The 57,671-nt window shown below is 68.5% G+C and carries 52 protein-coding genes and 1 tRNA gene (1 of these 53 running past the window's edge); 40 read left to right on the forward strand and 13 right to left on the reverse strand.

What is annotated here, in order from left to right; genetic code table 11:
- Positions 1-2,364 (reverse strand): polyphosphate kinase 1 (ppk1, locus tag B5F79_RS06930; RefSeq protein ID WP_143786265.1); only part of this gene is annotated, 2,364 nt, incomplete at its 3' end.
- 208 nt (positions 2,365-2,572) lie between these two features.
- Between ppk1 and argF the strand changes: the two genes are divergently transcribed.
- Both argF and B5F79_RS06940 read left to right on the forward strand, forming a co-directional pair.
- Positions 2,573-3,571: an ornithine carbamoyltransferase gene (gene argF / locus B5F79_RS06935; RefSeq protein ID WP_087219371.1), complete on the forward strand. Its 999-nt coding sequence runs from the start codon at positions 2,573-2,575 to the stop codon at positions 3,569-3,571.
- A 147-nt stretch (positions 3,572-3,718) separates the two neighbouring features.
- Positions 3,719-4,060: a hypothetical protein gene (locus B5F79_RS06940; RefSeq protein WP_087219374.1), complete on the forward strand. Its 342-nt coding sequence runs from the start codon at positions 3,719-3,721 to the stop codon at positions 4,058-4,060.
- A 111-nt stretch (positions 4,061-4,171) separates the two neighbouring features.
- Here B5F79_RS06940 and trpS read toward each other — a convergent pair whose 3' ends face one another.
- On the reverse strand, positions 4,172-5,221 hold the full coding sequence (trpS, locus tag B5F79_RS06945; RefSeq protein ID WP_087219377.1) for a tryptophan--tRNA ligase: 1,050 nt from the start codon (positions 5,219-5,221) through the stop codon (positions 4,172-4,174).
- Positions 5,222-5,373: 152 nt separating this feature from the next.
- Here trpS and B5F79_RS06950 point away from each other — a divergent pair, with 152 nt between their 5' ends.
- Positions 5,374-5,991 carry a 5-formyltetrahydrofolate cyclo-ligase gene (locus tag B5F79_RS06950; protein WP_087219380.1) on the forward strand — a complete coding sequence of 206 codons (618 nt, stop codon included), beginning with the start codon at positions 5,374-5,376 and terminating at the stop codon, positions 5,989-5,991.
- A gap of 93 nt (positions 5,992-6,084) precedes the next feature.
- Here the strand turns inward: B5F79_RS06950 and B5F79_RS06955 are convergent, their stop codons facing one another.
- From B5F79_RS06955 to aroF, 8 genes are all read right to left on the reverse strand, one after another.
- Positions 6,085-7,038, reverse strand: a complete 954-nt coding sequence (locus B5F79_RS06955; protein ID WP_087219383.1) for a type II 3-dehydroquinate dehydratase — start codon at positions 7,036-7,038, stop codon at positions 6,085-6,087.
- A 211-nt stretch (positions 7,039-7,249) separates the two neighbouring features.
- Positions 7,250-8,557, reverse strand: coding sequence for a shikimate kinase (locus B5F79_RS06960; RefSeq protein WP_241147272.1), 1,308 nt, complete (start codon positions 8,555-8,557; stop codon positions 7,250-7,252).
- A gap of 1 nt (position 8,558) precedes the next feature.
- Complete coding sequence (locus B5F79_RS06965) at positions 8,559-9,710, reverse strand: bifunctional chorismate mutase/prephenate dehydratase (protein WP_087219386.1); 1,152 nt, start codon at positions 9,708-9,710, stop codon at positions 8,559-8,561.
- A 124-nt stretch (positions 9,711-9,834) separates the two neighbouring features.
- Positions 9,835-10,956 carry a chorismate synthase gene (gene aroC / locus B5F79_RS06970; protein WP_087219389.1) on the reverse strand — a complete coding sequence of 374 codons (1,122 nt, stop codon included), beginning with the start codon at positions 10,954-10,956 and terminating at the stop codon, positions 9,835-9,837.
- Positions 10,957-11,079: 123 nt separating this feature from the next.
- The gene (gene aroA / locus B5F79_RS06975; RefSeq protein WP_087219392.1) at positions 11,080-12,390 is read right to left on the reverse strand and encodes a 3-phosphoshikimate 1-carboxyvinyltransferase; all 1,311 of its coding nucleotides are present in this window, start codon (positions 12,388-12,390) and stop codon (positions 11,080-11,082) included.
- A complete protein-coding gene (aroB, locus tag B5F79_RS06980) occupies positions 12,387-13,511 on the reverse strand; it encodes a 3-dehydroquinate synthase (protein WP_087219395.1) in 1,125 nt (374 codons plus the stop codon). Before aroB ends, aroA begins: the two co-directional genes overlap by 4 nt.
- The gene (locus B5F79_RS06985; protein WP_087219397.1) at positions 13,508-14,407 is read right to left on the reverse strand and encodes a prephenate dehydrogenase; all 900 of its coding nucleotides are present in this window, start codon (positions 14,405-14,407) and stop codon (positions 13,508-13,510) included. The genes aroB and B5F79_RS06985 overlap by 4 nt, the downstream gene beginning before the upstream one ends.
- Entirely contained in the window at positions 14,408-15,433 is a 1,026-nt protein-coding gene (gene aroF, locus B5F79_RS06990) for a 3-deoxy-7-phosphoheptulonate synthase (RefSeq protein WP_087219400.1), read from the reverse strand.
- Positions 15,434-15,629: 196 nt separating this feature from the next.
- Between aroF and B5F79_RS06995 the strand changes: the two genes are divergently transcribed.
- The 23 genes from B5F79_RS06995 (at position 15,630) to B5F79_RS07105 (ending at position 41,204) form a co-directional block, all read left to right on the forward strand.
- Positions 15,630-15,706 (forward strand) — tRNA-Arg (locus tag B5F79_RS06995).
- A gap of 152 nt (positions 15,707-15,858) precedes the next feature.
- Positions 15,859-18,252 carry an HAD-IC family P-type ATPase gene (locus B5F79_RS07000; RefSeq protein ID WP_087219403.1) on the forward strand — a complete coding sequence of 798 codons (2,394 nt, stop codon included), beginning with the start codon at positions 15,859-15,861 and terminating at the stop codon, positions 18,250-18,252.
- Positions 18,236-20,896 (forward strand): aconitate hydratase AcnA, encoded by a 2,661-nt coding sequence (acnA, locus tag B5F79_RS07005; RefSeq protein WP_087219406.1) that lies wholly within the window; start codon positions 18,236-18,238, stop codon positions 20,894-20,896. The genes B5F79_RS07000 and acnA overlap by 17 nt, the downstream gene beginning before the upstream one ends.
- 19 nt (positions 20,897-20,915) lie before the next feature.
- Positions 20,916-21,893, forward strand: a complete 978-nt coding sequence (locus B5F79_RS07010) for a zinc ribbon domain-containing protein (RefSeq protein ID WP_087219409.1) — start codon at positions 20,916-20,918, stop codon at positions 21,891-21,893.
- Positions 21,894-21,990: 97 nt separating this feature from the next.
- Entirely contained in the window at positions 21,991-22,548 is a 558-nt protein-coding gene (locus tag B5F79_RS07015) for a peptidylprolyl isomerase (protein ID WP_087219412.1), read from the forward strand.
- 15 nt (positions 22,549-22,563) lie between these two features.
- A complete protein-coding gene (locus B5F79_RS07020; protein WP_087219602.1) occupies positions 22,564-23,874 on the forward strand; it encodes a tetratricopeptide repeat protein in 1,311 nt (436 codons plus the stop codon).
- 12 nt (positions 23,875-23,886) lie between these two features.
- A complete protein-coding gene (gene mreB, locus B5F79_RS07025; protein WP_087219416.1) occupies positions 23,887-24,927 on the forward strand; it encodes a rod shape-determining protein in 1,041 nt (346 codons plus the stop codon).
- Positions 24,928-24,932: 5 nt separating this feature from the next.
- On the forward strand, positions 24,933-25,964 hold the full coding sequence (gene mreC / locus B5F79_RS07030; protein WP_143786266.1) for a rod shape-determining protein MreC: 1,032 nt from the start codon (positions 24,933-24,935) through the stop codon (positions 25,962-25,964).
- Position 25,965: 1 nt separating this feature from the next.
- Positions 25,966-26,505 carry a rod shape-determining protein MreD gene (mreD, locus tag B5F79_RS07035; protein WP_087219419.1) on the forward strand — a complete coding sequence of 180 codons (540 nt, stop codon included), beginning with the start codon at positions 25,966-25,968 and terminating at the stop codon, positions 26,503-26,505.
- 9 nt (positions 26,506-26,514) lie between these two features.
- Positions 26,515-28,557: a penicillin-binding protein 2 gene (mrdA, locus tag B5F79_RS07040; RefSeq protein WP_087219422.1), complete on the forward strand. Its 2,043-nt coding sequence runs from the start codon at positions 26,515-26,517 to the stop codon at positions 28,555-28,557.
- Positions 28,558-28,566: 9 nt separating this feature from the next.
- Complete coding sequence (locus B5F79_RS07045) at positions 28,567-29,787, forward strand: FtsW/RodA/SpoVE family cell cycle protein (RefSeq protein ID WP_087219424.1); 1,221 nt, start codon at positions 28,567-28,569, stop codon at positions 29,785-29,787.
- 486 nt (positions 29,788-30,273) lie between these two features.
- Positions 30,274-31,224 (forward strand): hypothetical protein, encoded by a 951-nt coding sequence (locus B5F79_RS07050; protein WP_143786267.1) that lies wholly within the window; start codon positions 30,274-30,276, stop codon positions 31,222-31,224.
- Positions 31,221-33,098 carry a TIGR03960 family B12-binding radical SAM protein gene (locus B5F79_RS07055; RefSeq protein WP_087219430.1) on the forward strand — a complete coding sequence of 626 codons (1,878 nt, stop codon included), beginning with the start codon at positions 31,221-31,223 and terminating at the stop codon, positions 33,096-33,098. Before B5F79_RS07050 ends, B5F79_RS07055 begins: the two co-directional genes overlap by 4 nt.
- Positions 33,095-33,874 (forward strand): TIGR03936 family radical SAM-associated protein, encoded by a 780-nt coding sequence (locus B5F79_RS07060; protein WP_087219433.1) that lies wholly within the window; start codon positions 33,095-33,097, stop codon positions 33,872-33,874. The genes B5F79_RS07055 and B5F79_RS07060 overlap by 4 nt, the downstream gene beginning before the upstream one ends.
- A gap of 145 nt (positions 33,875-34,019) precedes the next feature.
- On the forward strand, positions 34,020-34,328 hold the full coding sequence (gene rplU, locus B5F79_RS07065; RefSeq protein ID WP_087219436.1) for a 50S ribosomal protein L21: 309 nt from the start codon (positions 34,020-34,022) through the stop codon (positions 34,326-34,328).
- Between the two features lie 35 nt (positions 34,329-34,363).
- Positions 34,364-34,612, forward strand: a complete 249-nt coding sequence (gene rpmA / locus B5F79_RS07070; RefSeq protein ID WP_087219439.1) for a 50S ribosomal protein L27 — start codon at positions 34,364-34,366, stop codon at positions 34,610-34,612.
- Positions 34,613-34,737: 125 nt separating this feature from the next.
- Positions 34,738-36,126 carry a GTPase ObgE gene (gene obgE, locus B5F79_RS07075; RefSeq protein ID WP_275083913.1) on the forward strand — a complete coding sequence of 463 codons (1,389 nt, stop codon included), beginning with the start codon at positions 34,738-34,740 and terminating at the stop codon, positions 36,124-36,126.
- Positions 36,126-37,238, forward strand: coding sequence for a glutamate 5-kinase (gene proB, locus B5F79_RS07080; RefSeq protein ID WP_087219445.1), 1,113 nt, complete (start codon positions 36,126-36,128; stop codon positions 37,236-37,238). Before obgE ends, proB begins: the two co-directional genes overlap by 1 nt.
- Before the next feature lies 1 nt (position 37,239).
- Complete coding sequence (locus B5F79_RS07085) at positions 37,240-38,553, forward strand: glutamate-5-semialdehyde dehydrogenase (RefSeq protein WP_275083940.1); 1,314 nt, start codon at positions 37,240-37,242, stop codon at positions 38,551-38,553.
- Entirely contained in the window at positions 38,550-39,257 is a 708-nt protein-coding gene (gene nadD / locus B5F79_RS07090) for a nicotinate-nucleotide adenylyltransferase (RefSeq protein WP_087219452.1), read from the forward strand. Before B5F79_RS07085 ends, nadD begins: the two co-directional genes overlap by 4 nt.
- Entirely contained in the window at positions 39,257-39,916 is a 660-nt protein-coding gene (yqeK, locus tag B5F79_RS07095) for a bis(5'-nucleosyl)-tetraphosphatase (symmetrical) YqeK (protein ID WP_087219456.1), read from the forward strand. The genes nadD and yqeK overlap by 1 nt, the downstream gene beginning before the upstream one ends.
- A complete protein-coding gene (rsfS, locus tag B5F79_RS07100; RefSeq protein WP_087219459.1) occupies positions 39,913-40,269 on the forward strand; it encodes a ribosome silencing factor in 357 nt (118 codons plus the stop codon). The genes yqeK and rsfS overlap by 4 nt, the downstream gene beginning before the upstream one ends.
- A 182-nt stretch (positions 40,270-40,451) precedes the next feature.
- Complete coding sequence (locus B5F79_RS07105; RefSeq protein ID WP_087219462.1) at positions 40,452-41,204, forward strand: transposase; 753 nt, start codon at positions 40,452-40,454, stop codon at positions 41,202-41,204.
- A gap of 107 nt (positions 41,205-41,311) precedes the next feature.
- Here the strand turns inward: B5F79_RS07105 and dinB are convergent, their stop codons facing one another.
- From dinB to B5F79_RS07120, 3 genes are read right to left on the reverse strand one after another with little or no spacing between them, the layout of a single operon-like run.
- Positions 41,312-42,571, reverse strand: coding sequence for a DNA polymerase IV (gene dinB / locus B5F79_RS07110; protein WP_087219465.1), 1,260 nt, complete (start codon positions 42,569-42,571; stop codon positions 41,312-41,314).
- A 7-nt stretch (positions 42,572-42,578) separates the two neighbouring features.
- A complete protein-coding gene (locus B5F79_RS07115; protein WP_087219468.1) occupies positions 42,579-43,850 on the reverse strand; it encodes a sensor histidine kinase in 1,272 nt (423 codons plus the stop codon).
- A gap of 7 nt (positions 43,851-43,857) precedes the next feature.
- Complete coding sequence (locus tag B5F79_RS07120) at positions 43,858-44,532, reverse strand: response regulator transcription factor (protein WP_087219470.1); 675 nt, start codon at positions 44,530-44,532, stop codon at positions 43,858-43,860.
- Between the two features lie 235 nt (positions 44,533-44,767).
- Between B5F79_RS07120 and rpsP the strand changes: the two genes are divergently transcribed.
- The 14 genes from rpsP to B5F79_RS07190 form a co-directional block, all read left to right on the forward strand.
- A complete protein-coding gene (gene rpsP, locus B5F79_RS07125; protein ID WP_087219473.1) occupies positions 44,768-45,103 on the forward strand; it encodes a 30S ribosomal protein S16 in 336 nt (111 codons plus the stop codon).
- A gap of 9 nt (positions 45,104-45,112) precedes the next feature.
- Positions 45,113-45,403 carry a KH domain-containing protein gene (locus B5F79_RS07130; protein WP_206391071.1) on the forward strand — a complete coding sequence of 97 codons (291 nt, stop codon included), beginning with the start codon at positions 45,113-45,115 and terminating at the stop codon, positions 45,401-45,403.
- A 5-nt stretch (positions 45,404-45,408) separates the two neighbouring features.
- The gene (locus B5F79_RS07135; RefSeq protein WP_087219477.1) at positions 45,409-45,933 is read left to right on the forward strand and encodes a ribosome maturation factor RimM; all 525 of its coding nucleotides are present in this window, start codon (positions 45,409-45,411) and stop codon (positions 45,931-45,933) included.
- Positions 45,930-46,673, forward strand: coding sequence for a tRNA (guanosine(37)-N1)-methyltransferase TrmD (gene trmD, locus B5F79_RS07140; RefSeq protein ID WP_087219480.1), 744 nt, complete (start codon positions 45,930-45,932; stop codon positions 46,671-46,673). The genes B5F79_RS07135 and trmD overlap by 4 nt, the downstream gene beginning before the upstream one ends.
- Positions 46,674-46,678: 5 nt before the next feature.
- Complete coding sequence (lepB, locus tag B5F79_RS07145; RefSeq protein WP_087219611.1) at positions 46,679-47,305, forward strand: signal peptidase I; 627 nt, start codon at positions 46,679-46,681, stop codon at positions 47,303-47,305.
- 27 nt (positions 47,306-47,332) lie between these two features.
- Positions 47,333-48,244: a glycine--tRNA ligase subunit alpha gene (locus tag B5F79_RS07150; protein WP_087219483.1), complete on the forward strand. Its 912-nt coding sequence runs from the start codon at positions 47,333-47,335 to the stop codon at positions 48,242-48,244.
- Positions 48,245-50,341, forward strand: a complete 2,097-nt coding sequence (gene glyS / locus B5F79_RS07155; protein ID WP_087219486.1) for a glycine--tRNA ligase subunit beta — start codon at positions 48,245-48,247, stop codon at positions 50,339-50,341.
- A gap of 60 nt (positions 50,342-50,401) precedes the next feature.
- A complete protein-coding gene (locus B5F79_RS07160; RefSeq protein ID WP_087219489.1) occupies positions 50,402-50,809 on the forward strand; it encodes a kinase/pyrophosphorylase in 408 nt (135 codons plus the stop codon).
- A 236-nt stretch (positions 50,810-51,045) separates the two neighbouring features.
- Entirely contained in the window at positions 51,046-53,805 is a 2,760-nt protein-coding gene (ppdK, locus tag B5F79_RS07165; protein WP_087219492.1) for a pyruvate, phosphate dikinase, read from the forward strand.
- Positions 53,806-53,928: 123 nt separating this feature from the next.
- A complete protein-coding gene (locus tag B5F79_RS07170; RefSeq protein ID WP_087219495.1) occupies positions 53,929-54,972 on the forward strand; it encodes a deoxyguanosinetriphosphate triphosphohydrolase in 1,044 nt (347 codons plus the stop codon).
- Between the two features lie 55 nt (positions 54,973-55,027).
- The gene (locus B5F79_RS07175; RefSeq protein ID WP_143786268.1) at positions 55,028-55,996 is read left to right on the forward strand and encodes a DUF6273 domain-containing protein; all 969 of its coding nucleotides are present in this window, start codon (positions 55,028-55,030) and stop codon (positions 55,994-55,996) included.
- 148 nt (positions 55,997-56,144) lie between these two features.
- Complete coding sequence (gene rplS / locus B5F79_RS07180; protein ID WP_087219614.1) at positions 56,145-56,489, forward strand: 50S ribosomal protein L19; 345 nt, start codon at positions 56,145-56,147, stop codon at positions 56,487-56,489.
- Positions 56,490-56,553: 64 nt separating this feature from the next.
- Positions 56,554-57,345 carry a ribonuclease HII gene (locus tag B5F79_RS07185; RefSeq protein ID WP_087219501.1) on the forward strand — a complete coding sequence of 264 codons (792 nt, stop codon included), beginning with the start codon at positions 56,554-56,556 and terminating at the stop codon, positions 57,343-57,345.
- Between the two features lie 184 nt (positions 57,346-57,529).
- Positions 57,530-57,671, forward strand: the start of a protein-coding gene (locus tag B5F79_RS07190) for a YraN family protein (protein ID WP_087219504.1). Its footprint extends 377 nt past the window's final position; the window shows 142 of its 519 coding nt (coding positions 1-142); it begins with the start codon at positions 57,530-57,532; its stop codon lies off the right edge, out of view.

Raw genomic sequence — 57,671 nt, forward strand, 5'->3', positions numbered from 1 at the left:
GGCCGGGGCGGGCTCGGGGGCCTGTGCCGGCTCGGGGACGGGCTCGGCGACGTCGGAGGGCTCGTCCTTCTCGGCAGTTTCCTCGGCGGCGAGCTCGGGAACAGACTCGGGGGCGGGCTCCACGCGCGGGGCCTTGGCCGCGGCGGCGCGCTCCTCCATGGCCTCCTTCGCGCGGAGGTAGGCCTCGCGCAGGAACTCCTCCTGGCAGTTCACGCGCGGAGCGTCCTCGGGGGAGTCCACGCGCGCCCAGGTGCCCTCGGAGGTGAGCTGGCGCGCCTTCACGTTGTCCGCGAGCTGGAGCTCGATAAAGTGGCGCACGATCTCGCAGCAAGCGGGGTCGCGCACGGGGTAGGCGATCTCCACGCGGCGCTCGGTGTTGCGCGTCATCATGTCCGCGCTCGAGAGGTAGATCGTGTCCGCGTACTCGCCGAAGGCGTAGATGCGGGCGTGCTCGAGGAAGCGCCCGGCGATCTGGCGCACCACGAGGCCGTCGGTCTTGTCCGGGACTCCCGCCTTGATGCAGCAGATGCCGCGGACCACCATGACCACCTTGACGCCGGCCTCGCAGGCCTCGGAGATCTTGTCGATGACGTCGCGGTCGGTGAGGGAGTTCATCTTGAAGAAGACGCGCGCGGGCGCCCCCTCGCGGGCGCGCGCGATCTCGCGGTCGAGTCCGCGCATGACGAGGGGCTTGAGGCCAACGGGTGCCACGCCGAGCTGGCGATAGGTGCCGCGGAGGTTGCCGAGGGAGAGGTTGCGGAAGAAGGTGTTGCCGTCCGCGCCTATGCCCTCGTCGGCGGTGAGGAGCATGAAGTCGGAGTAGAGGGTCGCGGTCTTCTCGTTGAAGTTGCCGGTGCCCAGGCACGTGATGCGTCGGATGCCGTCGTGGTCGTGATAGGTGATCTGGCAGATCTTGGAGTGGCACTTGAAGCCCTCGGAGCCGTAGATGACGGTGCAGCCGGCGTCCTCCAGGCGCTCCGCCCAGGCGATGTTGTTGGCCTCGTCAAAGCGGGCGCGCAGCTCCATGAGGACGGTCACGTCCTTGCCCGCCTCGGCGGCGCTGATGAGGCTCTCGCAGAGGTGGCTGGACTTGGCCACGCGGTAGAGCGTGATCTTGATGGAGATGCAGGCGTCGTCGGCCGAGGCCTCGCGCACGAGGCGCAAAAGCGGCGTCATGGACTCGTAGGGGTAGGTGAGAAGGACGTCATGGTCCTCCACCTGGCCGCGCATGGGAAGGGAGAGGTCCACCATCGGGGAGATCTGAGGCTCGAAGCGGCGGAACACGCAGGCGGCGTGCTCGTGGTCTGGGATGTGGGACTCGAGGCCGTAGACGTAGCCGAGGTCTATGGGCCTGTTGAGGCGGAAGACGCGGCGCGGCTCGAGGGAGAGCTCGTCGGCGATGAGGCCCTCGAGCGCCTTGCCCAGCTTGCCGCGGATCTCGAGGCGCACCGGCTGCAGGCGCTGGCGCAGCTTGAGGACCTTCTTCATGTGCTGGCGGTAGTCCTCCTCCTCCTCGACGCCCTCGCCGTCCGGGTCGATGTCGGCGTTGCGCGTGACGCGCAGCACGGCGGAGCGCTTGGGGACGTAGTCGCCGAAGCACTGGTCCAGGCAGGTCTCGAGCACGTCCTCGAGCAGGGTGTAGCGCCAGGCCTTGGGCGTGGCCGGCAGCGCAACGACGCGCTGCTCGGTGCGGGGCACCTCGATGATGCCCAGAAGGCTCGTCTCCTCCACGCCGTCGAGCGAGCACGCGACGAAGAGGCGGCCGTTCCTCAGGTTGGGGAAGGGGTGGCGCGGGTCGACGATGAGGGGGGAGATGATGGGGGCAAGGCGTCGCTCGAAGTGGTGCAGGACGGCGGCGCGGTCCTCCTCGGTGTACTCGGCGGGGGAGACGCGCACGAGCCCGTGCTGGGCGAGAAGGGCCTCGACCTCGGCGAGCCCCCTCTCGTGGCGCTCCACCAGGGAGGGCAGCGCGTCGAAGATTGCCTCGAGCTGCTCGGTGGGCGTCATGTTGGACTTGTTGTCCTTGGGCTGGTTCTTGAGCGAGGCGAGGTCGGAGAGGCCGCCCACGCGAATCATGAACCACTCGTCGAGGTTGGACTCCACGATCTCGCAGAACTTGAGTCGCTCGAACGCGGGGACCTCGGGGTCGTAGGCCTCGTCGAGGATGCGGTCATCGAAGCGCAGCCAGCTGAGCTCGCGGTTCTGCGTGTAGGAGAAGTCGCGCTCGGGCTTCCTGGGCTCGCCGTCCTTCTCGCCCGCGTACTTTGCCGCAGCCTTCTTGAGGGCCTGCTCCTTGCGGGATTCCTTGGAGTCCTTCTTGCGCGGCTCCTCCTCGAGGGAGTCCTTGGTCTTGTCCTTGCTCATCGCGAAAGCCTTTCACGAGACGGGTGCGGCCGCGGCCGCGGGGAATGTCATGACGATGATAGCAGCCGCTGACCGCGCCGCCGGGGCCCTCTTGGTTAAGGTTGTGAAAAGAGCCGGCCAAGCGGGGGCCCTCGCGGCGGGCGGACCCTGGGCGGCGTGCTACGATTCCACTTTCCCACGTATCACCAACGCGGAAAGGAGACCCCCCATGTCCGTCAGCCTCTCCGGGCGAAACTTCCTCAAGCTCCTCGACTTCACCCCCGAGGAGATCCGCTACCTGCTGGACCTCTCCGCCGACCTCAAGGCCAAGAAGCGCGCGGGTGAGGCGCACCGCTACCTCGAGGGGAAGAACGTCGCGCTCATCTTTGAGAAGACCTCCACGCGCACGCGCTGCGCCTTCGAGGTGGGGGCGGCGGACCTTGGCATGCACGCGGTCTACCTCGATCCGAGCGCCTCGCAGATCGGCAAGAAGGAGTCCATCGCGGATACCGCGCGCGTGCTCGGCCGCATGTTCGACGGCATCGAGTACCGCGGCTTTGGCCAGGAGCGCGTCGAGGAGCTCGCCGAGTACGCCGGCGTGCCCGTGTGGAACGGCCTCACCACCGAGTTCCACCCCACGCAGATGATCGCCGACGTCCTCACGATGGAGGAGGAGTTTGGCCGGGACGGCATGCGCGGGCGCAAGGTGACCTTCATGGGTGACGCGGGCAACAACGTTGGCAACTCGCTCATGGTGGTCTGCGCCAAGCTGGGCATCGACTTTACCGCGTGCGGACCTGCCGAGCAGATGCCGGACGCCGAGCTCGTGAAGACCTGCCGCGCGATAGCCGCCGAGACCGGCTCCACGATCACGCTCACGGCAGACGTCGCCGAGGGCGCGACCGGCGCGAGCGTCATCTACACGGACATCTGGGTCTCCATGGGCGAGTCCTCCGACCTCTGGGGCGAGCGCATCCGCCTTCTCTCCCCGTACCAGGTCAACGCCGAGCTCATGGCGCGCGCGGAGGACGACGCGATCTTCATGCACTGCCTGCCGAGCTTCCACGACCGCAAGACCACCATCGGCGAGGAGGTCTACCAGAAGTTTGGCCTGGCCGAGCTCGAGGTAACCGACGAGGTCTTCGAGGGCCCGCGCAGCCGCGTCTTCGACGAGGCGGAGAACCGCCTGCACAGCATTAAGGCCGTCATGTACGCGACGCTGAGGTAGGTTCCTGACGGCCCCGCCCGGGACCTCCGCCGGAGCGGGGCCGCTTATCGACCGGGGGGGGGACGCTCGCCGACCTCGCGGTATCTGGCCTCTGGGCTGCCCCGCTAACGGGTACCCCTAGACTAACGACATATCGAGGAGGCCCCCATGAATGCACTCGCTATCTTTCGTGGGCGCATGAAGCGCGCCGCCCTTGCTGCCGCCGTCATCGCGGCGGCCCTTCTCGCCGCGAGCTTTGTCTTGACCGGGGTCGCATGCAGCGAGTGCGCCCGTGCAATGAGCTCCTTTGACGCCCTGGCCTCCTACGGGACCGCAGAGCCTTTTCTGACGGCGACGTTTGCCGAGGCAGAGCTTGCTGCCACCCATAGCATCGCGTTCCCCCTGCTCGTCCTGGGACTCGTATCGACGCTGGTGTCCCTCATCTGCACGACGCTCTGCCTGGTGGCGGACCTGCTGCAGGCCCACGAGTCCTCTGACGGTGAGAAGTAGCGAGAATAACAGAGGGGGCGATAAGGTCCGCCGCGAGTTCTGCAGCGCGCGTCCTTTGCGCGCGAAGCTGTCTGAGCGCCGGACCTTATCGCCCCCGAGGGGGTTCGAAGCCTAGTACACCATCCCCATGGCCTCGCGGACCTCGTCGAGCGTGGCCGCGGCGATCTCGCGGGCGCGGCGGTTGCCCTCGTGCAGGACGTCGGCCACGTAGCCCATGTCCTTCTCGATTTCTGCGCGGCGCTCGCGGATGGGGGCGAAGTAGGTATTCACGGCCTCGGTGACGTAGCGCTTGAGCTGGCCGGCGCCGCCCATGCCGATCTCCTCGGCGATCTCGCGCGGGTCGCGCCCGGTGCAGATGCCAGCCGTGGTGAGAAGGCCGGAGATCTCCGGGCGGTTGTCGGGGTCGAAGGTGATGTTGCGCTCGGAGTCGCTCTTGGACTTCTTGATGAGCTTGGCTGTCTCCTCCGCCGTCATGGAGATGGAGATCGCGTTGCCGTAGGACTTGCTCATCTTGCGCCCGTCGAGGCCGGGGAGCAGGGGCGTGGAGGTGAGCAGGCCCGTGACGTCCGGGAAGACATGGCCGTAGCGCTCGTTGAAGCGGCGGGCTATCTTGGAGGTTATCTCGATGTGCGGCAGCTGGTCACGGCCGACGGGCACGATGTTGCCCTTGCAGAAGAGGATGTCGCAGGCCTGGTGCACGGGGTAGGTGAGGAGAAGCCCCGTGAGCGCGTGGCCGGAGGCCTCCTGCTCGGCCTTGACGGTGGGGTTGCGCTCCATCTCCGCCTCGGTCACGAGGGAGAGGAAGGGGAGCATGAGCTGGTTGAGCTCGGGCACCGCCGAGTGCGTGAAGATCATCGTCTTTGCCGGGTCGATCCCGCAGGCCAGGTAGTCGATGACCATGTTGTAGACGTTGTCGCGGATGTGCTCGGTGGTGTCCCTGTCCGTGATGACCTGGTAGTCGGCGATGATGATGTTGGTGCGGACGCCCATGTCCTGCAGGCGCACGCGGTCTACGAGCGTGCCGAAGTAGTGGCCCAGGTGGAGGCGGCCCGTCGGGCGATCCCCCGTGAGCATGGTGTACTTTCCGGGGTTGACGAGAAGGTCCGCGTGGACCTCGTCGCTCCTGCGCTTTGCAGCCTCGTAGCTTCCCTCGTTGGGCATGGTGACTCCCGTCTCGCGCGCCGTCGCTTCTCGCGCGCGTCAATTGCCGTGCGAACGGTCTCCCATGGTACGGCAAACGGCTCCCGGATTGGGACCGGGCGGCCCAAAACACTGATAGAATGAACCCACGACACGCGTGAGGGGAGTCTCAAGTGGCAAGCTCATATGGAACAGACGCTGACAAGAGCTCCCTCAGAAGCAACTACCTTGCCGTTCGCGCCACCATCACCCCGGAGAACAAGGATCTCTCGGACGCCGCGATCTTCTCCCAGCTCTATGAGTTCCCCATCTTCGACGATGCCCGGCTCGTGCTCTCCTACGTCTCATTTGGGCCCGAGGTGGACACCCGCATCCTGATAGACGGGCTCCTGGTGGAGGGCCGCCGCGTCGCGGTCCCGCGCGTCAACAGGGCGGCGCACGCGATGGCGTTTCACGAGATAGCCTCGCTCGACGAGCTTGAGCCCGGGACCATGGGCATTCTCGAGCCAGCTCCCGACGTCCCTGCCGTGTCCGTGAGGGAGATGGTCGGGTCCGTCTGCCTGGTGCCGGGCCTCGTCTTTGACGGCGCCGGCCATCGCGTGGGATACGGTGGGGGCTACTACGACCGCTTCCTCGCGTTCTACCCGGGGGACAAGATCGGCCTCGCGCGCACCACGATGCTCTCCTCCAACCCGCTCCCGACGGACGGCCTCGACGTTCCCGTCGACTTCATTGCCCACGAGAACGGCGTGTGGAACTGCCGCGGCAGCTGGCCTACGCGTGGCGCGTGAGGTTTGACTGCTGACCAGCTCGACTCCTCGGGTTTGGGTGGAGGCGCTGCGCCCAAGGTGACGTGACCGTTTGACGCCCCGCGGGTCCCGTCGCTAGAGCCCCACGTGCGCCGCGAGGTCGAAGATCGCCCTGCGATAGCCCTCGATGCCCTCTCCGCTGATGGTCTCGAAGCAGGCGGCACGGATGTAGGAGACCTGACGGAAGTCCTCGCGGTCCTCGAGCTTTGAGATGTGGACCTCCACGATGGGCAGACCGACGGCCTTGGCGGCGTCGAGAAGCGCGATCGAGGTGTGGGTGTAGGCGCCGGGGTTGATGACGATCCCGGCATAGCTGCCGTACGCGTCCTGGATGGCGTCGATGAGGTCGCCCTCGTGGTTCGACTGGAAGCACGTGCAGTCGTCGAAGCCGGCGTCCGTCGCGGCCTCCTGGCAGGTGCGCAGCAGCGTCTGGTAGGTGTCGTGGCCGTAGATGTCCGGCTCGCGGATGCCGAGCATGTTGATGTTGGGGCCGTTGATCACAAGGACCCGCGTTGGGGCGTCGCTGTCGTCCTCCGCCTCCGCGAGGTCGTCCGCGGGCAGCGGGTCGGGGGAGTCTGCGATGTCATCGCCGGCGGGGAGCTCGTGAAGCAGGCTGATGAGCTCGTCAACGGAGTCCGTGGCCTCGGCGGCGGGCTCAAAGGAGCCGTCTTCCTCGCTCTGGGAGAGCGCCGCGTCACGGAGCGGGTTGGGCGTGATGTGGACGTGAAGGGGCGCGGGCTGGGCCATGGGGCCCGAGAAGGCGTCCTCGTCCGAGTCTATGCCGGTTATGCTGGCGATGGCCTCGTGCACGGCCTCGACCTTCCCGGGGCCAAAGACGACCTCGATGCCGTTGGCGCCGCGCTTGACGAAGCCGAGGACCCCTCGGGCGGATGAGAGCTGCTCGGTGTTCACGAGCGAGGGGTCGCTCGTGAGGAGCCTGAGGCGAGTCATGCAGATGTCGTTCGCCGTGACGTTGTCCTTGCCGCCCACTGCCGCGAGGACTTCCTCCGCGATCTGCTGCCTGTCCACTTCGCGATCCTTCCCGTCGTCGAATCGCGAGCAAGAGCCCCGTCTCTTCTCACCACCAGCACGACAACACGTTATCTACCTGAAGAGTATACGGGGCGGCAGCTCAAAGGCCCGGCCAGTCCGGCGAGCGGTGCCGCAGACGGCGGTGGCCTTCACAAAAGGCACTCTTCCGCCCCGGGCACGTCGCGCGTCGCCACCTCGGCCCCGTGTCTTACAGCCCCAGCAGCTCCCGGGCGAGCGCGGCGTCACCCTCCGCGGAGCCCGTGCAGGCCACGGTGACGTCCGCCCACGACCGGTAGAGCCCCATACGCTCCCGGGCCACCCGCTCGATCCCCTTTGCCTGCGAGACCGGCCTCCCTGCGTCGGAGAGCTCCCCGACCGGCCGGTCTAGAAAGACGATGGCGCCGTTCTGGTGGAGCAGGGGATAGTTGCGCTCTCGGGTGACGACCCCGCCGCCGCAGGCGATCACCAGTCCCGAGCGGCCCCCGTAGATGCCGGTGACGCGCGTCTCCTCCTCGCGGAAGGCGTCCTCTCCGTCCTCTTGTATGATCTGGGCGGGCGTCCTGCCGCACTCGAGCTCTATCGCCTCGTCAAGGTCCACGAAGGGCCGTCCCAGATCGCGGGCGAGCAGTCTGCCGCAGGTGGTCTTGCCGGCTCCCGGCATCCCCACGAGCACGACGTTCTGCGTCCGGGAGGCGATCTCCCGCTCGATCGTGGGCACGAGCGCGTCGTCGAGCTCGCGCCCCTGGAAGAGCTCGCTCGCGTAGAGGGCCTGCGCCACGAGCATGGGGAGGCCGGACTCGCTGGGGAGCCCCAGGCGCTCGGCCGCCATGCAGATGCCCGTGCGGCACGGGTTGTAGACCACGTCGAGCACGCCGCGAAGGCCCGTAAGGCTCGCCAGCGTCTCGTCGCCCACCGGGCTCGCCGGGCAGGCGGGGAACATCCCCACCGGCGTGGTGTTGACGAGAAGGACGGCGTCACCGTGGCGCTCCGCGAGGGTCTCGTAGGTGTCCTCGCCGCTGCGCGAGATGACGCGGGGGACGGCGCCCGCGACCTCGGAGAGCGCGTACGAGACGGCCTGGCTCGCGCCGCCCGAGCCCAGGACGAGCACCTTCCGGCCGCCCAGGGCGTCTCGCGCGGACTCGCCCAGGCGGTCGCGGCAGAAGCGCGCGAGCATCCAGGCAAAGCCGAGCACGTCGGTGTTCTCAGCCACGATGCGGCCGACCCCGTCTCGAACGAGGGTGTTGGCCGCCCCCAGGCGCTCCACGGCGGGGGAGCGGACGTCCGCGAGGCGCGCGGCGTCGCGCTTGTACGGGATGGTGACGTTGAGGCCGCGCCAGGAGCCCTCGCGCACGAGCGTCTTCACGTCCTCGGGCTCGCGCTCCACGAGCTCGTAGGGGGAGGAGCCCAGCCGCTCGTGAATCTGCGGCGACCAGCTGTGCCCGAGACGCCTTCCCAGAAGGCCGTAGGGGGCCGTCATGGGGCGGGGGGCAGCTGCGGGACCGTTCTTCTCGGCCACGCTAGATCACCTCCGCGTAGGAGCCCAGGTAGCGGCACTCCTGGCAGAGGCTGCCTATGGAGGACATGAGGGCGGAGAACTCCGGCGCGGCGACGGGGCACTCGATGTCGAAGTAGAAGCGGAACTCGAAGTCGCGCTCGGGTATGGGGCGGCTCTCCAGCTTGAGGAGGTTGATGTCCAGCGCGTAGAACTTGGCGAGCAGCTTGTAGAGGGTGCCGGGCTCGTGGGGCAGCACGATCATGAGGGAGGTGCGGTCCGCCCCGGGGTAGATCCTGAGGTCCCGGGAGATGCAGGCGAAGCGCGTGTAGTTGTTGTCATGGTCCTGCGCGTCGGCCACCAGCACGTCGAGGTCGTAGAGGTCGGCGCAGGACCTGGAGGAGAGCGCGGCCACGTCCGTGCGGCCCGACTCCGCAACGCGCTTGGCCGCGACCGCGGTGTTCTCGCACACGTGCACGCGCACGTCCGGCAGGCCCGAGAGGAACTCCGCGCACTGGCCTATGGCCTGCTCGTGGCTGTAGATGTCGCGTATGCCCTCGATGGTGGCGCCGCGGCGGGCAAGGAGGTTGTGCTCCACCTTCACGCGCGTGGTGCGAACCACGTAGAAGGAGTGCTCGACCATGAGGTCGAACATCTGGTTGACCGAGCCCGCGGTGGAGTTCTCGAGCGGCAGGACGCCGAACTCCGCGAGCCCCTGCTCCACGGTGCGGAAGACGGCGTCGAACGAGGGGGCGTAGGCGATCTGCGGGCGCCTGAAGAACTTCTCCGCCGCCATCTGCGAGTAGGCGCCCTCGACGCCCTGGCAGCACACGCGCGCGGAGCGCGGGAAGAGCTCAGGCGTTGAGGCGCGGGCGGCGTCTATGCGCGCGAGCACGGGGTCCTTCTCGACGTCCCCCAGAAGGGCGTGCTGGCGGGAGCGCGAGGCCTCCATGAGGAGCTCCATGAGCACCTGAGCGTAGGTCGCCAGGTCCTCCGGGGCGGCCGCGGCGGCGGAGGCCACCTTCTGGCGCTCCCGGGCGGGGTCGAAGACGCGCAGGCCGTGTTCGCGCTTGTAGGCAGCGACGCGCTCGGAGACGCGGGCGCGCTCGGCAAAGAGCGAGAAGATCTGGCTGTCGATCTGGTCTATCTGCTGTCTAAGCTCTCCGAGCTCCGGCATGTGCGACTCCTTCTTGGTTTCCGACGGTTCGATCTTATGATGGTGCCTTGCCTGCCTGCCAGCTTGCGCCCCCGACTTTTGAGGCCTCAAAGGTCGAGGCCGGCGAGAAGGGCGCGCGTGTGCGCTACTGCGGGTCCGCGGGCCAGGCCAGGAGCGCGTCCGCGACGCCCAGCGCGCAGACGGCCTCCACCACGGGCACCGCGCGGATCACGGCGGTGGTGTCGTGCCTGCCGTGGACCCTCAGCGTGGCGGGCTCCATGCTCGTGAGGTCGACGGAGGGCTGGTCAACCATGACGCTGGAGATGGGCTTGAAGGCGCAGCGCACGAGGAGGGGCGCCCCGGTGGTGATGCCGCCGAGGATGCCGCCGGCGTTGTTGGTCGCAGGGACGCAGCGTCCGTCGCGCACCTCATAGGGGTCGTTGTTCTGCGTCCCGCGCAGGCGTGCCGCCTCAAAGCCCCGACCGAACTCGACTCCCTTCACCGATGGGATGCCAAAGAGGGCGCGTGCGAGCACGTTCTCCATCCCGTCGAACATGGGGGAGCCTGCGCCGGCGGGGATGCCCGTTGCGGCGCACTCCACGATGCCGCCCACGGTATCCCTCTGGGCGCGTGCCGACATCACGGCCTCGACCATCCGCTCGCCGGCGGCGGCGTCGATCGCGGGCATGCGGCGGCCATCCGCGAGCGCGCCCATCTGCTCGGCGAGCCTGGCGTTTGCCGCGGGGGAGTTGTCAAGAGCGGCGAGGGGCTCGTCCACGATCCCGGCGAGCTCTGCCACATGGGCGGCCACGCGAATGCCCCCGCTCTCGAGCCACTGGAGGGCAAGCCCGCCGGCGACGCAGAGCGGGCCGGTGAGCCTGCCCGAGAAGTGCCCGCCTCCGGGGACGTCCTGTGCGCCGTGCCACTTGGCCCACGCAGCGAAGTCGGCGTGCCCGGGGCGCGGCACGGAGAGGATGTTTCCGTAGTCGCCGGAGCGCGTGTTGGTGTTCTCTATGACGGCGGCGAGCGGCGCGCCGCAGGTCTCGCCGTTGGGGTTGAGGCCGGAGACGATGCGGGGGACGTCCGGCTCCTTGCGCGGGGTGCCCCAGGGATCGTTGCCCGGAGCCCGTCGCGCGACGAAGGCGGTGAGCGCCTCGAGATCGACCCTCATGCCGGCGGGCAGGCCCTCGACCACGCATCCCACGGCAGGGGAGTGCGACTGCCCGAAGACGGTCACTTTGAGCGCGGTTCCCATGCTTGAAGGCATGCTGCTCCTTTCTGTTGCACAAAGCGGCACAAAGCGGGACGTGCCTGCTCTGTGCAGATTCTTGCACGTTTGGGGACGTGCCTAAAATGTGCAGATATTTGCACGTTTCAGGCACGTCCCGTTTTAGGCGAGGACGTGGCCGCCGAGGGAGGCGAAGTCCTCGAAGAAGGCCGGGTAGGACTTGGAGACGCACTCCGCGCCCTCGATGGTGACGGTCCCGGCGCAGCGGGTGGAGAGGACCGCCGCCATCATGGCGATGCGGTGATCGTTCGCGGCGTCCACGACGCCGCCCGCGAGCTCCGGGACGCCCTCCACGAGCAGGCCGTCCTCCGTCGCCCGCGCCCTCCCGCCGAGCGCGCGGATCGCAGCGGAGACGGTCTCGAGGCGGTCGGACTCCTTGAGGCGCAGGCGCGCCGCCCCCGTGAAGGCGGTCGTGCCCTCGGCGACGGCGGCCACCGCGGCGAGGGGAGGCACGAGGTCCGGGCAGGCGCTGACGTCGATGGTGCGCCCCGCCAGCCGGTCGGTCACGCAGCCGGCGCCGTCAGCTGAGCGCAGGACGCGTGCGCCGAGAAGGGCAAGCGCCGCAAGGACCTGACGGTCCCCCTGCGGGCTTCGCGCGTCGAGCCCCGTGACCGCCACGCCCTGCTCGCGGCCGCAGATGGCCCCGGCGGCGAGCCAGAAGGCCGCGTTGGACCAGTCCCCGCCCACGCGGACCGTGCCGGGGGAGACGAGCCCGGCAGGCGCCGAGCAGGCAAAGGAGCGGGCGGGCGATCCCTCGGGCGTCTGAACGCGGCCCTCGGTCACCTTCGCGCCAAAGCGCCGGAGCGCGGCGACGGTGATGTCTATGTAGGGGCGGGACTCCACGGGCTCGGTCACCACGACCTCGACGGGCTCGCCCATGAGGGGCGCCGCCAGGAGAAGGCCGCTCACGTACTGCGAGGACACGTTCCCGGGTAGGGAGAAGCGTCCCGGCAGGAGCGTCCCGCTCACGCGCAGCGGGACCTCGCCCTGGGGAGAGAGCGCTGCCCCGTGCCCGACGAGCTCCTCGTAGAGAGGGGAGAGCGGCCGCTGCGGAAGCCTGCCGTGCGCCGTTATGCTCGCGGTGCGCCCCAGCGCGGCCACCACGGGGAGCAGAAACCTCAGCGTGGAGCCGGACTCCCCGCAGTCGAGCGCCGCTTCTGGTTGGTCGTCGGGGCGGCTCTCCTTCGCGGGCACGGGGGTCACGCGGAAGCCCAGCCTCGTGCGCGCGACACCTGCGCCGAGAGACTCGAGGCAGGAGATGGTGGCGTCGATGTCGTCCGAGGTGGTGGTGCAGTCCACGTTGTTGGTCCCGGAGGCAAGCGCGGCGCAGATAAGCAGGCGGTGCGCCTCGGACTTGGAGGACGGCGCCTCGACTGCCCCCGAGAGGCGCGCGGGTTCTATGACGGCCCTCATGAGGCCGCCCCCGTCATCTCGAGGCCGGCGTCAAGGAGCTCGCGCATCTCGGCGAGCGACACGCGCCGCACCTCCGCGCGCCCGACCTCGGCCGGCACAGCGAGGTTCACGCCGTCGCCGTGGCGCTTCTTGTCGTGCGCGAGGAAGCCCATGAGGACGTCCGCCGGAAGGTCGGTCGTGACGGGCAGGCCGTGCGCTCGGACGCAGCGCTCGATGCGCCTGCGGGTCTCCCCGGAGCACCAGCCGCGGCTCTCCGAGGCGCGGGCCACGATGCAGAGCCCCGCGGCCACGCACGTGCCGTGGCCCAGCGCAAAGTCGCTCGCGGCCTCTATGGCATGCCCCACGGTGTGGCCAAGGTTGAGCGTCTGCCTGAGCCCGCGCTCCCGCTCGTCCGCCTCCACCACGTCGCGCTTGATCTCTATGTTTCTCGCGACGATCGCGGCGACCTCGTCGGCGGAGGCGCCCGGCGCGTTGAGCGGGCTCACGGTCAGCCTGTCCAGGAGCTCGCCGTCTGCCAGGACCGCGTGCTTGACCACCTCTCCGCAGGAGTCCGTGAGGAGCTCGGGCGAGACCGTCTCGAGGCAGCTCACGTCCGCAACCACTGCCGAGGGCTGCCAGAAGGCGCCCACGAGGTTCTTGCCTGCCGCGATGTCCACGGCGGTCTTTCCGCCCACCGAGGAGTCGACCATGGCAAGGAGCGAGGTCGGTGCCTGCACCACGCGAATCCCGCGCAGGTAGAGGGCGGCGGCAAGGCCCGCCATGTCACCCGTGACGCCGCCCCCCAGCGCCACCACGACATCGTCGCGCGTGAGTCCGCGCTCCGCGAGGCCCTCGAGGATGCCCCCGAGCGTCCCGAGCCCCTTGTGCGCCTCGCCGGCGGGAAAGACGATCCTCGGCGCCACGCCCATTCCCGCGGCCGAGAGCGAGGCCTCGGCGGCGTCCGCGTAGAGGGGCGCCACGTTGGTCTCGCTCACCACGCAGACGCGAGCGTCCCCCGCGACGCTGCGGGTGACCTCGCCGAGAAGGGCGAGGGCCCCGGGCCCCACCAGCACGTCGTAGGCGCGCGAGGCGGCGCCCACGTGGACGTTGATAATCTCGTGGTTCTTCTCGCCGGACGTCATCTTCCCTCGACCTCCCGCTTGATCCTGTCGCCCTCCGCAAGGAGCGCCTGGAGCCGCTCCGCGTCGCGAGCGTCTATGGCGTCCTTGTATGCCTGCAGGCTGGCGATGATGGTCCCGATCTCCTCGGACAGGAAGTCGGCGTTGTCGAGGAAGAGCTCGGTCCACATGGGCGCGTTGAGGCGCGCCACGCGCGTGAGGTCGCGGTAGGAGCCGGCCGAGAAGCCCCGGTGCTCGCGGGCCGTGGGGCTCTTGACGTAGGCGTTTGAGACCACGTGCGCGAGCTGAGAGGTGAAGGCGATGATGCGGTCGTGCTCCTCCGCCGTGGCCAGCGTGAAGCTGCCGAACTCGCAGGGTGCGAGGAGCTCCTTCAGGCGCTCGAGCACGTCCGCGCGGGCGAGGTCGCCCATCCGGGGCGGGACCACGACCATGGGGGCGCCGCGGAACATGGTGGCGCGGGCGCGGGCGAAGCCGGAGAACTGGGTGCCCGCCATGGGGTGGCACCCCACGAAGGTGAAGGGGAGCCCCTCGCAGATCTTCTCGCAGCGCTCGCAGATGGCGCGCTTCACGCCCACGGCGTCGATGACGATGGCGCCCGGGGAGACGAGGTGCGCGTAGCGCTCGAGCCACTCGACGGTGGAGGCGGGGTAGCCCGCGAGCACGATGAGCTCGCAGGTGGGGACCGTGGACTCGTCGAGCTCTCCGGTGACGGTCTCGATCATGGCGAGCTCAAGGGTGGAGCGCGTGCGGTTCCAGGCGAAGACCTCCGCGCCGGCGGCGGCGAAGGCCTTGGCGAAGGAGCCGCCCATGAGCCCCAGGCTCACCACGCCGCGACGCCCGGGGACGAAGGTCGCCTCCGGCGCGACGCTCTTCTCGCCAGTCGCGTTCTCGACAGCCATCTACGCCTCCTCGATCTCTGCCGTCACGGCCTCGCGGATGAGGGCGATGCGGCGCATGGCGTCGGTGAACTGCTCCGGCGTGAGCGCCTGCGCACCGTCCGACCACGCCCTGCTGGGGCAGTCGTGGACCTCGATCTCCAGGCCGTCGGCGCCCGCGGCGGTTGCGGCGTAGGCGGCGGAGCGCACGTATCGCGTGTAGCCGGTGGAGTGGCTGGGGTCGGCGATGACGGGGAGATGCGTGAGGTGCTTGAGCACCGGCACGGCGTTGACGTCGAAGGTGTTGCGCGTGCGCGTCTCGAAGGTGCGGATGCCGCGCTCGCAGAGCATGACGTTGGCGTTGCCCTCGCTCATGACGTACTCGGCTCCCAGGACGAGCTCGTCTATGGTCTCGGACATGCCGCGCTTGAGGAGGACGGGCGTGGAGGTCTGGCCCACCTCCCTGAGAAGGGCGAAGTTCTGGGCGTTGCGCGCGCCGATCTGCAGGACGTCAACGCCCTTCTCCACGAAGAGCTCAACGTCGCGCGGGTCCATGACCTCGGTCACGACGGGCATGCCCAGTTCGGCACCCGCCTCGAGAAGAAGGTCGAGGCCCTTCTCTCCCATGCCCTGGTAGGCGTAGGGGGAGGTGCGGGGCTTGAAGGCGCCCCCGCGCAGCATGGTGGCGCCGGCGGTCCTGACGGCGCGCGCGATGGTGACGAGGTTCTCGCCCTCGACGGAGCACGGGCCCGCGATGACCTGGAAGTGGCCCCCGCCCACGAGCACCCCGTGGCCGCAGTCCACGACGGTGTCCTCCGGGTGGAACTTGCGGTTGGCGAGCTTGAACGGCTCCGAGACGCGCTGGACGCGCTCGACGATGTCCATGCTCTCCAGGATGAAGGGGTCGATCTGCGTGGTGTCGCCGATGATGCCGACGAGCGTCTCGTGGTCGCCCTGCGAGACGTTGGTCCTGAATCCGCGGTCCTCGATCCACTTGACAAAGAGGTCGAGCTGCTCGGTCGTGGCCGAGTCCCTGACTACTGCTATCATGCGGGCCTCCCCGGGTCCGATGGGCGTCCAGAAATGCCCGGTATCATAGCACGGGGGTGTGTCCTGCTGGTTACGGTCGTGGGCGCGTCCTGACGTTCTGGACGAGAAGAACGTCTGCTCGGACCCAGGACCCGATGCCTGCCCGGGGCGCCCGGGGTGCGCCGCGCCGCGACATGCGCTATACTCTGCTGCGCACGCGCCCATAGCTCAGTGGATTAGAGCGTCTGCCTCCGGAGCAGAAGGTCGTGGGTTCGAATCCCCCTGGGCGCACCACGCAAGACGTGTCGGCCCGGGCGCCCCAGCGGCGTCCGGGCCGATTTGCCGTCGCGCCTCACCTTCGCATCTATCTGTTTCGTAAGCTTTGAATAAGACAGCGCCTCCCGTGGCACAATGACCACCGTGTGTTTGCCTTCGAGAGGGGACAGATGACGGACCAGAGGGACGCGGGCCTCGTTGGCCTTACCGACGCGGAGGTCGCCGAGCGCGTGGCCGACGGGCGCACGAACGCCAACACGGACGTCAAGACAAAGTCCGTGCGCCAGATTCTCGCCGAGCATGCGTTCACGCTCTTCAACGGGGTCAACCTCGCCCTTGCGCTGCTGGTGCTGCTCACCGGGCAGTACCGCAACATGCTCTTCATGTGCGTCGTGGGAGCAAACCTCGTCATCGGCGTCTCGCAGGAGATCCGTGCCAAGCGCATGGTTGACAGGCTCACCATCCTCACCCAGAAGGAGGTGACGGTCATCCGCGCCTCGGGGGAGCGCTCGCTTCCGCCCTCGGAGCTCGTGGCGGACGACCTCATGCGCCTCTCTCACGGAGACCAGGTGCCCGCCGATGCCGTCATCGTGTCCGGGAACGTCTCCATGAACGAGAGCCTTCTCACCGGCGAGGCCAAGCCCGTCTCCAAGGGCCCCGGCGACGAGCTCCTCTCCGGCAGCTTCGTGGACGCCGGCAGCCTCGTCGCGCGCGTCACGCGCGTGGGCGCGGAGGGCTACGCCGCGCGCATCAACGCCGAGGCCAAGTACGTGAAGGCCGTCCACTCCGAGATCAAGGCCACGCTCAAGGCGATCATCCGCCTGGGGACCGTCGTCCTCGTGCCTCTGGGGCTCGGCCTCTTCCTGAGGAGCCTCCTCATGGACGGCGGCTCGCTCAACGACGCCATCCTCACCTCGGTTGCGGCGGTCATCGGCATGATCCCGCAGGGCCTCGTCCTGCTCACGTCCTCGGTCCTTGCCATCGCGACCTTCAGGCTCGGCCGTCGCATGGTGCTCGTCCAGCAGGCCTACTGCGTGGAGACGCTCGCGCGCGTGGACACGCTCTGCCTGGACAAGACGGGCACCATCACCTCGGGCGAGATGGAGGTGTCCTCGGTAGGGGCTGCGGCCGGATTCTCGACGAAGGACGTCGAGGCCGCCATGGCGGCGGTTGCCACGGCAAACGCTCAGGACGCCAACGAGACCGCGCTCGCCCTGCTTCGCCACGCAAGGGACACGGGCACGGAGGCCGCCCCCGCGGCACGAGCGGTCCCCTTCGACTCCGCGCGCAAGTACTCCGGATGCGTGACCGCGGACGGGCGCGCCCTCGTCATGGGGGCCGCCGCCTTCGTGCTCGGTCGCGAGCGGGCGGCAGAGGCGGACGCCGTCGCGCGCGCCTTCGACGCCACGGAGCGCGTGCTCGTGGTGGGGGAGGCTGACGGGTTTGACGAGAAGAACGCTCTTCTCGGCGAGGTTCGCCTCATGGGCTGCGTCGCCATCCGGGACGAGATCCGCCCCACCGCCCCGGACACCATGCGCTACTTCCTCGAGCAGGGCGTGGAGCTCCGCGTCATCTCCGGGGACGACCCGCGCACGGTCTCCGCCATCGCCGCGCGCGCGGGCGTGCCGCTCGCGGAGCGCTACGTGGACGCGGCAACGCTGGACACGCCGGAGAAGCTCGACGCCGTGGCGGACGAGGCGCGCGTCTTCGGTCGCGTGACGCCCCAGCAGAAGCGCGAGCTCGTCCGGGCACTCCACCGCAGGGGCCGCACGGTTGCCATGACGGGCGACGGCGTGAACGACGTCCTCGCCCTGCGCGAGGCCGACTGCTCCGTTGCCATGGCCTCTGGCTCGGCGGCGGCGCGCAACGTCTCCGAGATCGTGCTCGCGGACAACGACTTCTCCCACATGCCGGAGGTCGTGGCGGAGGGGCGCCGATCGATCAACAACCTCCAGCGCTCCGCGTCCCTCTTTCTCGTGAAGACCGTGTTCACGGCGGTCCTCGCGCTCGTGTGCATCGTGATGCCCCCGTACCCCTTCATCCCCATCCAGATGTCGCTTCTCTCCACGGCGATCATCGGCATCCCCTCGTTCGTGCTCGCGCTCGAGCCCAACCACGAGCTCGTCCGCGGCAGCTTCCTCGCCAACGTGCTCGCGCGGTCCCTTCCGGCCTCCGCCGCCATCGTGGCCGCCCTTCTCGCCGAGCTTCTGGTGGGCCGCGCCCTCGGGCACTCCTTCGACGAGATCTCCACGGTCTGCACCGCCCTGGTGGCATTTGTGGGCATTGCGCTCATCTGGCGCATCTCCCAGCCCCTGACGCCCCTGCGCGGCGCCCTCCTTGTCGTGGTGATCGCCATTGTTGCGCTTGGGTGTACGGTCTTTGGTTCCTTCTTCGAGATCGTGTCCTTTGACGCTAGCATGGGTGTCGTGATCGTCGCGGCGGGCGTGCTCGCCACGGCGGCCTTCAACGTGATGTACGACCGATCGCTCGCCGGCTACGAGAGCAGCGAGCTCTTCTCCAGGCTCGTGAGAAAGGTGGAGGGTAAGCATGACCGTGACTGCTGACTTTCGTGACGCGGTGATCTCCGCGCGCCGTCCCGTACGCATCGAGGCGGGCAGAGTGTCCCGTCTTGCCACCGTCGTCTCCGGCATCCCCGGGGCGGACCGTCTTCCTCGCGCGCTCGTGACGCTGCTCGAGAACGTCGTGAGGCGCGCGGCGACGGACGACGACGCCGTCCGCATGGCCGCCGCCATCGTGGACGCCGGCACCGAGGGCCGCGCTGGCGAGGAGATCGAGTTCATGCCCGCGCGCGTGCTCTTCCAGGACTTCACCGGCGTTCCCGTGTTCGTCGACTTTGCCGCCATGCGCGACGCCATGGTGGAGCGCGGCGGTGACCCGATGCGCGTGAACCCGCAGATCCCCTGCACCCTGGTCGTGGACCACTCCGTCATCGCGGACGATGCGGAGTGCGCCTGCGCGGTCGAGAAGAACCAGGAGACCGAGGCGGCGCGCAACCGCGAGCGCTTCGCGTTCCTCAAGTGGGCGAGCCGATCGTTCCAGAACGTCGAGATCGTCCCGCCCGGCGGCGGCATCTGCCACCAGCTCAACATCGAGCGCTTCTGCAGCGTCGTCACGACCGACGCCCTCGCCGAGGGCGAGCACGCCTGCTTCGACACGCTCGTCGGCACCGACTCGCACACCACCACCGCCAACGGCGTCGGCGTGCTCGGCTGGGGCGTGGGCGGCATCGAGGCCGAGGCCGCGGCTCTCGGACAGCCCGTCTCCATGCTCGTGCCGCCCGTCACGGAGCTCCACCTCACGGGATCTCTCGGCGCCGGCGTCTCCGGCATGGACCTCGCCCTCACGGTGGCGCAGCTCCTCCGCTCCGAGGGCGTCGTCGGCCAGATCGTCGAGGTCACGGGCGAGGGCGTGGAGTCCCTCAGCGCCACCCAGCGCGCGTGCGTCGCCAACATGACGCCCGAGTACGGCGCCACCGCCACCCTCTTCCCCGTGGATGACGCCACGCTCGGCTACCTCGCGCTCGCCGGCCGCGACGCCGACGAGCTCGCCTTCGCGCGCGCCTACCTCGAGGCGCAGGGCGTCATGGGCGGCCGTCCAGACAGGACGTACGCCAGGACGCTCGCCCTCGACCTCGGCACCGTGGAGCCCTCGCTCGCCGGCCCCTCCCGCCCCCACGACCGCGTCTCCCTCGCGGGCCTGAAGGAGCGCTTCGAGTCCTCCGCGCTCGCCAACGGCCGAGACCTTGCCCAGAGGGTCGACGTCGAGGGCATGGGCAGGCTCGGTCACGGCACCATTGCCATCGCCGCCATCACGAGCTGCACCACCGCCACCGACCCGGCGATGATGGTAGCGGCGGGACTGCTCGCCAAGCACGCCGTCGAGCGCGGCCTCGCTCCCAAGCCCTGGGTGAAGAAGGTCCTCGCCCCGGGCAGCCACGCGACCGAGCTTCTCCTCGAGCGCTGCGGCCTCGTCGAGCCCCTCCGCGCCCTCGGGTTCTTCACGTGCGGCTTCGGCTGCATGAGCTGCATCGGCAACTCGGGCGAGATCAAGCCCTGCCTCAAGCCCCACGCCTGCGAGCTCGAGCTCACGAGCGTCCTCTCGGGCAACCGCAACTTCGAGGGCCGCATCTCGCCCGACGTCACGCAGAACTACCTCTGCCAGCCCGCGCTGGTGGTGGCGTACTCAGTCGCCGGGACCATGGACGTCGACCTCACCACGGAGCCCCTCGGCACCGGCGCCGACGGCGCCCCCGTCATGCTCTCCGACGTCATGCCCACCGACGAGGAGATCTCCGCCGCCCTCGCCGAGAACCTCGACGCCAGCCTCTTCGAGGAGGGCTCCCGCGGCCTCCTCGAGGGCTCGGAGGCCTGGAGGTCCATCGAGTCCGGCGACTCCGCAACCTTCCCCTGGGATCCGGACTCCACCTACGTCCGCCGCGCCCCCTACTTCGAGATCGCCCGCGAGCAGGACGTCGTGGAGGTCCGCGGCGCCCGAGCGCTCGCCCTCCTGGGCGACTTCGTCACCACCGACCACATCTCGCCCGCGGGCTCCATCGCCGCGGACTCGCCGGCGGCCCGCTACCTCACCGAGCGCGGGGTGGCGCCCGAGGACTTCAACACCTACGGCGCCCGCCGCGGCAACCACGAGGTCATGGCGCGCGGCACCTTCGCCAACGTCCGCCTGCGCAACGAGCTCGCCGGCGGGAAGGTGGGGGGCTGGACGGAGAACCTCCTTACCGGCGAGGTGGTCCCCATCTTCGATGCCGCCGAGGCCTATGCCGCCGCGGGCGTGCCGCTCGTGGTGGTGGCGGGCAAGCTCTACGGGTCCGGCTCGAGCCGCGACTGGGCGGGCAAGGGCCCGCTCCTCCTTGGCGTTCGCGCCGTCATAGCCGAGAGCTTCGAGCGCATCCACCGCTCCAACCTCGTGCAGATGGGGGTGCTCCCGCTCCAGCTCGCGGATGGCGTGAGCGCGGCCACCCTGGGGCTCACCGGGCGGGAGACCTTCGACGTCTCGCCCGTGGACCTCTCTGGCGGGCTCCCCGCGCAGAGGACCGCCGAGGTCACGGCAACGCGCCCCGACGGCAGCACGCTCACCTTCGAGTGCGTCGTCCGCGTGGACACGCCCATGGAGGGCGCCTTCCTCTCGAAGGGCGGCATCCTCCCGTACGTCCTCGAGAGCCTCCGCTAGGCGGAGAGGGGAGTCGCCCGTGATCTGTCCCTCCTGCGGTGCGCGCGTGAGCGACGGGGCCCTGTCCTGCCCCCGCTGCCACGAGCCGCTCGACGTGACGCAGAAGCTCTCGCTCTCGAACGCCACGTGGTGCCCCGGCTGCGGGGCCCTCGTGCCCTCGGGCGAGTCGATCTGCCCCAAGTGCGGCACCGAGGTGCGCCCGGACAGTCCCGCCCCGTCAGCCAGGCGCACGCGCAGCCTCGACCTCCCGTCCATAGGCGACACCGGCGTCATCCCGGTGGGGGAGGAAGAGGAGACGAACGTCATGACGCGCATCGAGAGCGCCATCCCGGGCGCGGACGGCTCGTCCACGCCCACGGCGCTCGGCGACCGCATGCCGAGGACCCGCTCCTTCGCCCTTGCCGCCGCCCTCGCCGTGGCGGTGGTGGGCGGCGCGACGCTCTACATCACGCACCCCTGGGACCCGGACGCCACGAGCATCTCCGCAAAGACCCCGGCCGACACGTCGATGCAGGGGTTCCCGGGGGTCGTGGACAGCCTCTCCGGGCAGGACGACTCGGGCGAGCGGGTGAGCGCCGCGGAGCAGGTCGCGCAGAACATGAGCGCGTTCTACGAGGAGCTCGGCGAGCTCTCCGCGCGCGTTGACGAGTCCGAGGAGGACCTTCGCACGACCGGGGTCTCCGGCGAGAAGGACGCCCGTGCCGCAGGCCTCGAGGGCGCGCAGGCCATAGCCATCGACATCTCCAACCTCATAGACAGGATGAGCGGATCTTTCGACGACACGAGCGACTGGGCCGACGACATGGGCAACCTCAGCACGCTCGGCAACTGGCTGAGGAACCGCTGCGACGCCATCGTGGAGGCGTGGGAGGTGTCCGCGAAGTCTCAGGACCCGGCGGAGGACAGCGCGGAGATCATCTCCGAGGCGGCGCGCGGGCGCTCGTTCGCGGCGCTCTTCTCCGAGAACTACGAGGACTGGAGACCCTCAACCGACTAGCACTCTGCCGAATGTGTGAAATCGCTCGCTTCTTGCTAGAATCACATAGTTGGTAGCATCTGGCCGAGAGCGGCCACCAGGAGGAAGGGGATGTCGCATGGGCTTCATCCAGGACCCGTTCTACACTCCCGCCTACGAGGTCGTGGGTGACGAGGTCGCCGTCTTCGACACCTCAAGGGGAGTCATCCGCGCGCGTCTCGACGGCGCGGGGGCGCCCGTGCACGTCGCCAACTTCTGCGAGCTCGCCGAGTCCGGCTTCTACGACGACCTCAAGTTCCACCGCTACGTCCCCGGCTTCGTGATTCAGGGCGGGTGCCCCAACACCAGGGACATGTCCCCCGAGGACGTCGCCAGCGGTCGTCCCGGCCCCTCGGGCCGTCCCGGCACCGGCGGCCCCGGCTACCGCATCCGCGAGGAGTACACCGTCAACCCCAACAACTCTCACGTTGACGGCGCCCTCGCAATGGCTCGGTCAATGGACCCCAACTCCGCGGGGTCTCAGTTCTACTTCTGTCTTGGTCCCCAGCACGGCCTCGACTCCGGCTACACCGTCTTTGGTGTCACGGTCGAGGGCATCGACGTCGTCCGCGCCCTGCGCCAGGGCGACGTCATCAACTCCGTGAGGATCGAGCACGTCGACGCAAGCGTCGCCTAGGGTATGGAGGGCATTGTGAACCAGCAGGCATACGAATCCGGAAAGCGCGCCTATCAGAGCGGCGACTGGCTCGGGGCTGTGACGCAGCTCGCGGCCGCCACCGCGCCCGGCGAGGCCTCCGGCGAGGTCGACCACCTTCGAGGCAACGCGTACATGAAGCTCGGCCAGTTCGACGCCGCGGCGGGCGCCTACGAGTCCGCCCTGAGCGACGCGGCGTACGGCAAGCGCGGCGCGCTCTCCTGCAACCGCGGCAGGGCGCTTCTGGCGGCAGGCAAGGCTCAGGAGGCCGTCGCCGCTCTCAACGAGGCCGCCCAGGACGAGTCCTACGCCACGCCCTACAAGGCCTACATGGCCCTGGGCTCCGCCTACGAGAAGCTCGGCGACGTCCGCAGCGCCGGCATGGCGTACAGGAGCGCCGCCATCGACGAGGCCAACCCCGCCCCCGCCGTGGCGCTCTCCAACCTCGGCAGCTGCTTCATGAGGCTCGGGCGCCCCGTCGACGCCGTGGAGGCCTACCGCACCGCGCTCGACTTCACCACCCCGCTCGAGAGCCAGAACCAGATCTGGCGCGACCTCGGCCTCGCCTACGTCGCCGCCAACAGGATGTCCGAGGCCGTCGACGCCTTCGGCCACGCCACCGCCGACGGCACCCTCACGCTCTCGCCCGAGGCGCAGGCGTCCTACGACGCCGCGCGGAAGGCGGTCGCGGCCCTCGCCGACCGTCGTCCCTCCGAGACGGACGCCTTCCTCGCCGCTGCCGGTTACGGCGGATCCTACGACCCGCTCGACCCCACCGGCGCCTCCGGCGAGCTCATGCCGTCCCCCGAGGACACCGGCTTCTTCTCCGTCACCGAGGAGGACCTCGTCGCCGCCGACAAGCACGACCGCAAGGTGAGGCGCAAGCACCGCCACACCGGTCTCAAGGTCTTCATCTTCATCCTCGTCGTCCTTCTCCTCGCCGCCGGTGCTGCAGGCTTCGGCTACGTGAAGGGCTATGGCTGGCCCACGCAGGAGTCGGTGGTCGAGGGCCTCTTCGAGGCCAAGTCCTCCGGCCAGGAGCTCGACTCGTACGTCGCCTCCGGCACCTCCGAGAGCGTCATAGAGGAGATGTCCGACGTCATGCCCACCGGCGACACCACCGTCACCGTGAAGGGCGTCGACCGCAGCATGACCGAGTCCACCGTCTACCTCACCGCCACCCTTGCCGAGGGCGGGGAGCAGGACTACACGGTCGAGCTCGTCCGCGACGGCATCAGCTGGAAGGTCACCACGGTGACCCCCGAGTACGCGTCTCAGCACGCGACCGGTGACAACTCGGAGAACTAGGGCGGATAGCGCATGTCTCTCTTTGACTCACTCTTTGGCGAATATGGCGGCGACCTGGCCATCGACCTGGGCACCGCCAACACGCTCGTCGCGGTCCGAGGGCAGGGCATCGTCATCAACGAGCCGTCCGTCGTCGCCATCGACAAGAGCGAGAGCCGCGTCCTCGCCGTGGGCGCGGACGCCAAGCGCATGATCGGACGCACGCCCGGCTCCATCATCGCCGAGCGCCCCCTCAAGGACGGCGTCATCGCCGACTTCGACGTGACCGAGGTCATGCTCCGCTACTTCATCGAGAAGGCCCGCGAGCGGCGCTACCCCTGGTCGCCCCGTCCTCGCGTGGTGGTGTGCGTCCCCTCCGGCGTCACCTCCGTCGAGAAGCGCGCGGTCTTCGAGGCCACCATCTCCGCCGGTGCGCGCCAGGCCTACCTCATCGAGGAGCCCATGGCGGCTGCCATCGGCGCCGATCTCCCGATCGAGGACCCCACCGGGTCGATGGTCGTCGACATCGGAGGCGGCACGACCGAGGTCGCCGTCATCTCGATGGGCGGCATCGTCGTCTCCCAGTCCATCCGCACCGCGGGCGACGAGTTTGACCAGACCATCCTCGAGCACGTGCGCGACGCGTACAACCTCTCCATCGGCGAGAGGACGGCCGAGGACATCAAGATCAAGGTCGGCTCTGCCGCACCTCTTGCCGAGGAGCTCGACGTCGAGGTCAACGGCCGCGACGTGATGAGCGGTCTCCCCAAGTCCGTGCGCATCGAGAGCGAGGAGATCCGTCGCGCCCTCGACCGCCCGCTCGACGAGGTTACCAAGGCCGTCAAGGACGCCCTCGACGTGACGCCTCCCGACCTCGCCTCCGACCTCATGTACTACGGCATCCTCCTGACCGGCGGCGGCGGGCTCCTTCGCGGGCTCGACCAGCGCCTCCGCGAGGAGACAGGCGTTCCCGTGAACGTGAGCCCCACCGCCCTCGAGAACGTGGTCAACGGCTGCGCCCGAGTCCTCGAGGCCAACGCCCTCTCCGGCGGCTTCGTGCAGAAGGCGAGCTAGCGGGCGTGCCTCTCTCCGGATCTCGTCGGTCCTCGGGACCGACGCTCGGCAACGCAAGACAGAGCGGCGGCGGGGGCGTCCTCGCCGTCTGCGCCATTCTGTCCATAGCGCTCTTCACCGTGAGCTGCCGCACCGGCGAGGAGGGCCCGCTCGGCACGGTGAGGGGCGCCTTTCAGACGATCACCTCTCCCGTCCGCTATCTGGGCGCGACCCTGTCCATGCCCTTCCAGGGCCTGGGCAACGTCGTCACCAACCTCACCGCGGACCAGCAGACGCTCTCCGAGCTCAAGGCTGAGAACGAGCAGCTCAGGGCCAGGAACGTAGAGCTCGAGGAGGCAGCCCAGTCCGTCGAGAGGCTCCAGGGCCTTCTGGAGCTCCAGGACGTCAACAACCTGCAGTCGACCGCCGCCCACATCATCTCGGGCGCCGGCGACTCGTGGTCCTCCACGGTGACCATCGACAAGGGGACCACCAGCGGGGTCTCCGTCGGCATGCCCGTGACGTCTGCCAGCGGCATCATCGGGCAGATCGTCGAGTGCGGTCCCACCACCTCGACGGTGAGGCTCATAACCGACGAGAGCTCGTCGGTCTCTGCCATGCTCCAGACGAGCCGCCTTCAGGGCATGCTCGACGGCACGGTTGGGGACCAGCTTCGGCTCTCGCTCATCCCAACTGACGGCGAGGTGTCGGTCGGCGACGTCGTGGTGACGAGCGGCCTGGGCGGCGTCTTCCCCAAGGGGCTTCCCCTCGGCGAGGTGACGAGCGTCGAGAACAGCCCCGGTGCCTCGTACCTCTCCATCGTCGTCGAGCCCTACGCGCACGCCGAGAACAACGAGGAGGTCCTCGTGATCACCTCGCTCACGGAGGAGCAGCAGGCAACGGAGGAGGACATCGCCGCGGCCGACGCCCAGGACACCGCAGGCGCGTCCGCCGCGGACGCCGAGGGGGACGACGGGTCCTCCGACGGTGAGGACTCGGGCTCCGAGGACGGCTCGTCCTCGGACGATGCTGCCGATGACTACGGGCAGGGGGTGTGAGATGCAAGTTGCAGACAGGAACCGCGAGAGCAGGAGCACGCTCGTGCTCGCCATCATCTGCGGCGTGTGTCAGCTCGCGCTTGCGCCCAACATCGGCCTCGGCAACGGTCGCGCCAACTTCGCCCTGATCTTCTCGGCCTGCGTCGCGCTGCTTGTGGGCGGCAGGAGGGCCGTTCTCGCCGGCTTCTTCGCCGGCCTCTTCTTCGACCTCTCCACCACGGGCCCCGTGGGACTCATGGCCTTCTGCCTCACCGTCTCTTCCTTCGTGCTGGGACTTCAGGAGCGCAACCGCATGTCGGGCGACCTCATGGTCACGCTCGCCCTCTTTGGCGGGGCCTCCCTCGGCGTCAGCCTTGTCTACCACCTCGCCATGCTCCTCGTGGGGCAGGCCGACTCCATCCTCGACGTCCTCGTCTTCAGGACGCTTCCCACGACGCTGCTCACGATCGTCTTCTTCGTGCCCTTCGCCTACTACTTCTCCAGGATGCACGTGTCTGGCACCAACCTCGGTGGCGGCCGCCTCGGCAAGCGCGGCTTCTAGGGGCCTCTCATGGATCTCTCCATCGTCATCGTCATAGTCTGTGCGGTCCTTGCCGTGGCCCTCATCGTCATCTTCATCGTCTACGGTCGCGGCGAGGCCGCCTTCACGTTTGACATCGGCGGTTCTGCGCCCCGTGCGTCCGGGGGGTCGGACTCGTCCACGGAGAAGACCCTCTCCTCCAGGCTCGTTGGCCTCTCCGTCGCCGTGGGCGCCATCTTCGCCACGCTCTTCGCGAGGCTCTGGTCCATGCAGCTCGTCTCCTCGGACGAGTACGCGGAGCGCGCCGAGTCCAACAGGACGAGCACGGTGTACACCCAGGCCCCCCGCGGTCGGATCCTCGACCGCAACGGCGTCGAGATCGTGACCAACCGCGCGAGCCTCACCGTCACCGCCCAGGCGGACGTCGTCGACGACGAGGTGGAGGTCCAGCTCCTCGCCAACCTCATCGGCATGCCCGCCCAGGCGGTCCGGCGCAAGCTGCAGGACACCTCAGCCGGCTATCAGAGCATGAGGACCGTCTCGGTGGACGTGTCGCGCCGCGTCGTCGCCTACATCGGCGAGCACCCGGACGTCTTTCCCGGCGTCACCGTGGAGGAGCGGACGCTGCGAGCGTACCCGCTCGGCTCCCTCGCCGCCCACGTGGTGGGCTACACCGGAACCGTCACCGCCGACCAGCTCGAGTCGAGCAAGTCCGGAGACGCGACTGCCATCGGCTACCGCTCGGGGGACGTCGTCGGCCAGACGGGGATAGAGCTCGAGTACGAGAGCGTCCTCCAGGGCGTCCGGGGCGAGCAGCTCGTCTACGTGAACGCGCACGGGGACGTGGTGGGCCTCTCGACCACGATCGAGCCCCAGCGCGGCTCCGACCTCGTCCTCACCATAGACGCGGCCATCCAGGCGCAGGCCGAGGCCTCGCTCAAGCGCGTCGTCGACGACCTCACCACGGAAGAGCTTCGCGCGAGCGGCTCGGCCGTGGTGCTCGACTGCACCAACGGCGAGGTGCTCGCCATGGCGAGCTACCCCACCTTCTCCCCGAGCGTCTTCGTGGGCGGGATCTCGTCCTCCGACTGGGACGACCTGCAGGCCGAGAGCGCAAACTACCCGATGCTCAACCGCGCCATCGCGGGACAGTACCCGCCGGGATCGGTCATCAAGCCGCTCACCGCGTTCGCGGCCCTCGACAACGGGATCGCCACCCCCAGCTCCAGCTGGGTCTGCACGGGCTGGTGGACGTGGTCGGGCAACCAGTCCGACCCGGGCGGCATGAAGTGCTGGCAGGAGAGCGGCCACGGCGACATCAACCTCGCTGACGGCATCACGTTCTCCTGCGACGTCGTCTTCTACGAGATCGGAAAGGGCTTCTACTACTCCAAGGACAACCCCGAGGGCATGCAGGAGACCTTCCGCGAGTACGGGCTGGGGCAGAAGACCGGCATCGACCTCCCCGGCGAGGAGGTCGGGCGCGTGCCCGACGCCGAGTGGAAGTGGGACTACTTCAAGAGCCTCGGCTACTCGGACGAGGACGCCACCTGGCAGGGCGGCGAGAACTGCAACATCGCCATCGGACAGGGCGACATGCTCGTGACGAGCCTCCAGATGGCCGCCGCCTACTGCAGCATCGCCGCGCGCGGCCCCATGTGGCGCCCCCACCTCATGAAGGGCGTCCGGGCGCGCATAGGCGAGGGCCTCGTCTCGGAGTACCGGTGCGAGACCACGAGGGACATCAAGGAGGACGACTCCTACCGCGCCCTCGTCGAGAGCGGCATGGAGGGCGTCACCTACCGAGAGAGCGCCTCGCAGGCCTCCCACTGGACGAACCTCGACGTCACCGTCCTCTCCAAGACGGGCACGGCCGAGCAGCAGTCCTCGGAGGGCAACGTCGGCTGGTTCTGCTCCTTCGCCCCGGCCGAGGACCCCAAGTACGTGGTCTGCGCCAACGTGGACGGCGCCGACTGGGGCGCCACGACGGCCATGTACGTCGTGCGAGACATCTACGGGCAGATCTACGGTCAGCCGGACACGAGCACCGCCGCGTCCGAGTCCGCGGACTAGGGAGGCACCATGGCACGAGACATGACCGGGCCGGGGACCAACCGCCGCGGCATCTCATCCTTCGCCCAGCGCGTGGCGGGCCAGCCCGCCCAGAGCGGCAAGGTCGGCGGCAAGCAGGGGCCCCTGGGGAGACTCTACCTCTCCCAGCTCATTCCCGCCCTGCTCATCGTGATCCTTGGCGTCATCAACATGTGGTCCTGCGCCCTGGCGCTCGAGGGCGAGGTCAACTTCACGAGCCATCTCGCCGGCATCGCGCTCGGCTTTGCCGCCGCCGTGGTGGTGTGGCGCTACGACTACCGCAACCTCGCGAACCTCACCACGGCGCTCTTTGTTCTTTCCTGCGTCATGCTCGCGCTTCCGCTCGTCCCCGGCCTCGGCGTGGAGGGCGGCCTGGGAGGCCTTGGCTGGGTGCGGGTGGGCCCGCTGCGCTTCCAGCCCTCGGAGCCCTCGAAGCTCGTGGTGATTGCCCTCATGGCCTCCGCCTGCGCCCAGTACAACGGCAAGATCGAGGACTTCCGGGACTATGCCAAGCTCTGCGGCACGCTTCTCGTGCCGCTGCTCCTCATCATGGTGACCGACCTCGGCACGGGACTCATGATCTTCTTCACCGGCGCCACGATCATCATCTGCAGCGGCGCCCCGCGCGCCTGGGTGCTCGCCACGATCGCGCTCATCGTGGGCGTCTCCGCCCTCGTGGTCATAACCTCGTCCATTGACGGCCTGCCCCACATCCTCAAGCCCTATCAGCTCACGCGCCTCACGGTGTTCCTCGACCCGGAGGGCTCGAGCTCGGAGGATGCCTACAACCTCATCCAGGCCATGATCGCCATCGGCTCCGGCGGGCTTCTGGGGAAGGGCTTCGGCAACGCATCGCAGTCTCTGCTCGGCTTTGTCCCGGAGTCCCAGACTGACTTCATCTTTGCCACCTTCGCGGAGCAGTTCGGCTTCGTGGGCTCGGTCCTCCTTCTCGCCCTCTACGCCTGGATGATCCTTGCGACCATCTTTCTCGCCATGAAGGTCGACTCGACCTTCTCCAAGCTCGTGCTCGTGGGCTGCGCCGCCATGTGGACGTTCCAGGTCCTTGAGAGCGTGGGCATGTGCATCGGCATCATGCCCATCACCGGCATCCCGCTGCCCTTCATGACCTACGGATCGTCCTCGATGGTCACGCAGCTCGCGGCGGTGGGCCTGGTTCAGTCTGTGTGGAGGCATCGTCAGAAGGTTGCGTAGCGGGCCCGCGCGTCTGCGTCGCGCCCGCTTGGCCGCCGGGTTCCCCCGCTCGTCCTTCTCGCCTTGACGAACCTGCGCGTCCCGCGCTCCCGTCAGTTTTGTCATGCGATTGGGCATATTGCCTTGCCGCGGCTTCGCGAGCCGGCGTCTAGGCCAAATTCTCGGGCGATTGGGCAAAGGACTTGATATAAAGATCCGACGTAATCAAGAATGCCACCCAATTTCCGCAAAATGTTGGCGAGAAGAACAAGCGGGACGTTACGTCAGCACTCGTTCCCGGTGTGGAAAGCTCGAGGGCATCAAGGGTTTTGCCCAATCGCGGGGGTGTCCTGACGGGGCCGTCAATCTCTAAAGACGGTGCGGGCCTCTGTCCCGAGGGTGGCGTCGAGCAACTATAATGTTAGGCTCCGAGAGCCTGGGCCCGCTTGCGCCTTGGCTCCGCCTAGACGTTCGTCCGGGGATTCCCGGGGAGGGGAGCGCCCGCAAATGGCTTCCAGGAAGGTTTCCATGGGGAGGGTCTTCGAGGTCATCTCCTCGGGCCGGAGCTCGTTCGCCGCGCGCGACGAGCGCGTCGTGCTTCGCGTGCACGTCGACCCCTCCTGCCCCCGGGAGGTCGCTCGCTGCGTGCGCCGCGCCCTCGGCGCCGAGCGCCCCGGGGGAGTCGTCGACGTGAGGGACACGCTGCCCCCGCTCCCGGGCGAGGAGGTCCCGGATGCCGCCCTGGTCCTCACGGCCGACGGCAGGGGCGCCGAGCTCGTGGCGTCCTACGCGCGCGCCGGCGTGAGCGTGGGCGTTGTCGTCGAGGGCGCCCTCGAGGCCCCTCGCCTCGACCTTCCCGAGCAGGCCATGGGGCTCGTGAGCGTGATCGCGGCGTCGAGCCCGGAGACCCTCACGGACAAGCTCGCGTCCTGGCTCGCCGGGGCGACGGACAAGCCCATCGCGCTCGCCGCCTGCTTCCCGTTCTGTCGTCGCGCAGTGACCGACGACTTGGTCTCGCGCTGCGCCATGGAGAACGCGGCCGTGGGCGCGGTGAGCCTCGTCCCCGGGTCCGACCTGCCCATCATGTGCGCCAACCAGGCCATGCTCGCGCTTGACATCGCGGCCGCGTACGGGCGCGACGTGAGTCTCGAGCGCGCCGCGGAGCTCGCCGGGGTCATCGGTGCCGGGTTTGCGTGGCGAGCCCTCGCCCGCACCCTCGTGGGCCTCGTCCCGGGGATAGGCGGCCTCCTCAAGGCCGGCATAGGATTTGGCGGAACCGTCGCCACCGGGCGCGCCCTGCGTCTTCGCCTGGAGCTCGAGGACGGCACGGTCGAGATTCCGATGCCCGAGCCCCGACCCGCCGACGCGGCTCCGGCCCGCGCGTCCTTCTCGGCCCCGCGTCCCGAGTCCTCGCGTTCCGACGACGGGTACGTCACGGTGGGGGAGGCCGGAGCATGAGGGCGGCGCGCGAGAACCTCTTTCACCTGATCGAGCCCCTGCTGCCCCACGTGGAGCACCCCAGCCGCTACCTTGACCACGAGTGGGGCGTCTGCGAGGAGCAGGATGGCCCCTTCCACCTCTGCATGGTCTATGCGGACGTCTACGAGGTCGGCCAGCCCAACCTTGGCGTCGCCATCCTCTACAACAACGTGAACGCTCAGGAGGGGATGAGCTGCGAGCGCTGCTACCTCCCCTGGAAGGACATGTCCGCCCTCATGCGCGAGCGCGGGGTGCCCCTGCTCTCGCTCGAGGGGGCGGCTCCGCTCGCCTCGTTCGACGCCATCGGCTTCACGCTCGCGCACGAGCTCATAGCCACCAACGTGCTGGAGACGCTCGACCTCGCGGGCATAGCCCTTACCTCGGCGGAGAGGGACGAGGACGACCCCATCATCCTTGCCGGAGGCCCGTCCGCCTGGAACTGCGAGCCGCTCGCCCCCGTCTTCGACGCCGTGCTCCTGGGGGACGGCGAGGAGTCGATCGTGGAGGTCTGCGCCTGCATCCGCGACGCCCGCGCCGAGGGGCTCTCCCGTGCGGACCTGCTGCGACGGCTCGCACGCGTGCCCGGCACCTACGTTCCCTCGCTCTATGACGTGGTGGTCGACGAGAGCACCACGCGCTGGGGCCGCGCCGTGCCCCGAGCGGGCGAGGATGCCCCCAAGGTCGTCCTCAAGCGCTGCGTGAACGACTTTGCCTCCACCCCAGCCGTGGCGCAGCGCATCGTTCCCTACATGGGCATCGTCCAGGACCGCCTCTCGCTCGAGGTCCTGCGCGGGTGCGCGCGCGGATGCCGCTTCTGCCAGGCGGGCATGACCTACCGTCCCGTGCGCGAGCGCCCGGCCGAGCAGGTCGTGAGGTGCGGCGTGGAGGGGCTCCTCACGAGCGGCCACGACGAGATCTCGCTCACCTCGCTCTCCACGACGGACCACTCTCAGTGCGAGCTCATCCTCAACAAGATGAACGAGGCGCTCGATGGGCAGGGCATCAGGGTGTCGATTCCCTCGCAGCGGCTCGACTCCTTTGGAGTGGACATGGCGGCCGCCGTCGCGGGCGGCAAGCGCGGGGGCCTCACCTTCGCGCCGGAGGCGGGCAGCCAGCGCCTGCGCGACGTCATCAACAAGAACGTGACCGAGGAGGACCTCGAGCGCGCGGCGAGAAACGCGTTTGCCGCGGGCTGGCGGCGCATGAAGCTCTACTTCATGATCGGGCTTCCCACCGAGACGGACGAGGACGTCGTGGGCATAGCGCGCATGGCCGAGCGCGTGCTCGAGATCGGGCGCGAGGTCGTGGGGCGCGGGCCCAAGAGCGGGGTCTCCGTCTCCATCTCCGTGGCCGTGCTCGTTCCCAAGCCCTACACGCCCTTCCAGTGGGTGGGCCAGCTCAAGCCGGAGGAGGTGCGCCGTCGCCAGCAGCTCCTGCTCCACGAGGTGCGCGACCGCGCCATACGCGTCTCCTACCACGACGCCGACGTCTCGCTGGTGGAGGGCGCGCTCTCCAAGATGGGCCGCGCGGGCTTTGAGCTGGTGCGCGCCGCATGGGAGCGGGGATGCCGCTTCGACGCGTGGACGAGCGAGTTCGACTTCTGCGCGTGGAACGAGGCGGCTCGCTCCTGCGGTCTCGACCTCGAGGAGGTGGCGTGCGAGCAGTTCCCGCTCACGGCCGCCCTTCCGTGGGCGCACACCTCGCCCGGAGTCTCCATGGGATACCTCCAGCGCGAGTGGCGCCGCGCCGTCGAGGGCGTCACCACGCCGGACTGCACGCGCGAGAGCTGCACGGGCTGCGGGGTCTGTCCCGCGCTCGGGGTCCACAACGTCATCCAGGGGGTGCGCTCATGAGAGGCCGCGCGAACGCCCAGCCCTTCTCGGCTCGGCCGCAGGACCTGCCGGTCAAGGCGGACCTCGCGCGCCTGCGCGTGGAGTACGGCAAGGACGAGCGGCTCGCCTTCCTTGGCCACCTCGAGGTCCTGAGCACCGTCGAGCGCAGCATCAGGCGAGCCCGCCTGCCCTTCTCCATAGGAAACGGCTTCGCCCGACGGATGCGCATCCAGTTCTCCCAGGCGCTGCCGGTGGGCGCGTCATCTGCGTGCGAGTACTTCGACCTGCGCCTCACGGAGCGCGTGAACCCCCAGGAGGCGCTCGATGCGCTGCGCGCCTCCACGCCCAGGGGCCTCGCCCCCGCGCGCGCCGCGTACGTGCCGGGGAGGCTGCCGGCCCTCGAGGCCTGGCTCGACCGATCCATCTGGGAGCTCGAGGTGAGGGGCGCCTCCTGGGGCGCAGATGACATTGCGGCTGCGATCGGCGAGGTGGTGCGCCGGGGCTCGCTCACCTATCTCAGGGGCGAGAAGGCCAAGACCGTCGACGTCGCGTCCTCCCTCGTGGGCTTCTCGGCGTTTGACGGCGGCGGGTTCATCGGGCTCACCCTTGAGACCAGGCTCACGGGCGGAAACGCCCTGAGGCCCCAGGTGCTCCTGGATGCGGCCCTTGGCCTTTCCGGCATGCCCCGCTACGACTCGGTGAGGGTGAGAAGGACGCTCCAGGCGCACGAGGAAGATGGGCGTCTTGTGGAACCTTTCTGCGGCTCTGACGCAATCGCTACGTCATCGCTATTCTGAGCAAGGCCGCATCGCTCCGGCGCGACGCCGGCACCGTCTTTTCCCTTACGGTGTCCGGGTCACCCCAACGCATGTTGACGGGTCGGATCGCTGCTAGTAATATAAGCAACTGTTGCATTCACGCCAGCAATGAAGGGTTCTCCACATGTACGCAATCGTAGCAACTGGTGGCAAGCAGTATAAGGTTGCCAAGGGCGACGTCATCGACGTCGAGAAGCTCGACGCGCAGCCTGGCGACAAGGTCGAGCTCTCCGTCCTCCTCGTGAACGACGGCACCACGACCATCGTTGACCCCGCGCAGCTCCAGGACAAGAAGGTCACCGCCGAGGTCGTCGACCAGCACAAGGGCGAGAAGGTCCTCGTCTTCAAGCTCAAGAAGCGCAAGCGCTATCACCGCACCAAGGGTCACCGTCAGAACCTGACGAGGCTCCAGGTCGTCGAGATTCCCGCGTAGTTCGTCTGAGTTCTGAGTAGAAGGCAGGTCACACCATGGCTCACAAGAAAGGTCTCGGCTCCTCCCGCAACGGCCGCGACTCCCACGCCCAGCGTCTGGGCACCAAGCGTTACGGCGGCCAGTTCGTGAAGGCCGGCGAGGTCCTCGTCCGCCAGCGCGGCACCCACATCCACCCCGGTGACAACGTTGGCATCGGCAAGGACGACACCCTGTTCGCCCTCACCGCCGGCACCGTCGAGTTCACCAAGGGCGTCAAGCACAAGGTGCACGTGCGCGAGGCGTAAGCGACGACTCACGTTAACTGCTCGGGCCCCGGCCAGCTTGGCCGGGGCCCTTTTGCTGTGGGCGGCCTCGTGCGCGTGGGGCGGCGATGCCGTACCATAGGGGACACCGACCGAAGGAGTACAGCGTGGAGAACACGTTCACAGACCTATCCCACATCAACGTCAAGGGCGGGGACGGCGGCGCCGGGTGCATGTCGTTTCGCCGCGAGGCCTACGTCCCCAAGGGCGGGCCGGACGGTGGCGACGGCGGGCGCGGGGGCTCCGTGGTGGTGGAGGCCGATCCCCAGCTCTCCTCCCTCATAGACTTTCGCTACAAGCATCACTTCCGCGCCGAGCGGGGCACGCACGGACAGGGCGCCAGGAGGCACGGTCGTGACGGTGCGGACCTCGTCCTGCGGGTTCCCGTGGGCACCGTCGTGCGCGAGCTCGACCCTCTGACGCAGACGCCCGCCTACGACATAGCGGACCTCACGCAGCCCGGCGAGCGCGTCGTCGTGGCGCCCGGAGGCGCCGGCGGCCGCGGCAACATCCACTTCGTCACCTCGGTGCGGCGCGCCCCGGCCTTTGCCGAGAAGGGCGAGCCCGCGCGGGACCACTGGATCGAGCTCGAGATGAAGCTCATGGCCGACGCCGCGCTCGTGGGCATGCCCTCGGTGGGCAAGAGCTCCATCATCGCGCGCATCTCGGCCGCGAGGCCCAAGATCGCCGACTACCCCTTCACGACGCTCGTTCCAAATCTTGGCGTGGCGCGCGCGGCGAGCGGCCAGTCCTTCGTCGTGGCCGACGTCCCCGGCCTCATCGAGGGCGCGAGCGAGGGCAGGGGCCTCGGCCACCAGTTCCTTCGCCACATCGAGCGGACCGCCCTCATCCTCCACGTGGTGGACGTGACCGGCGGCTACGAGGGGCGCGACGTCATCGACGACTACCGCACCATCAACGCCGAGCTCGTCGCCTATGCGAGCGAGCTCGCCGAGAGGCCGCAGATCGTCGTCGCCAACAAGTGCGACCTCCCGGAGACGGCAGAGGCTGTCGAGCGGCTGCGGGAGGCTGCGGAGGCCGACGGGCATGAGTTCTTTGCCGTCTCGGCTGCAACGGGCGAGGGCCTCGACGCGCTCGTGTCCACCTGCGCCGCCGAGGTGGCCCGCCTGAGGGCAGAGGCCGCCGAGCGCGATCCGTCCCGTGACCTCACCGAGCGCTGGGAGCGCGAGCGCGAGTGGAGGGACCGCCAGATTCACATCTCCCGCGAGGAGCGCCACGCCTGGCGCGTCACGGGAACACAGGTGGAGCGCATGGTCATCCAGACCGACTGGGAGAATGACGAGGCCGTGGCCTACCTCCAGCACCGCTTCGACCGCTGCGGCCTTGACGACGCGCTCGCGAAGGCCGGCGCCGTCAACGGGGACGAGATTCGCATCCTCGAGCTCGCGTTCACCTACGAGGGCGGCTCCGACGACGATCCCTATGCCGACGCCGAGGACGCGCTCGACGAAGCCTTCACGGAGGTCGAGGACTGATGGAGCGCCCGAGCCTGCTCGTGGCAAAGGTCGGCTCGTCCACGCTCGTTGACGAGACCGGCTCCGTCGACGGTGCCTACATCGAGTCCCTCTGCGACCAGGTCGCCCGGCTCGTGGAGTCCGGGACCCGCGTGGTCCTCGTCTCCTCGGGCGTCGCGGCGGCGGGTCGGGAGGTGCTCGGGATCCCCGAGCGGCCGCGTGACATCGAGACCCTGCAGGCCTGTGCCGCGGCGGGTCAGGCGCGCCTCACGCAGGCCTACGCCGACGTGCTCCGCGACCGCGGCATCGTGTGCGGTCAGGTCCTGCTCACGCGACGCGACGTCACGGACAGGGACGGCTACCTCAACGCCCGGAGGACCCTCACGCGCCTGCTCGAGCTCGGCGTGGTGCCGGTCGTGAACGAGAACGACACCGTCTCCGTGGCCGAGTTCGCATTTGGCGACAACGACATGCTCGGGGCGATCGTTGCGGCCATGCTCGGGGCGGACCTCTACGTCATCTGCTCGGACGTGAGCGGCCTCTACACCGCCAATCCGCAGACGCGTCCCGACGCCCGGCTCGTGGAGAGCGTGAGCGCCGTTGACGAGCGCATCACCGCCATGGCGGGGGGCGCCGGCAGCAGCTTCGGCACCGGCGGCATGGCCTCCAAGCTCCGCGCCGCCCGCGCCATGCTCGCCGCCGGCGTGCCCATGGTCATCTGCCAGGGGAGACGGCCGGACGTGCTGGTGGATCTGGCCAGTGGGGAGCGCGTGGGCACGAGGTTCGAGGCGCCCGCGGGTTCCGCGCGCGAGGGCGGCCGAAAGCTGTGGATCGGCCTCGCCGAGGTGCCGCGGGGGACGCTCGTCCTGGACGAGGGCGCCGCAACGGCGGTGGTCTCTCGCGGGGCGTCGATACTGCCGGTGGGCGTGAGCGCCACGCGCGGCAACTACGACGCCGGTGACGTCGTGACCGTCGAGGGTCCGTCCGGGCGCGTCATCGGGCGCGGCGTGGTACGCTATTCGTCAGAGGACATGACGCGCGTCCGCGGCCTCAAGCTCGACGTCATCGCCCGTTTCCTGGGGGAGGGCGGCGCCCAGCCCGCTGTGCACCGAGACGACCTTCTCGTCCTCTAGCATCCCCGCCGCCCAGCGGCGCCACGCCTCACGAAGGGAGACCCCCATGTCCGAGGCTCGCACCAAGGCCGCGCTCGCCCGTGCCGTCGCGCCCGAGCTCGCCCGCGCCCCGCGCTCGCAGCGCGAGCGCGCCCTTCTCGCCGCCGCCGCGAGGATCCGCGCCGACGAGGGCGCCATCCTCGCCGCAAACTCCCGCGACCTCGAGCGCGCGCGTGCCGCGGGCATGAAGGAGTCCCTGGTGGACCGCCTCGCGCTCGACCACGATCGGCTCTTCGGCATCGCCTCGTCGCTCGAGGAGATCGCCGGCCAGCCGGACCCGCTCGGCCGCGTCCTCGACGGCTCGACGCTCGACAACGGGCTTCGCATCGAGCGCGTGACCGTGCCGCTGGGCGTGGTCGCCCTCATCTATGAGGCCCGTCCCAATGTCACGGCAGACGCCTTCGGCCTCTGCCTGCGCTCTGGCAACGCCTGCGTCCTCAAGGGCGGCTCCGCTGCGCAGGAGTCCTGCCTCGCCCTCGTGGCGTCGTGCCGGGCCGCCCTGGTGGAGGCCGGCCTGCCCGCAGACGCGCTCCAGTACGTCGAGGACGATGCCGGTCACACCCAGACCCAGGAGCTCATCACCGCAAACGGGCTCGTGGACGTGCTCATCCCGCGCGGCGGTGCCTCCCTCATCCGCGCCTGCGTGGAGCGCGCCACCGTCCCCGTCATAGAGACGGGCACCGGCAACTGCCACGTCTACGTCCATGAGAGCGCGGACCTCGAGCGAGCCCGCGCCATCGTCATGAACGCCAAGACTCAGCGCACCGGCGTGTGCAACGCCGCGGAGTCCCTCCTCGTGGACAGGGCCATCGCCGCCGATTTTCTCCCGGACATGCTGCGCGACCTCACGGGGGCCGGCGTCGTCGTCCACGCGGACGAGGAGACGCTCTCCGTCGCTGACGACCTTGGCCTGCCCGAGGGTTCGCTCGTGGCCGCCACCGAGGATGACTGGGGCACGGAGTACCTCGCCCTCGAGATCAGCTGCCGCGTCGTCTCCGGAGTCGACGAGACCGTGGGGCACGTCAACCGCTACGGCACCGGCCACTCCGAGGCCATCGTCGCGGACTCCTACGAGGCGTGCGAGGCGTTTCTCGCGGGCGTGGACGCCGCGGCGGTCTACGCCAACGCGTCCACGAGGTTCACCGACGGCGGCGTCTTCGGGCTCGGGGCCGAGATCGGCATCTCGACGCAGAAGCTCCACGCGCGCGGTCCCATGGGGGCGAGTGCCCTCACCACGACCAAGTACCTCGTCCGCGGGAACGGGCAGACACGATGAGCGTGGACTGGGCGGCGCTGCGCGCTGCGGACCTTCCGGTCCTGGGGGCCGAGGAGGACAGGACGTATCGCCTGGGCATCATGGGCGGTACGTTCGACCCCATCCACAACGGGCACCTGGTGGCGGCCGAGCAGGCCTTCGACGACCTCTCGCTCGACCTCGTGGTCTTCATGCCGGCGGGGCGCCCCGCGTTCAAGCTGGACCAGTCGGTGACCTCCGGCGAGGAGCGCTTTGCCATGACGCTGCTCGCCACGGCAGACAACCCGCACTTCGTGGCCTCGCGCTTCGAGGTGGACCGCGAGGGCGTCACCTACACGGCGGACACGCTGAGGCTCCTGCGCGAGCTCTATCCCAACAACGTCGAGTTCTACTTCATCACCGGCGCGGACGCCATCACCGAGATCGTCTCCTGGCGCGACGCCGCGGACATCGCGCGCCTGGCTCACCTCGTCGCCGCAACGCGGCCCGGGTACGACCTCGACCGCGCCTGGGACGCCATAGCCGCCTCGGGACTGGACTTCGACGTCACGTACCTCTCCGTCCCCGCACTCGCCATCTCCTCGAGCTACCTCCGCGAGCGCGTGGGGGCCGGCCAGAGCCTTCGCTACCTCACGCCGGACCCGGTCACGGGCTACCTGCACAAGCACGGCCTCTACGGCGCCTCGAGGAGCCGCTACGGGCAGACGGGGGAGGTGGTCGCCTAATGGGCGGCAAGAAGAAGCACAAGGGGGCGAGCTACACGAAAGACCAGCAGAAGTACCTCAAGAGGCTCGAGAAGGACCTGGGGCAGCAGCTCGCGTCGAAGCCCAAGCGCCTTGCGCACTCACTCTCGGTGGCGAGGACGGCGGAGGAGCTCGCGTTCGCCTACGGCGTCGACCCCTTCCTCGCCCGCGCCGCGGGAACCCTGCACGACTGGTGCAAGGCGCTCTCCGGCGACGAGCAGGTCGCGCTCGCGCGCGAGCTGGGAGTCGACTTCGGGGTTGACCTCGAGACTGTACGGCCGCTCCTTCACGGGGTCATTGCGGCGCGCATCCTCCCGGAGCGCTATCCCGAGCTGCCCCCCGAGGTCTGGCACGCGATTGCCGTGCACACCACCGCCGCCGTCGAGATGAGCCCCCTCGACGAGGTCATCTTCGTCGCGGACGGCATCGAGCCCCTGCGCCACGACACGCCCGGCATCGAGAGGACCCGCTCCCTCGTGGGGAAGGTGAGCCTCGACGACCTCTTCTGGGAGTCCTTCGTCGGAGGCATCGTCTACGTGCTCGAGGGGGCTCGGCACCTCTATCCCGGCACCGTCGACGTGTACAATGGGCTTGTCGCCCACAGGGCGGAAAGGGAACGAAAGAACAAGGAGACTGCATGACAGCAACGCCTCTCGAGATCGCAAAGGTGGCCGCCCTCGCGGCGGACTCGAAGAAGGCTGGCCAGATCGTCCTTCTCGACCTGTCCTCCAAGACCGACGTCTGCGACTACTTCCTCATCTGCTCCGGTGAGAACACGCGCCAGGTGGATGCCATCGTCGACGAGGTGCGCGAGAAGGTCTCGAAGAACTGCGGCATCTCTCCCATCTCCTGCGAGGGGCGCGAGAGCCTCTCCTGGGTCCTCGTGGACTACGGCTCTGTCGTGGTCCACGTGTTCCGCCCCGAGTCTCGCGACTTCTATCGCCTCGAGACCCTCTGGGGCGACGCCCCCCGCGTCGACCTCGACCTTGCCTAAAACGGGACGTGCCTGAAACGTGCAAGATTTTGCATATTTAGGGACGTGCCTGAAACGTGCAAACTTCTGCACGTTTCAGGCACGTCCCGTTTTGTGCAAATTCTTGCATAAAACAAGTTGATGATTAACATTTATCCTTTAATTCGATAGCATCCTCTTAATAGTCGTTTATGGGGGTGCACATGAGAGGGCCAAGAGAAAAATCGGAGCACGGCTTCTACCATGTCGTTATGAGGGGGAGCGGGAGGCAGATTCTCTTCGAAGACGACGCCGCGCGGTGCCGCTTTCTCGAGCTCTTGTCGCACGGTCTCGAGAAGTGCAAGGTCAAGCTGCTCGCATGGTGTCTTATGAGCAATCACGTTCACCTTCTCGTCTGTGACGAGGAGGAGGGCCTCAGCAACCTTCTCCATGATCTTCAGACATCGTTTGCCATCTACTTCAACCACACCACCGGACATGTGGGGCATGTCTTTCAGGGCAGATTCTCGAGCGTTGCGATTTGCTCTGACGAGCAGCTGCTGCAGGCAGTTCGTTACATTCATGACAACCCGGTAAGGTCGGGTCTGTCCCCGCGGGACGAGTATCCGTGGAGCAGCTACCACGAGTATGCCCCTGGCCCTGCCAGCCTTATCTCCCCAGAGCTCATTCTTGACATGGTTGGCGGTAGGGAGCGTTTTAGTAAGTACAGCGAAGAGGGCGGTTCTGACGGCTATGTCTTTCGATGCGGGGTGCGCTACGACGACGAGGATGCGATGTTGGTTGCCCGTCGTGCGCTTGGCTCTGTTGCTCCCACCGCTCTGAAGGCGCTGGTTCCGTCCATGCGCGACCCTCTATTGCAGCAGCTCAGGGATGCGGGGCTCACCGTTCGTCAGATCGAGCGCGTCACCGGAATCGGTCGCAGTACCATCTCTCACGCAACTCGGCGACGCGCATGATGCTCAAAACGGGACTGCCTGAAACGTGCAGATATCTGCACGTTTCAGGCACGTCCCCAAATATGCAAATCCTTGCACGTCTCAGGCACGTCCCGTTTTGGGCAAGGCTACTCGTCGTCCTTGTGCATCGGTGCGGTGCCGGTGGTGTGGCCGCGGAACCTGAGCTCGCGGCCGTAGCCCACGACGCCGTCGCCAAACCGCTCCCTGAGGCGGTCCGTCACCCGACCGAGCTCGGACCTGTCGCGTGCGCTCTGCCCCTCATCCTCGGGGAAGAGGCTCATCTGGCTCGGGGCGGCGGCACCAAAGCCGGAGACGCCCACGCCGACGAGGCGCACGCGATGCCCGGGCGCCCACAGCTCGTCGAGGAGCCCCACCGCAACCTCGCCGAAGACCCGCTCGTCGCTCGTGGGGGCGGGGAGCTGCCGCTGCGCCGTCCTGGCATGGCTCACGTCGAACTTGAGCTTGAGGGTTACCGTGGAACCTTCAAGCCCCTTCTTGCGCAGGCGTCGCCCCGTCATGGCGGCTATGTGCCTCACGGCCGCCACGAGGTCGTCGCGATCGGCGAGGTCCCGGTCGAACGTCCGCTCGTTGCTCACGGACTTGACCTCTTCGGGCGCGGCGGCCTCCACCACCCGGCTGCGCTCCTCTCCGGCCGCGCGCACCCTCATGCGTGGCCCGAGCACGCCGAACTCCCGCTCGAGCGCTCGCTCGTCCGCGCGGGAGAGCTCGCCGAGCGTGCGGATCCCCAGGTCCTTGAGGCGCCGCTCCGTCGCAGGTCCCACGCCGCTCATCGCGCCAACGGGTAGCGGTGCCAGAAAGGCCCGCTCCGTGCCGGGGAAGACCACGGTGAGCCCGCGCGGCTTCTCGCGCTCCGAGGCGATCTTCGCGACGGTCTTGTTCACGCCCAGGCCTATCGAGCAGGTGACGCCGAGCTCCGCCACGCGCGCCTGTATGCGCCGGCAGATGGCGATGGGGCTCTCTCGCGAGTAGCGCCCCGGGGTCACGTCGAAGAAGGCCTCGTCGATGGAGACCTGCTCGACGAGCGGCGTCTCCGCGCAGAGCACGTCCATGACCGAGCGGCTCACCTCCCGGTAGCGGGCGAAGTTGCCGCGGGTCCAGATGGCGTCGGGGCAGAGGCGGCGCGCCGTGGCGGACGGCATGGCGGAGTGGACCCCGTAGCGTCTCGCCTCGTAGGAGGCGGTGGAGACGACGCCCCTGTGCTCGGCGCTTCCGCCAACGATGACGGGGAGCCCGCGCCACTCCGGGTGGTCGAGCTGCTCCACCGAGGCGAAGAACGCGTCGAGATCGAGCAGGCCCACCGCCGGGCCCGCCCAGTCGAGGGCATCGCTGTTGCGCACGTCATCCATGCGTCGATTATACGTTGGTACCCCTCGGGTCGTCGGGGTGGGGCGAGGGGCTTCCGGCGAGGGGCAGGGTCACGGTGAAGGTGGTCCCCGCCTCGGCGGAGGAGGTGACCCCGATCGTGCCGCCGTGGGCCTCCGCGATGCTTCGCGCAATGGCGAGCCCGAGGCCGAAGCCGCCCGTCTCCTTGCGCTCGCGCGCCTCGTCCGTGCGGTAGAAGCGGTCGAAGAGGTGCTCGATGTCCTCCGGAGGTATGACGTCGCCGTGGTTGTTCACGGAGAGCCGCGCTCGCCTTCCTTCACGAGCCAGTGCCGCGGTCACCTCGCTGCCCTGCCGCGCGTACTTCGTCGCGTTGTCCAGGAGCGTCCTCACGAGGCGCGCGAGCTGCTCGCCGTCCCCGAGCGTCACGAGTCCCGGCTCGACGGCGCACTCGATGGAGCACCCCCGCTCGAAGGCCACCGGGTCGAACTCAAGCGCGCAGCGCTCCACGAGCCCCGAGAGCGAGACCTCGTCCCTCGCGACGGCGCGCTCCGAGCCCTGCTCGTCCGCGCGCGCCAGGGTGAGAAGGTCGTCCACGAGGACCTTCATGTGACCCGCCTCGTCCGAGGTGCTGCTCACCCAGCGCTGCGCGTCAGGCGGGAGCCCCTCCATCCTCTCGAGGATCTGCGTGTTTGCAAGAATGACCGCAAGCGGCGTCTTGAGCTCGTGGGAGGCGTCCGAGACGAAGCGCCTCTGCTGGTCCCACGCCCGCCTCACGGGGCGGAGAACCCAGCCCGAGAGCCCATAGGAGACGACGAAGATCGCACCCATCGAGACCACGAAGATGGCGAGGCTGCTCAGCGCCTGTGCGCGCAGGGCGGCCCCCCTGAGGTAGGTGTCGACAAAGGCGATGCGCCAGCCCCAGGAGGCCTCGGTCCTCATCCAGGCTATCTCATAGCCCTCGCAGCGACCGGACTCCTCCTTGCTGGCGAGGGCCTGGCGCACCACCTCGCGCAGCGTCTCGTCGGGCACGTTGGCGACGAAGCTCGTCCGGTCGAAGATGATGCCGTCCTGCGTCACGTCCACGACCACCGCGAGCATGAGCTCGGCGCTCTGCGTGTCGGATGAGTCGCCCACGGTGGCCGTGGCTATGCCGTCGGAGATGGCTCGCTGGAGTATCTGCACCACGATACCTCGCTGCGTGAGGGCGCTCGAGAAGAGCGAGGAGCCGAGCACGCCCGCGAGGACGAGGCCAACGAGGAGCATGGTGATGGCGGTGAACTTCCGCCTCAGCCTCTTGAGCATGGCGGGGCTACGAGAAGACCTCGAGGCGGTAGCCGAGCATCCTCAGGGTGGTTATCTGCACCTTGGAACCCACGTGGGCAAGCTTCTTGCGCAGGAAGGAGACGTAGGCCTCGACGGAGTTCTCCGAGGCCTCGGCGTCGGCGCCCCACACGCGCAGGAGCAGGTCCTGCTTGGAGACCACGCGGCTCGTGGAGCTCATGAGAATGGACATGACCTCGAACTCCTTGCCCGAGAGGTGAACCGTGGAGTCGCCGCACGTGAGGTCGTGGGTGTCCAGGGTGAGCGTCACGTCGCCAAACGTCACCTCGTCGAGCACGACGTCGCCGCGGCGGCGGGTGAGGGCGCGCAGCCGCGCCAGGAGCTCGTCGGCCTCGAAGGGCTTGGTCATGTAGTCGTCCGCGCCGGCGTCAAGCCCCTCGACCTTGTCGGCGGTCGTGGTGCGCGCGGTGAGGAGAAGAACGGGCGTGGAGACGCCCTCGCGCCTCATCTCGTGGACGATCTCGTAGCCGCTCAAGCCGGGGAGCATGACGTCGAGGACCACGGCGTCGTAGAGGCCGGACAGAGCCGAGCGAAGGCCGGAGCGGCCGTCGTAGGCGGCCTCGGCGTTGTAGGAAGCACTCTCGAGTATCTGCACGATGGCGTCCGCGAGGTTGCGCTCGTCCTCGACAACCAGCACGTTCATGGTTTCTCCTCTCATGGCCGCGATCTTCGGCCAAACGGCGTTCGGCTGCTATCCTACCCAGCGGCGCTGAATTTCATCTGAACCACCTCTCGCGTGACGTTTCAGTATGCTGCCGTTCACAAAAACTGCACCTTGCGGCCAAAATGAAGAGCGGTATGATGGTTAATCGCTTTGTGGCTTTGCGGTGCGGCCAATCCTTACGACCACGCGCACCGCACGACTGGAGGAGTTTTCATTGGCAGTTAAGATTCGCCTGGCCCGTCACGGTGCCAAGAAGCGTCCGTACTACCGCGTCGTCGTCGCCGACGGCCGCATGCCGCGCGACGGCCGCTACATCGAGGAGGTCGGCCGCTACAACCCGCTGACCAACCCCAAGGTCATCGACATCAACCTCGAGAAGGTTGACGAGTGGGTCTCCAAGGGCGCCCAGCCCACCAACGCCGTCGCCCACCTCATCGAGGTCGCCCGCAACGGCCAGCCTGCCGTCGAGAAGAAGGCCAAGATCTCGAAGAAGGCCGCTGCCAAGGCCGCCGCTGCCGCCGAGGCCGCCGCTGAGGCCGACGCCGAGTAGGCATCACGCATGGATAACACGGAGAGCATGCTCGTCGAGCCCGAGGAGCGCGAGCTCCCCTCCGATCGAGTCGCGGACCTTGTCGAGTACATCGTCTGCGGTCTTGTGGACGACGAGGACGCCGTCTCCCTTGACGTGACCGACAGCGAAGGCTCGTCCCTCATCGAGGTCACGTGCTCCGAGGCCGACGCGGGTCGCGTCATCGGCCGCAAGGGCCGCACCATCAAGGCGATCCGCACGCTCGCGCGCGCCCTCGGGCAGCGCGTGGGGACCGCCGTTGAGGTCGAGGTCATAGGCTAGGGAGCATGCGGGAGCGCTTCAGGGCCATAGCCCGTGTCGAGAAGACGCACGGGAGAAGAGGGGAGGTCGTGACGGTTTCCGTCCACGGCCTTCCCTCACTTGTGCGCGAGGGCCTCGAGGTCTTCGTGGTGCCCCCCGCCCTCAAGGGGCCGCGGCACCACGTTGTGACCTCGTGCTCCTCCGACGACCGGTCGGGATGCCTCGTGGGGCTCTCCGGCGTGGGGGACCTCCGCGCCGCCGAGGGCCTCGTGGGCAAGACCCTGCTCGCCCGCGAGGCGGACCTTCCCGAGGACCTCTCGCTCCACGACGCCGCGCGCCTCGTCGGGCGCGTGGTCGAGGTCTCGCCCACCGGCGACACGGGAACCATCGAGGAGGTCATGCGGGGACCCGCCAACGACGTCTGGGTCGTGCGGGGCGCCCGCGGGGAGATTCTCCTCCCCGTCATCGACGACGTCGTCTCCGCCGTTCCCGAGAGCGGCCCCATCCCGGTGCGCGTCCCCGCCGGGCTCGAGTGGGAGGCCGCGTCGTGATCTTCGAGACCCTCTCCGTCTTTCCCGAGGTCTTCTCGCCCTACCTGGACGTCTCCATCATGGGGCGCGCGCAGAGGGCGGGTGTGTTCTCCTTCCTCTCGCATGACCTGCGGGACTGGACGCACGACAGGCACCGCACCGTGGACGACGCTCCCTTCGGGGGCGGGCAGGGGATGCTCATGAAGCCCGCGCCCATCTTCGAGGCCGTCGAGGACATCTCCTCGCAGGGGCCCTCGAGGCCTCACGTGGTGTTCTTCTCGCCCTGCGGCAGGCGCTACGACCAGCGCGCCGCCGAGCGCCTGGCCAAGGAGGACAGGATCTTGCTGGTGTGCGGGCGCTACGAGGGCATGGACGAGCGCGCCTACGCGCTCGCGGACGACGTCTTCTCCCTCGGGGACTACGTCCTCACGGGCGGCGAGCTTGCCGCGCTGGTCGTCATCGACTCCGTCGCCCGGCTCCTGCCCGGTGCCCTCGGGGACGAGATGAGCGCCGTGGACGAGTCCTTCTCGCCCGCGGGGCTCCTCGAGTACGCGCAGTACACGCGCCCCGCCAGCTACCGCGGCATGGACGTCCCCGAGGTCCTGCTCTCCGGGGACCACGCACGCGTGGCGGCGTGGAGGAGGAAGAGCGCCATAGAGAGGACCGCGCGCTGGAGGCCCGACCTCCTGGACGCCGCTGACCTCACGCCGGAGGAGCTCGAGCGCGCCCGGGCGATCGCCCGGGGAGAGGAAGGGGAGTGAGCCCCATGGCGGAGCACCTGAGAGAGCGGCCCGACGCCGATGCCGGCGTGCGGGACGAGAAGGGCGGGGACGCCGAGAAGAACGGGCGCGCCCGCGAGGGCGGGTCATCGGGGATCCTCTGGTTCCTCGGGCCCGTGATCGTCGCCGTCGTGGTGGCGCTCTTTGTCAAGACCTACGTGGTCACCCCGTACGTGGTGCCCACCGGCTCCATGCTCGAGACCATCCAGGAGGGCGACATGCTCCTGGGGGAGTGCGTCACCCTGCACTTCCAGGACCCCGAGCAGGATGACATCGTGACCTTCCGCAGCCCGCTCGACGGCGAGACCCTCATCAAGCGCGTCGTGGCCGTGGGCGGGCAGACCATAGACCTCGTGGACGGCGAGGTCTACGTCGACGGGGAGCGCCTCGACGAGCCCTACACCGGCGGCAAGCCCACCTACTCGCTGAGCGAGTACGTGGGCTCTGCCGGGATCGAGTACCCCTACGTCGTGCCCGAGGGGACCGTCTGGGTCATGGGCGACAACAGGACCGACTCACGTGACTCGCGCTACTTTGGACCCGTGGACGTGGATGACGTAACATCGAGGGCGCTCTTCATCTACTGGCCGCCCTCCGACATAGGTGGGCTCTAGCCCCAAGAGGCAAGGAGAGATTCGGATATGAGCAAGGACGTGCTTACGTTCCAGGACATGATCCTCGCGCTCGAGCGGTACTGGGCGTCGTGCGGCTGCACCGTCATGCAGCCCTATGACTCCGAGGTCGGCGCCGGGACCTTCCACACCGCCACCACCCTGAGGAGCCTCGGCCCGGCAGCCTGGCGCACCTGCTACCCGCAGCCCTGCCGCCGCCCCGCCGACGGCCGCTACGGCGAGAACCCCAACCGCATGCAGCACTACTACCAGTTCCAGGTGATCCTCAAGCCGTGCCCCGCGGACTCGCAGGACCTCTACCTCGGCTCCCTTGCCGCCATCGGCCTCGACCCCGCAGAGCACGACGTGCGCTTCGTCGAGGACGACTGGGAGAGCCCCACCCTCGGCGCCTGGGGCCTGGGCTGGGAGGTCTGGATGGACGGCATGGAGGTCACCCAGTACACCTACTTCCAGCAGGTGGGAGGCATCGAGGTCGACCCGGTGCCCGTGGAGATCACCTACGGCCTCGAGCGCATTGCCATGTACATCCAGGGCGTTGACTCCGTCTTCGACCTGGTGTGGAGCTACCTGCCCGACGGCACGCCCATGACCTACGGCGACGTCTTCCTGGAGAACGAGCGCGAGTTCTCCGCCTACAACTTCGAGGTGGCCAACGTCGAGATGATGCGCCAGAAGTTCGACGACTACGAGCGCGAGTGCCACTCCTGCCTCGAGCACAGGCTCCCGCTCCCGGCCTACGACTGCGTCATGAAGTGCAGCCACGCCTTCAACCTGCTCGACGCCCGCGGCGCGATCTCGGCCACCGAGCGCGCCAACTACATCCTGCGCGTGCGCACCATCGCCAAGCTCTGCTGCGAGAGCTACCTCGCCGAGGTGGCGGGGAAGACCGATGACGGCGCCAAGAAGGGGGAGGTGGCCTAGATGGCAGACACCCGCGACTTCCTGCTCGAGATTGGCACCGAGGAGATGCCCTCGGCGCCGCTCATGAACGCTTCCGCCCAGCTCGGCAAGCTCGTCGCCGCCGGCCTCGACGAGGCGGGCCTCTCGCACGGCGACGTCCGCGTCATCTCCTCGCCGCGACGTCTTGCCGCGCTCGTCTCCTCGGTTGCCACCAGCACCGAGGAGATTCACGAGGTTCGTCGCGGTCCCGCCGCGAGCATCGCCTTCGACGAGTCCGGCGCGCCCACCAAGGCGGCCGCGGGCTTTGCCCGCAAGTGCGGCGTCGAAGCTGCCGACCTCGTTCGTCGCGTTGACTCGGACGGCCGCGAGTACGTCTTCGCGGAGCGCAGCGTCCCCTCGGCGCCCGCCATGCCCATCCTCTCCGCGCTTTCCGAGCGCGTCATCGGCTCGCTTCAGTGGCCCAACTACCGCAGCCAGCGCTGGGGCTCCACGCACCAGACCTTCGTGCGCCCGATCCGCTGGATCTGCTCGCTGCTGGGCTCTGAGGTCGTCCCCGTCTCCTACGCCGACGTCACGAGCGGCAACGTCACCCGCGGGCACCGCGTCCTGGCTCCCGGCGACCACGTCGTGAGCGAGGCCTCCGACTACGAGCGCGTCCTCGAGCAGGCCTTCGTTCTCTCCGCGGAGCGCCGCGCCGAGGCCATCCGCGAGGGCATCGCGCGCGTCGAGTCCGAGCGCGGCGGCGCCCACGTGGACACGCCCAAGCGCATCTTCGACGAGGTCGTGAACCTCTGCGAGTGGCCCACCGTGCTCGTGGGCACGTTCGACGAGGAGTTCCTCTCGGTCCCGCACGAGATCATCTGCGAGTCCATGCTCTCCAACCAGCGCTACTTCCCGGTCTACGACGCCTCCGGTGCGCTCACGCGCGAGTTCGTCGTTGTCTCCAATGCCGACCCTCGCGTCTCCGACACCGTCGTCGCGGGCAACGAGAAGGTCGTGAGGGCTCGCCTCGACGACGCCAAGTTCTTCTACGACGAGGACCTCAAGCGACCGATGGAGGAGTTCGTCGAGCGCCTGGGCACCGTCACGTTCCAGGAGCGCCTGGGCACCGTGCTCCAGAAGGTCGAGCGCATGGAGGGCCTCGCCGCGACCGTCGCCCGCCAGGCGGGGTGCGACGAGGCGGGCGTGGCCAACGCCGCGCGTGCCGCACACCTGGCCAAGGCGGACCTCGTCTCCCAGGCGGTGGTCGAGTTCACCAACCAGCAGGGCGTCATGGGCGGCTACTATGCCGCCGCGGCGGGCGAGCCCGAGGAGGTTTGCGCCGCCGTCCGCGAGCACTACCGCCCGCGCTTCGCTGGTGACGAGCTTCCCTCCGGCACGTGCGGCCGCTGCGTGGCCGTCGCGGACAAGCTCGACACCGTGTGCGGCATCTTCGCCATCGACGAGCCGCCCACCGGCTCCTCCGACCCCTATGCCGTGCGCCGCGCCGCCATCGGCATCATCGCGATGCTCCGCACCCTTCCCGGCTGCGACCTGCGCCAGCTCATCGGCCTTGCCCTCGGCGCCTACGCCGCGCAGGGGCTCGAGTTCGACCTTGACGCCGTCGCGGGCTCCGTCGTCCAGTTCTTCCAGGGTCGCCTCGTCGCGATCGCCCGTGAGGAGGGCCTGAGCCCCGACACCATCGAGGCCGTCTCCTCGGTGGGCGTCATCGACCCGATCGAGTTCATGGCCCGCGCACGCGCCCTCGAGGACGCCCGCCGCGAGGACGCCGAGACCTTCGACGCCCTGGCCCAGGCCTACGCCCGTGCCGCCCATCTCGCGGACGCCGCTCTGGGGAACCAGGTCAAAGAGGGCATGCTCGGAGACGCCGAGCGCGCGCTGCTCTCCGCCTGCGACGAGGGCTCGAAGAGCGTCAGTTCCGCCCTTGACGCGGGGGACTTCGCAGCCGCCATCACCGCTCTCGCGGGGCTCAAGACCCCCATCGACCGATTCTTCGACGACGTACTTGTCATGGACGAGGATACTGCTGTAAGGGAGAACCGCCTCAGGCTGCTCAACAGGTTCGTCGAGGTGTTCTCCGGGGTAGCGAACATCGGCGCGCTCTCGCGCAAGAAGTAGGGTACACGGCCGGCGGGGGAGACGATCCCCCTGCCGGCGAAAAGCAAAGGGGGACCTCAGATGGCCAAGCTCGATCTTGATGACGACCTCTTCGGCGAGGTCATTCCACTTATCTTCGTTCTTTCTGACGCCCGCGGTGAGACCGCCAACACCGTGGTGATGGCCGCGGCCGCCCAGTTCGGCGATGACTCCGTTGACATCGAGCGCCTTTCCAACGTGAAGGACGTCGAGGCCGTGCGCGAGTTCCTGGACGCCAACTACGACCCCAACCGCCCGTGCGCCGTCTTCCACACCTTCGCGAGCGGCATCCTCCGCAGGGAGATCCGGCGCGAGCTCGACCGCAGGGGCATCCCCTCGATTGACCTTCTGGGACCGGCGGTGACGGTCATCTCCACGCTCACGGGCGAGGAGCCCACCCGCGAGGTGGGCGCGCTGTACAACAAGGAGGGGGAGGCGGCCTCCAACTAGAAGGCCAAATCGGTTCCATGTTACTACCAGTGGGGTCTGGCTGCATGCCGGACCCCACTTTTTTCCGGCGAGCGTCCGCTTATCGACGGGCGCCGACCGAATATCAAATAATGCTTGGCTCTCACAAATGCGTTGCTAGAATGTGCTGAGTGCGCGGCATGCCAGCGCGCACGAGCTCGTGTAAGTGCGCGTCCCCGCGGGGGCGCGTCTGGACCCAAGGAAAGCAAGGGGTAAACATGGCAGAAAAGCACGTCTACCGCTTTGGCTTCGACGCCAACGGAAACAACGTGACCGAGGTCGCGGGCGAGTCCGTTGCCGAGGCCAAGTGGATCACGGGCGGCAAGGGCGCCAACCTTGCCGAGATGGCCAACATCGGCCTCCCGGTCCCTCCCGGATTCACGATCACCTGCCAGACCTGCGTCGCGTACTCCAGCGCGGGCAACGTGTGGCCTGAGGGCGTTCTCGACGAGATCGACGAGTACCGCAAGGACCTCGAGGAGCGCATGGGCAAGAAGCTCGGCGACTCCGAGGACCCGCTGCTCGTCTCCGTCCGCTCCGGCGCGCCGTTCTCCATGCCCGGCATGATGGACACCGTCCTCAACCTCGGCCTGAACGATGACTCCGTCCAGGGCCTCATCAAGCAGACCGAGAACCCGCGCTTCGCCTACGACTCCTACCGTCGCTTCGTCCAGATGTTCTCCGACGTCGTCATGGGTGTCCCCGGCCAGCTCTTCGAGGACGCCATCGCCGCCAAGAAGGCCGAGAAGGGCGTGAAGCTCGACACCGAGCTCGACGCCGACGACCTCAAGGACCTCGTGGCCACCTTCAAGAAGATCTTTGCCGAGAACGTCGACGCCGAGAAGTACCCCGAGGTGCTCGTCGACGGCAAGATCGAGTTCCCGCACGACCCGCTGGTGCAGCTGCGCCTCGCCGAGCAGGCCGTCTTCGGCTCCTGGAACACCGACCGCGCCATCCTGTACCGCAAGCAGAACAAGATTCCTGACGAGCTCGGCACCGCCGTCAACGTCCAGGTGATGGCCTTCGGCAACAAGGGCAACACCTCCGCCACCGGCGTCGCGTTCACCCGCAACCCGGCCGACGGCACCAACGAGCGCTACGGCGACTTCCTGGTCAACGCCCAGGGCGAGGACGTCGTGGCCGGCATCCGCAACACCGAGCCCATCGCCGACCTGCCCAAGGTCCCGGGCCTCGAGGAGGCTGGCAAGGAGCTCTTCCACGTCTTCGAGATCCTCGAGGACCACTACGCCGACATGATGGACCTCGAGTTCACCATCGAGCAGGGCAAGCTGTGGATGCTCCAGACCCGTGTGGGCAAGCGCACCGCGCTCTCCGCGCTCAAGGTCGCCATTCAGATGTACGAGGAGGGCCGCATCTCCAAGGAGGAGGCGGTCATGCGCGTTGCCCCCGAGCAGCTTGACCAGCTCCTCCACCCGCAGTTCGACCCCAAGGCCGACTACAAGGTCATCGCCAAGGGCCTCAACGCCTCCCCGGGCGCGGCCGTGGGCGCCGTGGTCTTCTCCTCCGCTGACGCCGAGGCCTACGCCGAGGCCGGCAAGCCCTGCATCCTCGTCCGCTGGGAGACCACCCCTGACGACCTCCACGGCATGGTTGCCGCCGAGGGCATCCTGACCTCTCACGGTGGCAAGACCTCCCACGCGGCCGTCATCGCCCGTGGCATGGGCGCGCCCTGCGTCTGCGGCGTCGACGCCCTCCAGATCGACGCGGTCAACAAGGTCTGCACCGTTGCCGGCACCGACATCACCCTCCACGAGGGCGACGTCATCTCCATCGACGGCACCACTGGTGACGTCATCCTCGGCGAGGTCGCGCTCGTCCGTCCGGAGCTCGGCGGCGACCTCCAGACCATCCTCGACTGGGCCGACGAGGTCCGTCTCAACGCTGACCGCGGCCGCGTGATCGGTGTCCGCGCCAACGCCGACAACCCGGCCGACGCGCAGCTCTCCAAGGACAACGGCGCCTCCGGCATCGGCCTGTGCCGCACCGAGCACATGTTCCTCGGCGAGCGCAAGCAGCTCATCCAGAACTTCATCCTCGCCGACGACGAGGCCGTCAAGGCCGACGCCGTCGAGAAGCTCGGCGCCGCCCAGAAGGGCGACTTCCTCGAGATGTTCAAGGCCATGGACGGCATGCCCGTCATCGTGCGCCTGCTCGATCCGCCTCTGCACGAGTTCCTCGAGGATCCGCGTGACCTCGACGTCGAGATCGCCAAGGAGGAGGCTGCCGGCAAGGACGTCTCCGAGAAGAAGGCCCTTCTCGCCAAGCTCGACTCCTTCCAGGAGGCCAACCCGATGCTCGGCCTTCGTGGCTGCCGCCTCGGCCTGGTCTACCCCGAGCTCAACGTCATGCAGGTGAAGGCCATCGCCTCCGCCACCGCCGAGCTCCAGAAGCAGGGCCTCAACCCCAAGCCCGAGATTATGATTCCGCTCGTGGCCTTCGAGGAGGAGCTCGCCCTCGTTCGCGAGGTCGTCGAGGAGAACATCAAGGCCGTCGCCGACGAGTACGGCGTCGAGCTCGACATCCCGGTCGGCACCATGATCGAGATTCCGCGCGCCGCGATCACCTCCGAGGACATCGCCAAGCACGCTGACTTCTTCTCCTTCGGCACCAACGACCTCACCCAGATGGGCCTCGGCTTCTCCCGTGACGACGTTGAGGCTGCGTTCATGCCGCTCTACCTCGACAAGAAGATCTGCAAGACGAACCCGTTCGCCACGCTTGACAAGGGCGTTGCCAAGCTCGTCAAGATGGGCGTCGAGGGCGGCCACGCCGGCAACCCGGACATCGTCTGCGGCGTCTGCGGCGAGACCGGCGGCGACCCCGAGTCCATCCACATGTACTACGACCTCGGTCTCGACTACGTGTCCTGCTCGCCGTACCGCGTGCCCATCGCCCGCCTCGCGGCTGCCCAGGCCAAGATCGAGTCCAACGGCGGCGCTGTCAAGGTCGAGAAGTAATTCTCGTGCCTACGTGCTGACCAAGGGGGAGGGGGCTTCGGCTCCCTCCCTTCTCTGTAAATTGGGGACAGTCCCCAATTTACAGACGGTGTGATGTCCCCACAATCCAGAGGGGAGGCGGGAATGAGGGTTTCCACGAGACAGGACCTCGAGCGCGCCGAGCACGAGAGGCTTTCTCCAGACGCCACGTTCGCCGACGGCTCGGTCGGGCGCCTGCGTCCGGAGGCCGAGGACGCCCTGAGGACCTGTTTCCAGTGCGACCGGGACCGCATACTCCATTCCAAGAGCTTCAGGCGCCTTGCCCACAAGACGCAGGTCTTTCTCGCCCCGGAGGGCGACCACTATCGCACGCGTCTCATCCACACGCTCGAGGTGGCGCAGGTCGCCCGCTCCATCGCCCGCCCCCTCGGCCTCAACGAGGACCTCACGGAGGCCGTGGCCCTGGGGCACGACCTCGGCCATACGCCGTTCGGTCACGTGGGCGAGCGGGCCCTCAGCTACGCCATCGCGCGGCACAGGGGCCTCCCCTCGGACGGCCCCGACTCGAGGCGGCCTTTCTCCCACAGCGAGCAGGGCGCGCGCATCGTCGAGCTCCTGGAGCGGGACGGCACCGGGCTCAACCTCACCCGCGAGGTCGTCGACGGCATTAGAAGCCACACCGGGAACGGCCGTGCCCTGACCCCGGAGGGGAGGGTGGTCGCGCTCGCGGACAGGATCGCCTACGTGTGCCACGACATTGACGATGCCAAGCGCGCCGGGCTCCTCGAGGAGGCCGACCTTCCCTTCGGCGCACGCGAGGTCCTGGGCGGAAGCTCCTCGGAGCGCATAGAGACCATGGTCCGCGACGTCGTTGCCGTGAGCGCCCGCTCCGGTGACGTCGCCATGTCGCCCGAGGTTCGGGAAGCGATGCTGTCCATGCGCGGCTTCCTCTTCGAGAACCTCTACTCCGTCGGCGACGCCAAGTGGGAGGAGCCCAAGGCCTATGCCATGCTCGTCGAGCTCTTCGACCACTTCGTCGCGCACCCCGACGAGATCCCAGGGGAGTACCGCCTGCACGACGACCCCGTAGACGTCCAGGCCGCCGACTTCGTGTCCGGCATGACCGACCGCTACGCGGTTCGTCTGTACGAGGACCTCAAGGTGCCCAAGTCGTGGAGGGGTCGCTAGCCCCCTCGTCCGAGCGTAGAATGGGTCTCTACCGATTTCGACGCTAGGGGTTCCCATGACGCAACGAGAAGAACGTGGGGGCGGCTGCCTCGTCGCGATTGCCGTGCTCCTTGGCCTTGCGCTCGTGGTCGCGGGCGCGGGGACGCTCTGGCTCGTCCTCTCCTCGCAGCCCGAGCCCCCTGCCCAGGAGCAGGGCGCAGCTAGCGAGCCGCGTGCCTTCGCCGACTACTCATGGGAGGAGCTCTCTGTGATCTCCAGCGAGATCGCCGCGGCTCAGAGTCCCGAGGAGGCGGCCTCCATCGCCGCGTCTCACGGCATTCACGTTGGTGACACTCGCGCCGTCACCCTCGAGGACGGGACCGAGGCTCTTGTTCGCGTTATCGGACTCGCACACGACGCGCGCGCTGATGGCTCCGGGAGGGCCGGGATCACGCTCCTGACGTCTCCGCTCGCCCTTCGCCAGATGTCAGGCGACGCCGCCAACGAGGGCGGCTGGGAGGCGTCGGACCTACGTGCCTGGCTGGCCTCCGACGGCCTTGCGCTCCTGCCCGACGAGCTCGCCGCCGAGGTCGTCTCCGTCTCCAAGGACGCCGCCAGCCGTCCCGTGCGCTACGGCTCCGCCGACCTCTCGGGCGCCGTCACCCAGACCAGGGACGCCCTCTGGGTGCCCTCGCTGAGCGAGGTCTGCGGCGACGTCACCCTCATGACCGACGAGTACGGGACGGAGCCGAGCGCCAACACCGAGTACGTCGACTTCGTTCCCTACGACGAGCTCCTCTCGTCCGAGGGCGAGCAGTACGAGTTCTTCCGCGAGCAGGGGGTATCCGGCACCTCCGACGCGGACCCCGCCCTCCAGATGAGCCTTGGCGGCAGTCCCTGCGCCTGGTGGCTCAGGACCTCGTACCCCTTCACGTATGGGGGCTCCTCCGAGCGTTACTGCTACCAGGTCATGACCTCGGGACTCCCTTCGGGGCTCGCCGCCGCAACCTCGGAGGCGGGGGTGGTCGTCGGCCTCTGCCTGTGACGCGCGGACGAAGGAAGAATGTCGAGAAAAACCAAGTTGTGTGGTTCTTGTCCGCTCGGCCTGCGTGCCGTATAATCACTCGCTGTGTGTAAAGCTATGTGTCGTTCGCGGGAGCGTCGGCACCTCTAGAGAAGAACGAGGTATGAGCATGGACTTCATCCGCGCCATCGAGCGCCAGCAGATTCGCGAGGACATCCCCGCCGTCCGCGTTGGCGATCACGTCAAGGTTCACTATCGCATCGTCGAGGGCGACCGCACCCGTGAGCAGGTCTTCGAGGGCGACGTCATCCGCATGAGCGGCGAGGGCTCCCGCGAGACCTTCACCGTCCGCAAGATCAGCTTCTCCGTGGGCGTCGAGCGCACCTTCCCGCTTCACAGCCCCAAGATTGCCAAGCTCGAGGTCATCCGTCACGGTGACGTCCGTCGCGCCAAGCTCTACTACCTCCGCGACCGCGTGGGCAAGGCCGCTCGCATTCGTGAGAAGCGCGACTAGTCCCATCATTCGCTCTGCTCGAGAGGCCGTCCCTTCGGGGGCGGCCTCTTTCCATGGAGGCCCCATGTCCACGTCATCCGCAAGGCCGACTTCCGCCCGAGAGATCGCCGCCCTCCTTTCCGATGCTCCCCTTGACGAGGCGCGCACACTCATCGAGCGCTACTTCGAGGACCCGCGCAAGCAGGTCGCGCGAGCTGTCGAGTCCGCGCGTCGGAGGGTCCAGCGCGAGGAGGCGGAACGCTCTCGCGTGCTCGGCATGTACGAGGCGATGCGCCAGCTCGGCGGCGGGGGAGTCGTGCTGGGCGTGGACGAGGTCGGCCGCGGCGCGCTCGCGGGACCGCTCACGGTCGCAGCCGTGGCGCTCCCCGACGAGCCCGTCATCTGGGGCATCAACGACTCCAAGCAACTCACCCCCGCGCGCAGGGAGGCCCTCGCCGTGCGTGTGGCGGACGTCGCGCTGGCGATAGGCATAGCGCATGTGGAGCCCGCCGCCATCGATGCCGTCGGGATGGCCTGCGCGCTCAGGCAGGCGATGGCGCGAGCCATCGCTGACTCCGGGGTGGACCCGGATGCCGTGCTCATCGACGGCAACCCCGTGCACGTGCATCCCCGCGAGACGTGTGTCGTGAAGGGCGACGGACGCGTCGCCTGCATAGCCGCGGCCTCAGTCGTCGCCAAGGTCACGCGCGACGCCCTCATGGTCGCGCTCGAAGAGGAGTATCCCGGATACCACCTCGCCGAGTCCAAGGGCTATGGGTCGGCCGAGCACATCGCTGCCATCAGGGCGCGTGGCTGCTCGCCCGTGCACCGCGTCTCCTTCTGTGGAAACTTCCTCGAGACGCCGTCGCTCTTCTGATCGCCACCCAGCCTCGCTCGCACGAATCTTCTAGCCATATCGCGTTGGAGTCCGGCACCGACGCCTGACGCGCTGCAAGCCCGGCTCGCTTGCGGTTCGTCCCGTGCGCGCCCGGGGTAAGAGTCGTGAGAGCCCGCTCTGCCACGCTTGTCCCACCAGATGGCGGCAAGCGAGGAGGGCGACCATGCTTGAGGAGACCGAGAGGACCTACGAGGACGCTCGCACGGGGCTTGGGCCCGTTTCTGCGTGCGAACCGAATGACGAGCCTGAGACGGGGCTCCCCGGGGGCGAGGAGGAGCCGCCCCGAAAGGCGGTGCGCGACCTCA

The organism is Olsenella sp. An285 (genome assembly GCF_002159625.1).
In the GTDB taxonomy this organism is placed as follows: domain Bacteria; phylum Actinomycetota; class Coriobacteriia; order Coriobacteriales; family Atopobiaceae; genus Thermophilibacter; species Thermophilibacter avicola.

Coding starts and splice junctions, on each gene's coding strand:
- B5F79_RS07170 (WP_087219495.1), top strand. CDS start 53,929: ATGAGGGTTTCCACGAGACAGGACCTCGAGCGCGCCGAGCACGAGAGG.
- B5F79_RS07060 (WP_087219433.1), top strand. CDS start 33,095: ATGAGAGGCCGCGCGAACGCCCAGCCCTTCTCGGCTCGGCCGCAGGAC.
- B5F79_RS07115 (WP_087219468.1), bottom strand. CDS start 43,850: ATGCTCAAGAGGCTGAGGCGGAAGTTCACCGCCATCACCATGCTCCTC.
- nadD (WP_087219452.1), top strand. CDS start 38,550: ATGAGCGTGGACTGGGCGGCGCTGCGCGCTGCGGACCTTCCGGTCCTG.
- mreB (WP_087219416.1), top strand. CDS start 23,887: ATGTCTCTCTTTGACTCACTCTTTGGCGAATATGGCGGCGACCTGGCC.
- B5F79_RS07000 (WP_087219403.1), top strand. CDS start 15,859: ATGACGGACCAGAGGGACGCGGGCCTCGTTGGCCTTACCGACGCGGAG.
- B5F79_RS06985 (WP_087219397.1), bottom strand. CDS start 14,407: ATGGCTGTCGAGAACGCGACTGGCGAGAAGAGCGTCGCGCCGGAGGCG.
- mrdA (WP_087219422.1), top strand. CDS start 26,515: ATGGATCTCTCCATCGTCATCGTCATAGTCTGTGCGGTCCTTGCCGTG.
- B5F79_RS07160 (WP_087219489.1), top strand. CDS start 50,402: ATGGCCAAGCTCGATCTTGATGACGACCTCTTCGGCGAGGTCATTCCA.
- rsfS (WP_087219459.1), top strand. CDS start 39,913: ATGACAGCAACGCCTCTCGAGATCGCAAAGGTGGCCGCCCTCGCGGCG.
- B5F79_RS07050 (WP_143786267.1), top strand. CDS start 30,274: ATGGCTTCCAGGAAGGTTTCCATGGGGAGGGTCTTCGAGGTCATCTCC.
- B5F79_RS07055 (WP_087219430.1), top strand. CDS start 31,221: ATGAGGGCGGCGCGCGAGAACCTCTTTCACCTGATCGAGCCCCTGCTG.
- glyS (WP_087219486.1), top strand. CDS start 48,245: ATGGCAGACACCCGCGACTTCCTGCTCGAGATTGGCACCGAGGAGATG.
- B5F79_RS07130 (WP_206391071.1), top strand. CDS start 45,113: ATGGATAACACGGAGAGCATGCTCGTCGAGCCCGAGGAGCGCGAGCTC.
- yqeK (WP_087219456.1), top strand. CDS start 39,257: ATGGGCGGCAAGAAGAAGCACAAGGGGGCGAGCTACACGAAAGACCAG.
- B5F79_RS07120 (WP_087219470.1), bottom strand. CDS start 44,532: ATGAACGTGCTGGTTGTCGAGGACGAGCGCAACCTCGCGGACGCCATC.
- B5F79_RS07150 (WP_087219483.1), top strand. CDS start 47,333: ATGAGCAAGGACGTGCTTACGTTCCAGGACATGATCCTCGCGCTCGAG.
- B5F79_RS07105 (WP_087219462.1), top strand. CDS start 40,452: ATGAGAGGGCCAAGAGAAAAATCGGAGCACGGCTTCTACCATGTCGTT.
- B5F79_RS07185 (WP_087219501.1), top strand. CDS start 56,554: ATGTCCACGTCATCCGCAAGGCCGACTTCCGCCCGAGAGATCGCCGCC.
- B5F79_RS07015 (WP_087219412.1), top strand. CDS start 21,991: ATGGGCTTCATCCAGGACCCGTTCTACACTCCCGCCTACGAGGTCGTG.
- ppdK (WP_087219492.1), top strand. CDS start 51,046: ATGGCAGAAAAGCACGTCTACCGCTTTGGCTTCGACGCCAACGGAAAC.
- aroF (WP_087219400.1), bottom strand. CDS start 15,433: ATGATAGCAGTAGTCAGGGACTCGGCCACGACCGAGCAGCTCGACCTC.
- mreD (WP_087219419.1), top strand. CDS start 25,966: ATGCAAGTTGCAGACAGGAACCGCGAGAGCAGGAGCACGCTCGTGCTC.
- rpmA (WP_087219439.1), top strand. CDS start 34,364: ATGGCTCACAAGAAAGGTCTCGGCTCCTCCCGCAACGGCCGCGACTCC.
- lepB (WP_087219611.1), top strand. CDS start 46,679: ATGGCGGAGCACCTGAGAGAGCGGCCCGACGCCGATGCCGGCGTGCGG.
- trpS (WP_087219377.1), bottom strand. CDS start 5,221: ATGCCCAACGAGGGAAGCTACGAGGCTGCAAAGCGCAGGAGCGACGAG.
- rplS (WP_087219614.1), top strand. CDS start 56,145: ATGGACTTCATCCGCGCCATCGAGCGCCAGCAGATTCGCGAGGACATC.
- B5F79_RS07045 (WP_087219424.1), top strand. CDS start 28,567: ATGGCACGAGACATGACCGGGCCGGGGACCAACCGCCGCGGCATCTCA.
- aroB (WP_087219395.1), bottom strand. CDS start 13,511: ATGACGTCCGGCGAGAAGAACCACGAGATTATCAACGTCCACGTGGGC.
- proB (WP_087219445.1), top strand. CDS start 36,126: ATGGAGCGCCCGAGCCTGCTCGTGGCAAAGGTCGGCTCGTCCACGCTC.
- B5F79_RS07135 (WP_087219477.1), top strand. CDS start 45,409: ATGCGGGAGCGCTTCAGGGCCATAGCCCGTGTCGAGAAGACGCACGGG.
- aroC (WP_087219389.1), bottom strand. CDS start 10,956: ATGCCTTCAAGCATGGGAACCGCGCTCAAAGTGACCGTCTTCGGGCAG.
- aroA (WP_087219392.1), bottom strand. CDS start 12,390: ATGAGGGCCGTCATAGAACCCGCGCGCCTCTCGGGGGCAGTCGAGGCG.
- rplU (WP_087219436.1), top strand. CDS start 34,020: ATGTACGCAATCGTAGCAACTGGTGGCAAGCAGTATAAGGTTGCCAAG.
- B5F79_RS06940 (WP_087219374.1), top strand. CDS start 3,719: ATGAATGCACTCGCTATCTTTCGTGGGCGCATGAAGCGCGCCGCCCTT.
- argF (WP_087219371.1), top strand. CDS start 2,573: ATGTCCGTCAGCCTCTCCGGGCGAAACTTCCTCAAGCTCCTCGACTTC.
- dinB (WP_087219465.1), bottom strand. CDS start 42,571: ATGGATGACGTGCGCAACAGCGATGCCCTCGACTGGGCGGGCCCGGCG.
- B5F79_RS07175 (WP_143786268.1), top strand. CDS start 55,028: ATGACGCAACGAGAAGAACGTGGGGGCGGCTGCCTCGTCGCGATTGCC.
- B5F79_RS06965 (WP_087219386.1), bottom strand. CDS start 9,710: ATGCCGGAGCTCGGAGAGCTTAGACAGCAGATAGACCAGATCGACAGC.
- acnA (WP_087219406.1), top strand. CDS start 18,236: ATGACCGTGACTGCTGACTTTCGTGACGCGGTGATCTCCGCGCGCCGT.